This window comes from Streptomyces sp. NPDC024687 (assembly GCF_055559055.1).
On sequence record NZ_JBVHLJ010000001.1, the window covers coordinates 1,253,116 to 1,309,474 of the forward strand.

Sequence of the window (56,359 nt, forward strand, 5' to 3'; positions counted from 1 at the left end):
GACCCTGGCCGGGTACTTCGTCCCGAAGACGGTCGAGAAGACCGCGGAGACCGCCGTCTACCAGCGCACTTACCACCTGCTGAACCCGAAGACCGGCAAGTACGCCAGGGCCGCGGACTGGTCCTGGGTCGCGGTCGCCCCCGGGGCGAAGACCGCCGCCGTCCTCGAACAGGACCTGCCCGCCTCCCGGATCGGTCTGCTCGACCTGACCACCGGCACGGTCCAGCGGTGGATCCCGGTCGACCACGGCGTCGGCGGACTCGCCTTCTCCCGCGACGGCCGCCGACTGGTCGCGACGACGTACGGCAAGAACCCCGATCGGCTCATCAAGACGCAGGGCTCCGACGGCTGGGATCAGGAGGGGACGTCGAGCCGCACCGGCTTCTACGTCCTCGACGTGGCCTCCGGGAAGGGCGCCTGGAGCGAGGTGAAGCTCGCCTCCGACGACGGCGAGCTCGGGGGTGGCTTCCTCAACGCCCGCCAGGACTTCGCCCTCACCGACGACGGCCGGCACATCTGGGCCGGGAACCCGATGGGGGACATCGGCAAGGAGTTCTGGGACCTCAAGGGCGTCAAGGTCCCCACGCCCGCGCCGGACAGGTACCTGGAGTGGTTCGTCGACGCGGGCAAGTCGCCCAGCGGCATGCTCGTCGCCGGTGACTTCGCGGGCAGGAAGTGGAAGACCTCCTCCTGGGTCCTCGACGCCAAGACCGGCGCCAGGACCGAGGTGCGTGGGCAGCAGTTGCTGGCCTGGGTGGGCAACAAGCAGCTCATCGCCTGGGACATCGGCGAGAACGACAAGAGCGAGTTCCATCAGCGGCTCGTCCTGGTCACCGTCGGCAGCGACAAGGAGGTCCCGCTCAGTGGCTTCCGCGAGGGCAACGACGGGGCCGCCGGGCGCTGGGAGCCGCTGTTCGCCCAGCCCTGATCAGGCGGCCACGAGGCGTTCGTACTCCGCCAGCAGCCCGTCGGCCGTCTCCCGGTCGGCGGGCCGCAGCGGGGCGCGGACCGGGCCCGCCGGCAGACCGAGCGCGTTGAGGAGGGCCTTGGCAGTGACCGTGCCGGGCAGGCCCGCCGACATCATCGCCTCGATCAGCGGCGTGGCCCGTTGTTGGAGGCGGGCGGACACGGGGGTGTCGCCCGCCTCGAACGTGTCCAGGACCGCGCGGAGTTCGGCCGGGACCACGTTGGCCACCGTGCTGACGTACCCCGTCCCGCCCACCGCGTACAGGGCGAGGATGTGCTCGTCGCAGCCCGCGTAGTACGCCAACTCCGTGCGGTCCAGGACCTTCTGGGCGCCCAGGAAGTCGTAGGAACAGTCCTTGACCGCGACGATCCGGGGATGTTCGGCGAGCCGGATCATCGTCTCCGGTTCGATGCGGGTGCCGGTGCGGCCCGGGATGTCGTAGAGCATGACGGGCAGTGCGCAGGCGTCCGCGATTTCGCGGAAGTGGGCCTCCAGCGCGTCCTGCGGCGGCCTGCTGTAGTAGGGGCTGACCACCAGCACCCCGTCCGCGCCCGCCTTCTCGGCGTCGAGGGCCAGCTCCACGGTGTGCCGGGTGTCGAAGGTGCCCACCCCCGCCACCACCGGCGTCCCCGCGCCCACCGCCTCCCGCACCGCCGTCACCAGCGCCGCCTTCTCCGCGTCCGTCGTGGTCGGCGACTCACCCGTCGTGCCGGACAGCACGAGGCCGTCGCAGCCCTCGGCCACCAGCCGCGCGGCCAGCCGCTGAGCGCCGTCGAGATCGAGCGAGCCCTCCTCGGTGAAGGGGGTGATCATGGCGCAGAGGGCGCGGCCGAAAGGGGGCGAAGTCGTCATGGCAGCAGTCTCGGCCCCCCGACGGTGAAGCTCCACTTAATTCTTCTACGAGGCAATGCGAAGGGTTGCTACGGCGTCCGGGGTGGCCCTATGGGCATTGCGGCCCTCATGGGTCACCATGGCGAGAAGGACCCCTGTGTGTGGGAGGCGTCATGAAGCTCGGCAAGGCACTGGCCACCGGAGTCGCCGAGGAGCGGCCGCAGATCCAGGACGAGGAGCTCGAACTTCCGGAGGAGATCAAGGAACTGAAGGCCCCCGGAGAGGTTCCGGCGGCCCGATGAGACTGCGGCTTCCGGAGGAACGACCGACGGAGCCGCCGACCGGATACAAGATCGCCCACCCGGTGCTGTCCCAGGACGGCACCCGGGCCGGGTTCACCGGTGTGTCGCTCGGCGGCGCGCGGCCGTACGGAGTCCTGGCCGACGCGTCCTGCGTCTACGGCCTGCGGCACCGGGCGCCGAACCGCCGCTGCGACTGCGGCTTCCACTGTGTGCACGACCGCCCGGCGGCGGAGGCCCTGCTGTGCACGGCCGAGCACCGCACGGCCGTCCTCCTCGACGTCCTGGTCCTCGGCCGCTACCTCCGCTTCGAGCGCGGCTTCCGCTACGCCCGCCAGCGGGTGCGCACCGCCACCGTCGGACCCTGCGCCTGCGGCACGGTCGCGGCGGCCCTCGCCGACGCCGGCTGGGGCAGACCCGGCTGGCGGGCCCTGGTCCCCTCCTGCGCGGGCTGCCTGCGCGGACGTACGGCCGTCTCGCTCGCCGGGTTCGCCCGGCTGGCCGGAGAGGGGCTGCGGGTGGTGGCACGGCCGGCCGCCGTCGAGCCCGGTGATCCCGGTCTGTCCCAGGAGCTCGGAGTGCCCGAACTCGCCGCCGAGGCAGCCCTGTTGCAGGCCCGGCTCGACTGGTTCCAGAGCCAGCTGGCCCGGCTCGGACAGCGCGGCCCGGACGGCGGCCCGCAGGTGGGGTAGCGGGGGCCGGGCCGGGTACCCGGGTGGTCCGATCGAGAGGAGGCGGAACACGTGACCGGAACCACGGCCCCCAGGCCGGCGCAAGACGAACATCACTCGGTGGGCGAACTCGTCGGACAGGCCAGCGAACAGGTCTCCCGGCTGGTACGGCAGGAAGTCGCCCTCGCGAAGGAGGAGCTGGCCGAGAAGGGCCGGCGGGCCGGGAAGGGCGGCGGGCTGCTCGGTGCCGCCGGTGCCTTCGCCTACGCGGGGCTGCTCGCCCTGGCCGGAACGGCCACCGCCGCGCTCTCACTGGTGCTGTCGGTGTGGGCCTCGGCGCTGATCGTGACGGCTGTGCTGTTCGTGATCGCGGGGGTGCTCGCCGCCCTCGGTCGCGCCCAGCTGCGCCGTGCCACACCCCCGACGCCCGAGGAGGCCCTCGGCAGCGTCAAGGCGGACGTCGAGGAGATCAGGGAAAGGGCGCACCGATGACGGACAGGACGAGCGGCGAGCCCCCCGCGACGGGGGCCAAGGGACCCGATGAGCTGCGGCGCCAGATCGAGCGGACCCGCACTGAACTCGGCGATACGGTGGAGGAGCTGGCAGGAAAGATGGACGTGAAGGGGCGCGCGCGGGCCCGTGCGGCAGACCTCAGGGACAAGGCGGGCGCGATGACCGTGCAGCTGCGCAGCAGCGCGGCGCAGGCCGGTCACACCGTGCATGACAAGGCCACGCAGGCCGGCCACAAGGTCCAGGAACGGGCGGTCAGGACCGGTCACCAGGTCCAGGACCGGACACAGCGGGCGGGCCGGCTCACCCAGGGCAAGGCATCGGAGACGAGTGCCGCGCTGGAGCGCAGGGCGCAGCACGAGGTGCCCGGGCCGGCCCGGCCGCTGGTCATGGCGGTGGTACGGCATCCACGGCCGGCGCTGATCGTCGGCGCGGCCCTGGCCGCGATCGTCGTCGTGTCGTGGCGGTACCCGAAGAAGTAGGCCCTGAAGAAGTAGGCCCCGGAGAAGTAGGCCTCGGTACGCCGAAGGCCCGACGTGGGCGGCACCCGGAGCCAGGGTGCCGCCCACGTCGGCGCGTGCGCGTGCCGGATGATCGCGGCCGGCTCACCTGCTCCGGGCCGCCCGGGCCGCCCGGGCCGCCCGCAACCTCGGCGGCCACTTCCGTGTGTCCCGGGGCTCCACATACGGCTCCTGGGTCGGCCCGGCCGCGCCGGAGGCGATCGCCCGCTCCCGCGCCAGCTCCGCGTCGAACTCCAGGCCCAGCAGGATCGCCAGGTTCGTCAGCCAGAGCCACACCAGGAAGACGATGGCGCCGGCGAGGGTGCCGTACGTCTTGTTGTACGAACCGAAGTTGGCGGCGTAGAGGGCGAAACCCGCGGAGGCGGCGAGCCAGACCAGGGTGGCGATGACACTCCCCGGGGAGATCCAGCTGAAGCCGCGGCCGCGGACGTTGGGGGCGGCCCAGTACAGCAGCCCGATCATCATGACGACCAGGAGCAGCAGCACCGGCCACTTGGCCACGCCCCAGATCGCGATCGCCGCGTCCCCGAACCCCACCGCCCTGCCCGCCCGTTCGGCCAGCGGACCCGTGAACACCACGATCAGCGCGCTCGCCGCCAGCATCAGCATCAGCGTCACGGTCAGCGCCAGCCGCAGCGGTGTCAGCTTCCACACCGGGCGGCCCTCGGGGAGGTCGTACACCGCGTTGGACGTACGGATGAACGCGGCGACGTACCCGGAGGCGGACCACAGCGCGGCCAGCAGTCCGAGGATCGCAAGGACGCTGCCCGTGCCGCCGCTGTCGCCGAGCTGGACCACCGCGTCCCGCAGGATGTCCCGGGCCGGGCCCGGTGCGAGGTCCCCGATGTTGTCCAGGATCTTGTCCGTGGCGCGCTGTCCCACCACGCCCAGCAGGGAGACCATCACCAGCAGGGCGGGAAACAGCGACAGGACGCTGTAGTACGTCAACGCCGCCGCTCGGTCAGCGAGTTCGTCGTCCAGCAACTCCTTCCCCGTGCGCCGCAGCACCGCCCGCCAGGAGCTCGCGGGCAACTTGGAAGGGCTGCTGGGCTGGTCGTCGGCCTGCTCGTCCATGTCGTGGCGGGTCTCCCGAAACCCCCTTCCGAATCTCCGGCTTGACCTGAATCGTGGTTGAGGTCGGAGGGTGGTCGGCATGACACGTCGTACCGACACCCACCCCGACCTGACCGACCCTCGCGTCGGTGCTTCCTTCTTCAGCCACTGGCGTGCGGGCACCCCCCTGCGCCAGCGGCAGACCGTCGAGGCCGTCGCCGCCGTCTGGGAGCGGCGGCCCTGGCCCGCCGACGGCCTGCTCGGCTATCACCTCTACAGCGGGCACGACACCGCCACCCTGATGCACTACTCGCAGTGGACGAGCGAGCAGGCCTACGATGCCTTCGTCAAGACGCACCGGCAGGAGCGGGTGGACGAGATCGACACCGTCGTTCCGGGCATCGAGCGCCTCAGCCTCGGCCGCTACCGGCACTACCGCAGCGCCGCCCGGGACGGTGACCCGCGCGTCCCCGGCTGCATCGTGATCGTCGACATCGAGTTCGACGGACCCGACCCCGACCGGCAGCGCGCCTGGGTGGACGCCGTCCTCGACGGACTGGAGAGCGAGCCCAATCCGCACCCCGGCGGTATCAGCGGCCACTTCCACCTCAGCACCGACGGCACCCGCGTCCTCAACTACGCCGAGTGGGAGAGCGCCCAGGCCCACCTCGACGCGCTCGCCGCGCCGGGACCCGGGATCGGCTCGGCCTCGGACCGCTGGGAGCGCGTGCAGACCTGGCCGGGGCTGAAGAGCAGCGTGGTCAGTCGGTACGACCACGCCCTCGGGCTGATTCCCGGCTAGGGCGTCCCATGGCCCCACCGAAAACTCGAACCGTCTGGACAAAAAAAGTGTTCGGTGAGACGGTGGACCCATGCTGGACGTCACCGTGATCGAGGACCCCGAGGCCGCAGCCGTCTCCCTGGACCCCATAAGGGCGAGGCTGCTCGCCGAGCTGGCGGCCGGCCCCGCGTCGGCCGCCATGCTGGCCGGCAAGGTCGGACTGCCCCGGCAGAAGGTGAACTACCACCTGAAGGCGCTGGAGCGGCACGGCCTGGTCGAGCTCGCGGGGGAGCGCCGCAAGGGCAACGTCACCGAGCGGCTGATGCGGGCGACCGCGGCGTCGTACGTGATCTCACCGCTCGCCCTCGCCGCCGTGCAGCCCGACCCGGACCGCTTCCGCGACCAGCTCTCCGCGCGCTGGCTCCTCGCGCTCGGAGCCCGCCTGGTGCGGGACGTCGGCTCGCTGATCACCGGCGCGACGAAGGCCCGCAAGCGGCTGGCGACGTACGCGCTGGACGGCGAGGTGCGCTTCGCCTCGGCCGCCGAACGGGCCGCGTTCATCGAGGAGTTGACGGTCGGAGTCACGGGCCTGATCCGCAAGTACGACGCCCCGGACGCCGAGGGGGGCCGTGATCACCGGATCGTGGTGGCCGTCCATCCCACGCTGAAACAGAGCGAGTTGGAGTAGATCATGTCCAAAGAGTTCGAGATCGCCCGCGAGTTCGAGGTCGACGCCACGCCCGAGCAGGTGTGGGAGGCGATCACCACCGGCACCGGCGGCTATCTGTGGCCTATGGAGCCGCCCGAGCCCCGCGTCGGCGGCAAGGGCCCCTTCGGGTCCACGGTCACCGCCTGGGACCCGCCGCACCGCTACACCAACCGGATCGAGGACGTCGACGGCATCTCCGAGCAGAGCCTCAACCAGCTCGAGTACACCGTCGAACCCCGCGACGAGGGCCGGCGGGCCTGGGTGCGGTACGTGCACAGCGGGATCTTCGTCGACGACTGGGACAACCAGTACGACGGCGCCGCCAAGCACACCGACTTCTATCTGCACACCCTGCGCGAGTACCTGACCCACTTCGCGCCCCGCCCGGCCGCCTTCGCGACCTTCGACGGACCCGAGGCGTCCAAGGCCCCCGACGCCCTCACCGCCGTGGGACGAGCCCTCGGCGTCGGCGAGGACGTGGCCGCCGGCACGCGCGTGACGGTCCACGGCCCGGACACCTTCGACGCCGTGGTCGACTTCCGCAACCCCTACTTCATCGGGCTGCGCACCGACCGGTCACTCACCCGTGTCTTCGGGCGCAACCACTGGGGCCACCCGGTCGGGATCTCCCTGCACGACTTCTCGGCGGACGCCGACATCAAGGAGTGCGAGAACGAGTGGCAGGCCTGGCTGAACGGGGTGTTCAACCAGGCCTGACCATCGCGGAGTTACGGCCCTCGGGACGTTACGGCCCTCGGGGAGTTACGGCTTGAAGCGCAGCACCTGCGGGTCGTGGTCGCTGATCTGGTCGTGGAACTCCGAGTTGATGTGCACGCTGTCGTACTCGAAGTCGCAGCCGCGCCGGATCGACGGGCTGACCAGGATCTGGTCCAGGACCTGCTGGTTGCCCTGGTAGTCGTAGCTGTAACGCTCGCTCCTGGGCAGCGACTTGATCGCCGACCACAGCTCGCCGTCGCCCTCCAGGATCTTCGCCGTGTCGGAGAACTCGAAGTCGTTGATGTCGCCGAGGGCGATGACGTCCGCGTTCTTCTGGGTGTCGAGGATGTCCTTGACGAAAGCGTTGACCAGGGTCGCCTGCTGGTGGCGCTGGATCTCCGAACTGCGCGGCACCGGCTGGGTCGCCGAGGTCAGACCGAAGTCGCCGCCCTTGGAGTTGAGGTGGTTGGCGATCACGAAGACCGTGCGGCCACGGAAGACGAACTCACCGGCCAGCGGCTTGCGGCTGGACTTCCAGGCCGCGTTCGCGGGGTCGATCCGGCCCGGGGAGGCCGTCAGCTGCGCCTTGCCGTGGACCTTGGTGACGCCTACCGCCGTGGTGGCGTCGCCGCCCGCGCGGTCCGTGAAGGAGACACGCTCCGGGTTGAACAGGAACACCTGGCGGATGTTGCCGCCCGGCTCGCCGCCGTCGGTGTCGTTGGCCGGGTCGATCGAGCGCGACTCGTACCTCGGGCCGCCCGCCGCCACGATCGCGTCGATCAGCTTGTTCACCGTCACGTCGGCGGCGGTCGTGCCGTCGTCCTTCGCGCCGTTGTTGTCCTGGATCTCCTCCAGGGACACGATGTCGGGCGACTTCAGGTTGTTCACGATCGCGGAGGCGTGCTCCTCGAAGGTGGCGTCGGTCGGGTCGAGGTTCTCGACGTTGTACGTCGCGACCGCGAGCTCGCCGTTCTTCTGCTTCTGCGTGGTCTCCCGCGCGAGGCCGGCGCTCTTCAGCGTGCCGATCTCGTTCGCCACCAGGGTGTAGCCGCCGAACTGGTTGTAGTCCAGCGGGCCCGCAGTGGAGCCGGTGAGGACGTCACCGACGTTCGCGACGGGGAAGGCCGAGGTCGCGCCCAGCGACTGGATCTGCAGCCGGCCGGTGTTCTGCGAGCTGTAGGAGCCGTAGAGCGTGCCACCGCGCGCCGTGGCGTTCTCGCGCGGCTTCACCGTCACCCACAGCTCGGTGTACGGGTCGCTCGCGCCGACCACGCGGGTGTCGGCGACCTTGACGTTCATGCCCTCCAGGGACTCGTAGAAGTCCAGGGCGTACTTCTTCGGCTGCAGGGTCAGGCCGTTGATCGAGTTGCCCGCGGCGGCGTCGCCCTGCGGGGCGTACGCGGCCGGCACCGACCTCGCGTCGATCACCGTGGCCGCCGGGACCGCGTTGCCGCTGGAGACGACCGTGACGGTCGGCTTGGTTATCTCGGTCACCGACTGGTTCCCGGTGGAGGTGCCGCCCGGGACGTACTCCGAGACCGTGCCGGTGACCGTCACGGCGTCGCCCACGGCGACCTTCGGGGCGGAGCTGGTGAAGACGAAGACGCCCTCACTGGTGGCCGGGTCGGCGTCGGGGTTCGGATCCTGGATCCAGAAACCCTTGGAGGAGCCGTAGGTGCGTACACCGGTGACGATTCCGGCCACATCCGTGACCTTCTGACCGGCGTACGGGGACATCCGGGTCGCGCCCTGGATGTCATGGATGCTCACCGCGGCCGCGTGGGCGGGCGAGACGAGGACGACGGTGGAGGCCGCCGACAGGGCGGCGACGGTGAGCGCGGCGAGACGCGCGGACTTCTTGCTCGGCAACGGGATCCCTCCGGGGACGAACGTAGGCGCCTGGGACGAGGGTGAACGTGAAGCGGGGGAGCCGCGACCTGTGGGGCGGTGGCGACGCGCGTAGAAAAATACAGTGAACAGATGTCCGCCGGATTTCTACGCGCGTCAATCTCCTGCCTGCTCAGTCCAGTTGTCAAGGTTTCAGCCATGTACGGACCCCGTCGGGGAGATGAACCGGGCGGCATAGGTGGATATCCGTCTACGCTGAGCGGCTGAGTGGCACGACGCGTCCGAGGAGAACCAGCCGATGTCAGACAGCTCCCCCCTGCCGCCGGTGCGGCTGCACCCCGAAGCGGAGCTGGCGCGGGACGCCCTGTCCACGCCGTTGCTCGCCCGGGCCGCCCGGCTCGCCCGCTGGGCCGGCGAGGACACGCGGGTCGACGCCGGGGGCGGACTCGTCGAGGAGCAGCTGCCCGCGGCGGCCGCGCACCTCCAGCTGACCGGGGACGACGCGGCCGCCCACGCGAGCGAGGCCTGGCGGATCGCCGTGGACACCGGGCTCGTCGAGATCGTCGACGAGGAGGAGGGCACGGTCACCGCGGGCGCGGACCTGGCCCTGCTGTCCGGAGCCCCGCAGGACGTGCTCAGCGTGTGGCTGACGGCGCTGGAGACGGCGCTGGCCGACGCGAGTGTGCCGGATCTGGACGATCTGGTCGACGCCCTGGACGAGGACGGCGAGGTCGACTTCGCCTCCCTGGACTGGGACCCGCGGGCCGAGCAGGAGTTCCTCGACGGCGTGCTCGGCAACCTCTACCTGCTCACGGTCGGCGCCGACGGACCGGTACCCCTGCCCGCGCTCGCCGCGTCGATGATCGTGCCGAGCGACATGGGCGAGCCCACCAACGACGTCCTGGAGCAGGTGTCCGATGCGATGATGCGGCTGGACGACCAGTTCCGGGTCCTGGAGCCGGTCGGGATCGTCGAGTACCAGCCCGTCGACGAGGCGCTGATGGCCGACACCGACGAGGAGCCCGCCGCGGTCGTCGACGACACCGACGTCTCCCGGTACGGCATGGTCCGGCTGACCCCGCTCGGGCTGTACGGGCTGCGCTCGCGGCTGCTGGAGGCCGGAATCGCGGCCCCGGCCGTCGGCGACCTCGCCGACAAGGGGGCGGACGCACTGCTGGACGGGACCGCCGCGTTTCCTCCTTCGGCCGCCCAGGCCGAGACCGAGCAGTGGCTGGACCGGCGTGAACCCCTCGCCGCCGCACGGGAGTTGCTGGCAGCGGCCCGGGGCAGCGACGCCGGGGCGCCGCTGCGCAGGCTGCGGTGTCAGCAGGCGCTGTCGTTGGTCGGCGCGGTGGCCGAGCCCGCGTTGCGGGAGGTCCTCGACGACGCCGAGCTGGGCGGGCTGGCCCGGGTCTGGCTGACCGAGCGCGGGTTCGGGGACGTGCCCGCGCCGTCCCAGGACCTGGTGTTCTGGCTGACCGTCGACACGATCGCCGCGCAGCTCGCCGCGGAGGGGAACTCCGAGGAGCTGCAGGGGCTGGTGGAGGGGCTGGCCCAGCAGCACGGTGGGTTCTTCGCGGCGGCCTGGCGGGTGGATCACCCGGCCACGGCGGATGTGCTGGAGGCGATGGGGCGGTTGCATCCGGACAAGAAGGTGGCCAAGGAGGCCCGTAAGGCGGCGTTCAAGGCGCGGTCGCAGCAGGGAGGTTGAGGTTGTGTCGCGGGTGCGGTGAGAGAGGGCTGGTCGCGCCGTTCCCCGCGCCCCTAGAGGGGCGCTTTCCGTTCCCTTTGTTGATTCATGGAACCGGGTGCACTGAAGTCTCCTGGCGTTCAACCGGTGTTCAGATGTGGGCGGGAGCGTAGCGCCGACCCGAGGTCCCCCACCCTCCACGGCATACCCACCGTCTCAGGAGACACCATGTCGCTCACCCGCAGGGACTTTGCTGCGAAATCCGCGATCACCGGGGCCGGTGTCGCACTGGCGGGCACGGTCGGCGCGCTCGCCACCGCCCCCAACGCGCTCGCGGCCACCGACGTCGAGAGCGCGGACGCGCAGTCCGCGGGCGCCCACGGCGGCGTCGGCTACGGCCCGCTGATCGCCGACCCCGACGGCCTGCTCGCGCTGCCCGCCGGGTTCAAGTACCGCGTCATCACCTACAGCGGCAAAACCAGGCTGGAGTCCGGCGAGTTCACCCCGTCCAACCACGACGGCACGGCCACCTTCTGCGGCCCCCGCGGCGCGACCCTCCTGGTCAACAACCACGAGCTCAAGGGCCCGCGTGCCAACTGGCCCCACCCCGTGCCGCTCACCGAGGGCCTCGTCTACGACCCCGCCGCCTCCGGTGGCTGCACGGTCGTCGAGGTCCGCCACGGCCATGTCGCCGAGTGGGTCGGCATCGCCGGCACCTCCACCAACTGCGCGGGCGGCAGCACCCCTTGGGGCACCTGGCTCACCGGCGAGGAGACCGAGGACAAGGCCGGCCAGAACGGCATGACCAAGGACCACGGCTACATCTTCGAGGTCGACCCCGAGGACCGCCGCGCCAACCGCGACCCCAAGCCCGTCAAGGCGTTCGGCCGGTACGCCCACGAGGCGGTCGTCATCGACCCCAAGCGCGGCCACGCCTACCTGACCGAGGACGCTTCCGGCCCCAACGGCCTGCTCTTCCGCTGGACCCCGCCGGCTGGCTTCCACCACGGCCGCGGCAAGCTGCGCACCCTCGCCGACAACGCGGGGGTCCTGCAGGCCTTCAAGTGCTTCGACTCCGGCGGCAAGTTCGTCGACGACCTCTCCCGCGCCACGAAGATCGGCACGGTGTACGGCGTCGACTGGGTCGACGTCCCCGACCGCGACGCCAAGTCGGTCTCCGTCCGCAAGCAGTTCACCGACGGCCAGGTCACCCGCGCCCGCAAGCTCGAGGGCATGTGGTGGGGCGACGGCGGCGCGTACGTCGTCTCCTCGTACGCCCGTGAGGAGAGCCCCGTCCAGCACGACGGCCAGGTCTGGTTCTACGACCCCAAGCGCCGCACCCTCACCCTCAAGGTCCTCCTCGGCGTCAACCCCGACCCGTCCAAGGACGGCGCCTTCGACGGCCCCGACAACATCACCGTCTCCCCGTACGGCGGCCTGGTCATCGCCGAGGACGGCGAGGGCGTCCAGCACCTGTTCGGGGCCACGGACAGCGGCCGCACCTACCCCATCGCCCGCAACGAACTGAACATCGGCACCGAAGAGGAGCCCGAGTACAGCGAGTTCACCGGCGTCACCTTCTCTCCCGACGGCCGGACGCTGTACGCCAACATCCAGACCCCGGGGATCATGCTGGCGATCACGGGGCCGTGGAAGCGGCAGCGTCGCTGACGCTCCGTCCCTCGATCTAGTGACCTTCACCCGAAGGCACTGAACTCATCACCCCATCGAAATACCGTTCCCTCATCGAACTGCTTATTGGCCGAGGTGGGCGGGGGTTGTGAGAGTGCAAGCACAGGGAGGAATCGCTGTGGGGTCTCGGGTATGGCTTCCCGATGGCTCGGTGCGCGCGATCGAAGAGGTAGTGGCGCAACGCCTCCCTGTGCTTTCCTTCAGTAAGGAATGGGACTCCAGGCCAGTTCGGTATGGAGCGAATCAAGGACCACGCGACCATTCGGTTGGCGAGCTCGTCTCAAGTTCCCCCGATGCCTGGCAGGGGGGTGACCTGAGAGAGGTGCGCAGCGTCAGGTTCGTTTCCGGTCGCATTATTGAAGCTTCGCTGGACCAGCGTTGGATTACCCAGCGACGGACAGGGCGACAAGCTTGGGAGTGGAAACGAACCAGTGATCTGGTTCCAGGAGATCGAATCCCGTTTCCGCTGACGACTGGGCGCTTTGGATCAGAGGGGGAAGCTCGCGACGGATATTTTGTCGGTGCCATGCTCGGTGATGGCGGGATGACATCTTGCACACCCGAATTTCATGGTGACCCTCTGGATGGTGCCGTGCAGTTCATGCGCGTGTTTGCTGCAGAACATGGGTGCGGTGTGCGTGAGATCCCGCAGGGGAGCATCGTCCGTGTACGGTTCCCTTTCCGGGCGGGTCATCGCAATCCCATCACGGATTGTCTCAGGCGTTTCGGTGTGTGGGGTCAGCGGTGCGACGAGAAGCAGCTCCCCGACCTGCGGTTGAGTCGCGAATTCTGGATCGGGTGCCTTTCAGGGCTTATTGACACCGATGGCTGTGTTCGCGAGCGGGTCAACCCGCGCGGCACAGCGCATGGTTCTGTCGAATTCGCCACGGTGTCACCTGTGCTGGCGATGCAGGTGTCCGACACACTCCTTCGCCTCGGGGTCGCCAACAGGGTACGGGTAGTCGAGAGGAAGAGGAACGTTGGGCACTTGGTGAACGGTTATGTAATTACGAGTAGACGGCCGATTAATATCGTGGAGATTTCACGAGCAACAGCGTTGGTCCGCCTGGCTGGGATTCTCAACCTTCGTATTGGATATAAGGCGCTCAAATTAAAAGGGCTGGCGCGTACGGTCGGTCATGTGGCTCCCGCAAAGAGTGAGATGCATGGGTACGACGAATCTGTGGCATTGGATCGGGTGAAAGACGTTTCGGTGTCAGCGGTCCGACGGGTGTTCGGGGTGACGGTGAATCCCTCGGGTTTGTTCGTGGTCAATGGTCTTGTGGTAGGGGCGATGCTTGAGCCAGGTCCTGTGGCCCCGTGACGAACGGCACTGAGCGCCCTTTCCTTATGGTTAACGGAAAGGGCGCTCAGGATGGTCGGTTACTTCCGACCGCCGATCCGCTTTCGGATCGCCTTGATGAGTTTCTTGTGGCGGTAGAGGATGGCTGCGATCACCATCAGAGCGGGGTATGCCACATCTCCGGATGCCACGATATGAATTTCCAGCATGAGTGCCTATCCCGACATGTCGAAGGAAGGCCTCATGCCTGAGATCAAGGGGAGCTCGCGAAGCTCTGCGCACCAGGCACGGGGTTAAAGATTGAACTTTGACCCGAAGTAAGCGTTGGAGCCCACGGTAGCAGGTGTCGTCCCGCAGCTGTCGCCGCGTACTGACCGGTCATCAGACAGGAGGGCGCATTGTCCCTTGTGCGCGAGCGAAACTGACATCTAACATTTCAGTTCATGGAAGCCCTACGACCCCTCGCCCGCACCCTTCTCCGCGACCGTGCCTACGCGTCCATCCGGGACGCCATCGTGGCCGGCGAGATCGAGCCCGGGGAGGTCGTGCGGGACGCCGATCTCGCCGAGCGGCTCGGGCTGTCGCGGGCGCCGGTGCGGGAGGCCTTCGCGCGGCTGGTCGACGAGGGGCTGCTGGAGAGCAAGCCGCAGAGCTACACCCGCGTGACCCAGGTCGTCGCCGCCGACGTGCGGGACGCCGCCGCCGTGGTCGGGGCCATGCACGAACTGGTCACCCGGGTCGCCGTGCCACGCCTGTTCGCCGCCGACATCGAGACGATGCGCACGGCCAACGAACGCTTCGCGGCCGCCGTCACCGCCGGCGACGTGGACGAGGCCCTGCGCGCCGACGACGCCCTGCACGACGTCCTCGTCCGCGTCAGCGGCAACCGCGCGGCCGCCGCCACCACCGCCCGCTACACCCCGCTCATCCGCCGGCTGGAGCGCAGGCGCTTCGGCGAGGGCGGCAACTGCCGTTCGGCGGGCCTGCACGACCGGCTGATCGAGGCATGCGCGGCCGGTGACGTGGACGAGGCGGTCCGGGTCACCGCGGAGATCTGGCGGGGCCTGGCCGAGCTGGCCGACAGCGACTGAGCCCACAGCGACCGACCCGGGAGGTCCTCATGCCCCTTGCGTCCTACGACCGTTATCCCCTCCTGTTCGGGCCGTCCCCCGTGCACCGCCTGGAGCGCCTCACCGCGCAACTCGGCGGGGCCGCGCTGTGGGCCAAGCGCGAGGACTGCAACTCCGGGATCGCGTACGGCGGCAACAAGACCCGCAAGCTGGAGTACCTGGTGGCGGACGCCCTCGCCAAGGGCTGCGACACCCTCGTCTCGATCGGCGGCGTCCAGTCCAACCACACCCGTCAGGTGGCCGCCTGCGCCGCCCGGGCCGGGCTCAAGTGCGTGCTGGTGCAGGAGAGTTGGGTGGACTGGCCGGACGCCGTCTACGACAAGGTCGGCAACATCCTGATCAGCCGGCTCGCCGGGGCCGACGTGCGGCTGGTGAAGGCCGGGTTCGGGATCGGGTTCAAGGAGAGCTGGGAGCAGGCGCTCAGGGACGTCGAGGACGGGGGTGGCAAGCCGTACGCCATCCCAGCCGGCGCCTCCGACCACCCGCTCGGGGGCCTCGGATTCGCCGCGTGGGCGTACGAAGTGGCCGACCAGGAGCGCGAGTTGGGCGTCTTCTTCGACACGGTCGTGGTGTGCTCGGTGACCGGGTCCACCCAGGCCGGCATGGTCGCCGGGTTCCGGGCGCTGGAGGAGGCGGGCGGCCGGCCCCGACGCGTCCTCGGCATCGACGCCTCCGCCAAGCCCGTCACCACCCGGGAACAGATCGCGCGGATCGCCCACCGCACCGGGCAACTCATCGGCGTACACAAGGAGTTGACCGAAGAGGACGTAGAGCTGGACGAGCGGTACCACGCGGGCGTCTACGGCATCCCCGACGAGACCACGCTGGAGGCGATGCGCCTCGCCGCCCGCACCGAGGGGATGGTCACCGACCCCGTGTACGAGGGCAAGTCCATGGCCGGGATGATCGACCTCGTCGGGCGCGGGGAGATCGGCGCGGACTCCACGGTGCTCTACGCCCACCTGGGCGGGCAGCCGGCGCTCAACGGGTACAGCGCGTTGTTCTAGCTGTGGGTATGGTCCCGGCATGGGGAAGAGCGAGGGCGTTCCGGAGAAGGTGGCCTGGGTTCTGGTGCGTGACGGGCGGGTGCTGGTGACACGCTGCCGCGGTCTGGATGTCTTCTACTTCCCGGGCGGGAAGCGGGAGCCGGGTGAGTCCGATGCCGAGACCTTGGCGCGCGAGATCGCCGAGGAACTCCGGTCCCGGGTCGACACGGCCACGATGGTGCACGTCGGTACCTTCGAGACGCGGAGGGACGGCGACGGAAGCACCGAGTTCCGGATGATCTGCTACACCGCCGAGTACACCGGTCCGCTGGTCGCCTCGAGTGAGATCGAGGAGTCGGACTGGTTCGGCTACGGCGATCGTGCGCGCGTCTCGCCAGTGGATCAGATGGTGTTCGACGCGCTGCACGCCTCCGGCCAACTGTCCTGAGGGAAGGAGTATCCCGATGACGCAGGTCAGGCCCATGCGTGCGGACGCTCGGCGCAACTACGAGCGGCTGCTGAAGGTGGCCGCGGAGGCGTTCGCCGAGCACGGGGAGGGCGCATCCCTCGACGACATCGCCAAGCGGGCCGGTGTGGGGTCAGGGACGTTGTACCGGCACTTCCCGACCCGGCGGGCCCTGCTGGAGGCGGCGTACCTGGAACGCGTCGAGGGGTTGGCACGGCGTGCAGAGGAGCTCGCGGAGGAGTTGCCGCCGGGCCGGGCGCTGGCGGAGTGGCTGTACGAGCTGTGCGTCGGGACGATCCAGGTGCGGGGGCTGAGGACGCTGCTGGGGTCCGCGATGGCGGACGGGAGCGAAGCGGTGCTCACGGTGTGCGGGACGCATGTTCGCGGGGCGGCGACGCGGCTGGTGGCGGCGGCGCAGCAGGAAGGCTCACTGCGGGGGGATGTCGAGCCGATCGAGCTGCTCCGGCTGGCCCACGGGGTGGCGGGGGCGGCGGAACTGGCCGACGGGGGCGGGGAGTCGATCCGGCGCTATCTGACGCTGCTCACGGAGGGGCTGCGGGCGTAGGGGTGCGCGTACGGGTGTGCCTCGCGATGTCGTCTTGCGGCTGCGTGGTGGCTGGTCGCGCCCCGCGGCGGAGCCGCTGATGTCACAGCCCCGCGCCCCTGAGCAGGTGCAGTCGACGTTTGCCCGGCTGTACCCACCCAGGGGTGCGGGGTACCTGCTAGAGCGCCTGTGCCGCCGGCTTCACCATTCCCCGCACCGTGCGGGACTTCACGAAGTCGCCGATCGCCGTCATCTCCCACTCGCCGGAGAACTGCTTGATCAGCTTGGCCATCATCACGCCCGTCTGCGCCTCGGCGTTCGTGAGGTCGAAGCGGACCAGTTCCTCTCCGCTCGCGGCGTCGATGAGACGGCAGTACGCCTTGGCGACCTCCGTGAACTTCTGCCCCGAGAAGGAGTTGACCGTGAAGACGAGACCGGTGACCTCCTGGGGGAGCCGGCCGAGGTCCACGACGATCACCTCGTCGTCACCGCCGCCCTCACCCGTGAGGTTGTCGCCGGAGTGCTTGATCGCGCCGCCGACGATGGACAGCTTGCCGAAGTAGCAGCTGTCGATGTGGTTGCGCTGCGGCCCGTAGGCGATGACGGACGCGTCGAGGTCGATGTCCTTGCCGCGGTACGCAGGCTCCCAGCCGAGGCCCATCTTGACCTGGGAGAGAAGCGGCTGCCCGCCCTTGACCAGGGACACCGTCTGGTTCTTCTGGAGGCTGACCCGGCCCTTGTCGAGGTTGATCTTCCCGGCACCGGGAGCGGGCGGGGCGGGCGGAGCCGGGGGCGCGGCGGGGGCCGGCGGCGGGGCGATCCTGGGGTCCACGGCCGGGGTAGGCGGAGCCACCGGGGTCTGCACGGTGGGCGCGACCGGCGGAGCCACAGGCGTCGGCGCGGGTGTAGCGGCGGCCGTGGGTGCCGGCTCGTCCACCGTCACGCCGAAGTCCGTCGCGATGCCCGCCAGTCCGTTGGCGTACCCCTGCCCCACCGCCCGGGCCTTCCAGGCGCCGTTGCGCAGGTAGACCTCCACGATCACCAGCGCCGTCTCGGTGCCGAGCTGCGGCGGCGTGAACGTGGCCAGCACGCTGTTGTCGTCCGCGTTGCGGATCGTGGCCGTCGGTTCGATGCCCTGGAAGGTCTGGCCCGCGGCGTCCGGGCTCGCGGTGACGACGATCTTCTCGATGCCGGGCGGTACGGCCGACGTGTCGACGGTGATCGCGTCGGGTGACGTACCGCCGCCCGAGCGGTACGTCACCCCCGGGCCTGAGGGCTGGTTGTAGAAGATGAAGTCGTCGTCGGAGCGCACCTTGCCGTCGGCGGTGAGCAGCAGGCCCGATACGTCGAGCCGCACGGGCGCGGCGACGTCCACCGTCACGCGGGCGGCGGACAGGGGGATGTTCGAGCCGGGGGTCATAGCTGTCATGCCCCGTGAACGATCGGGCCCACTTTGCCGTTCCCTTACCCGACGGCCAAATGGCCGAGCGGGGCTACGGCACCACCACGATCTTCCTGCCCACTCCCGCCGCGAACTGCTCCAACGCCTGCGGATACCGGTCCAGGGGGACCCGGTCGCTGATGAAGATCTCCGGGTTCAGGACGCCGTTCGCGAACAGCTCCGCCGCCCGCTCGAAGCTGTGCAGCACCGCCATCGAGCCGGTGATGGTGATCTCCTGGTTGTAGATGCGGTACGGGTCGATCGTCACCCGCGTCGCGTAGTCGGCCACGCCGAACTGGAGGAAGGTGCCCGCCTTGGCCACCCGGTCCAGGCCGTCCTGGATCGCCGCCGCGTTGCCCGTCGCGTCGATGACCAGGTTCCAGCCCTGGGGGCGGTCCAGCTCGTCCGGGTTCGCGGCGGACGCCGAGACGCCGAGCCGGCGGGCCGTCTCCAGGCGGGTCGGGTTCACGTCCACCATGTCCACGCTCGCCGCGCCGGTCCGCTTGGCCAGCTCCAGCATCATCAGGCCCATCGTCCCCGAGCCGTAGATCAGGACATGGGCGCCCAGCCGGGACTGGAGCACGTCATAGCCCCGGACCGCGCAGGACAAGGGCTCGACGAGCGCCGCGTCCTGGGTGCGGACATGCTCCGGCAGCCGTACGCAGTTGGCCACCGGCGCGACCGCGTACTGCGCCGCGCCACCCGCCGTTGTGACACCGATCGCGGCCCAGCGCTCGCAGAGGTTGTTGTGGCCCGTACGGCAGTGTCGACACTCGTGGCAGTACAGGGACGGGTCCACTGCCACCCGGTCGCCGACCGCGAGCTCGGTGACCTGGGTGCCGACCCCGACCACCTCGCCCGCGAACTCGTGGCCCGGCACGATCGGCAGCTTGGGCGCGAACTCGCCCTGGAGGATGTGCAGGTCGGTGCCGCACAGGCCGCACGCGGCGACCTCGACGACGACCTCGCGCGGGCCCGGCGTCGGGTCCGGGACCTCGGCGACGACGGCACGGCCCACGGACTCGATGACGGCGGCCTTCATTTCACGGCTCCCAGCGACAGGCCCTGGACCAGTTTGTCCTGGGCGGCGAACCCCGCGGCGAGCACCGGCAGGGAGATGACGAGCGACGCGGCGCACACCTTCGCCAGGAACAGGCCCTGGCTGGTGATGAAGCCGGTCAGGAAGACGGGCGCGGTCTCGGCCACCACGCCGGTCAGCACCCTCGCGAACAGCAGTTCGTTCCAGCTGAAGATGAAGCAGATCAGGGCCGTCGCCGCGATGCCGGGCAGGGCGATCGGGGCGACCACGCGCGCGAGGATCGTGGGAAGGGGGGCGCCGTCCACGCGCGCGGCCTCGATCACGGCCACCGGGACCTCGGCGAGGAAGGACTGCATCATCCAGACGGCGATCGGCAGGTTCATCGACGTGTAGAGGATGACCAGCAGCCAGATGTTGTCGAGCATGTCCGTGTTCTTGGCGAACAGGTAGATGGGCAGCAGGCCCGCCACCACCGGGAGCATCTTCGTCGACAGGAAGAAGAACAGGACGTCCGTCCACTTCTTCACCGGGCGGATCGACAGCGCGTACGCCGCCGGGAGGGCCAGGAGCAGGACGAACAGCGTCGAGGCCAGCGAGGCGACCGTCGAGTTGATCAGGGCGGGCCAGGGGCTCGCGCCGCCGCCCGTGCCGAAGAACTCGCGGTAGCCGTCCAGGGTGAGGGCGGCGCCGAAGGAGGGCGGGTTGGTGGCCGCGTCCGTCTCGGAGTGGAAGGACGTCAGGGCCATCCACGCGATCGGCAGGAAGAACACGATCCCCAGCAGCCAGGCCACCAGACCCAGCCCAAGTCCCTTGCGTTTCACGGCGATTGTGCTGCTCATGCCCGGCCTACCTCCTCACGGAACAGGGACGACACCACGCGCAGGGCGAAGGTCGCGATGACGATCGAGCCGATGACCACCAGGACGCCGGCCGCCGAGGCGAGGCCGTTCTCGTGGGCCTGGTAGAAGCTCTGGTAGACGGTGTAGGGAAGGTTGGCGGTGCTCAGGCCGCCGGACGTGATCGTGAAGACCGCGTCGAAGTTCTGGACGATGTAGATCGAGCCCAGCAGCGCGCCCAGCTCCAGGTACCTGCGCAGGTGCGGGAGCGTCAGATAGCGGAAGATCTGCCAGTCGCTCGCGCCGTCCACCCGCGCGGCCTCCATCTGCTGCTGGTCGCGGCTCTGCAGGCCGGCCAGCAGGATGAGCATCATGAACGGGGTCCACTGCCAGACCAGGGAGGCCTCGACGGCGAGCAGCGGGGTGCTGGAGATCCAGTCCGGCTGTGGGCCGCCCACATAGTGCAACAACCCATTGAGCAGGCCGTATTCAGGGTTGTAGAGCACATGTTTCCAGAGCAGCGCTGCCGCCACCGGGACCACCAGGAAGGGGGCGATCAGCAAGGTGCGGACCACGCCCCGGCCCTTGAAGCGACGGTCCAGGAGCAGAGCCAGGAGCAGTCCGAGGATCAGGCTGACCAGGACCACGGTCACCGTCAGCAGGACCGTCGTCCACACCGAGTGCCGCAGGTCCGCGTCGGTGAGGACCTCCTGGTAGTTGGCGACGCCGGTGAAGTGACGGGCCTTGGGATAGAGGGAGTTCCAGTCGAAGAACGAGATCACCACCGTGGCCACGAACGGCAGCTGGGTGACCACGATCATGAAGATCAGGGCGGGGAGCAGCGGGCCGCGGGTGGCCCAGGCGCGGAGGCGGGCCTTGGACGGGTCCGCGGTGCGTACGGTCTCGGTGGCCGGCGGGGCCATGGTTGTCGCGGTCATCGTCCCTCGTACTCCTCGGAGATCTTCTCGGCGATCTGCTGGGACTTCTTCAGGGCCGACTCGACGGACTGGCGCCCGGCGATGGCCGCACTGATCTCCTGGGAGACCCTGGTGCCGAGATCGGTGAACTCGGGGATGCCGACGAACTGGATGCCGGGCGCGGGGCGCGGCTGCACCCCCGGGTCGTTCGGCCGGGCCTGCTCGATGGCCTCCTTGGTCATCTCCTGGAAGGCGGCGGTCTCTTTGACGTAGGCGGGGTTGGTGTACGTCGACGCGCGTTTGCCGGCCGGCACGTTGGACCAGCCGATCTCGTCGCCGACCAGCTGTTCGTACTGCTTGCCGGAGGCCCAGGAGACGAACTTCCAGGCCTTGTCGGGGTTGCGTGAGGCGTCCTGGATGCCCCAGGCCCAGGTGTAGAGCCAGCCGGAGGACTTCGTCTCCTCGACGGGGGCGGGGGCGTAGCCCATCCTGCCCTTGACCGGGGAGCCCTTGGCCTCCAGGGAACCGGCCGCGGAGGTGGCGTCGTACCACATGGCGACCTTGCCCTGGGTCATGTTGTTGAGGCACTCGGCGAAGCCGGACTGGGCGGCGCCGGACTCGCCGTGGTCGCGGACCAGGCCGACGTAGAACTTCACCGCCTTCTCGAACTCGGGGGAGTCCAGGCGGGCCTTCCAGCCCTTGTCGAACCAGGTGCCGCCGAAGGTGTTCACGACCGTGGTGAGCGGGGCCATGACCTCGCCCCAGCCGGGCAGGCCGCGCAGACAGATGCCCTTCATGCCGGACTCGGCGCCGTCCGCCTTCGCGGCCAGGTCGGCCACCTGGGTCCAGGTGGGGTGGGTCGGCATCGTCAGCCCCTCCTTCTCGAAGACGTCCTTGCGGTACATCAGGAAGGACGACTCGCCATAGAAGGGCTGGCCGTAGAGCTTGCCGTCGTCGCCGGTCAGCGACTGGCGCATCGGGGCCAGGACGTCCTTCTCGTCGTACGAGGGGTCCTTGGCCAGGTACGAGTTCATCTCGTGCAGCCAGCCGTTGCGGGCGTAGATCGGGATCTCGTAGTTCGACAGGGTCGCCACGTCGTACTGGCCTGCCTGGTTGGCGAAGTCCTGGCTGATCTTGTCGCGGACGTCGTTCTCGGGCAGGACGGTGAAGTTGACCTTGATCCCGGTCTCCTTGGTGAAGTGGGCCCGGGTCAGCTTCTGCAACTCGGTCATCTGGGGGTTGTTGACCATCAGGACGTTGATGGCGTCACCGCCCGACCCGGCCCCGCCCGCTCCGACCCAGCAGCCGGAGAGCAGCGGGGCGAGCAGCGTCCCTGCGGCGGCCATGGCGAGCGTGGCTCGCGGCGGCCGTCGTCGGCTCTGGGTTCGCATGGATCGCTCCTGGACATAGAGGGACATAAAGGGTGCCTTGCGGCACAAAAAGCCTGCTGACCAAGCCGTTTCGAGAGTCAGACCCGGATGACCTGTGGTCCCAGCAGTGAGTAGCGGTGGGCCTCGGAAGAGGGCAGCAGCGTGCTCGTCACGATCGTTTCCAGCGCGCCGATCTCCGCGAACCGGCAGAAGCTGACCGCGCCGAACTTGGTGTGCACGCCGGCGAACACCGTGCGGCGCGCGGCCCGGATCGCCTGCGCCTTCACCTCGCTGACCGCCGGGTCGGGGGTGGTGAGGCCGTGTTCACGGGAGATGCCGTTGGCGCCGATGAAGGCCAGGTCGAGGACGAAGCCGGCCAGCATCTTGGTCGTCCAGTGGTCGACGGTCGCCAGGGTGCCGGGGCGGACCCGGCCGCCGAGCAGCAGGACGGAGGTGTTCTCGGCCTCGGCGAGGGCGCCGGCGACCGGCAGGGACGCGGTGACCACGGTCAGCGGCCGGTCCCGGGGCAGAGCCTCGGCGATGAGCTGCGGGGTGAAGCCCTCGTCGACGAAGACCGTCTCGGCGTCCCCGAGCAGCTCGGCCGCGGCGGCCGCGACCCGGCGCTTCTCGGGCACATGGCTGGTGGCCCGGAAGGCGAGCGTGGTCTCGAACCCGGCGCTCTCCACGGGGTAGGCGCCGCCGTGCGTACGGCGGACCAGGCCGTGGTCCTCCAGGGCGCGAAGGTCTCGGCGCACGGTTTCCTTGGCCACGCCGAGTTGGGTGGCGAGGGTGTTGACGTCGACGGAGCCGGTGGTGCGGGCGGTCCGTACGATGTGCCGCTGGCGGTCTTCCGCGCTGTTGGTCATGGGCTCACCCGCCTTGCTGCTGTGCTGTCTGCCCGTTCGGGCTCTGGGGGAAGTTCTACAGCGGGTGGGGTGTGGTGACCAGGTCTGTTGCGGGGGTGATAGTGACCGCGTGTGCCCGTTCGGGCGGGGTGGGCCTACGGGCTCGGGTAGTGCGGTGGTGTGGCGGCTTGGGGTTCGTTGTGGCTGGTCGCGCAGTTCCCCGCGCCCCTCGGCGTGGCGCTGCCGCGCCTGCGCCCGGGGCTGTTGCCCGTGCCCGGATATGGCTGCGGGCGGGCCCGTTCGGTGCCCGCCCGTCCGTCTCGATGGCGTCAGTACGGCCAGATCGGCGGGTCCGTCACGAACTGGCCGCCCAGGTAGGCGTGGCCCTCGTTGCCGTCCTGGAGTTCGCCCTGCTCGGCGATCAGCTTCTCCGCGTAGGGCTCGGAGTCGTCCTGCGGGTCGTAGCCGAGGGACCGTGCGGTGGTCAGGTCCCACCACAGGCGGGTGTTGGCGGAGGAGCCGTAGACCACGGTGTGGCCGACGTCCTCGGCGGTCAGGGCCGCGTGGAGGAGGCGGGCGCCGTCGGCCGGGCTCATCCACACCGAGAGCATGCGCACGCTGGTGGGCTCGGCGAAGCAGGAGCCGATGCGCACGGAGACGGTCTCCACGCCGTGCTTGTCCCAGTAGAACTGCGCGAGGTCCTCGCCGAAGGACTTGGACAGACCGTAGAAGGTGTCCGGGCGGCGCGGGGTGTCGATCGGGATCAGCGGGTCGTCGCCCCGCGGGCGCGGGGTGTAGCCGACGGCGTGGTTGGAGGAGGCGAAGACGATCCGTCCGACGCCCTCCGCGTGCGCGGCCTCGTACAGGTTGTAGGTGCCCTCGATGTTGGCCTTGAGGATCTTCTCGAAGGGGGCTTCCAGGGAGATGCCCGCTAGGTGGATGATCGCGTCGACACCGCGTACGGCCTCGCGGACGGCGTCCTTGTCGGCGAGGTCGGCGACGATCGCGTCCGGCTCGCCCTCGACGGGTCGCAGATCGAGCAGGCGCAGGTCGTAGCCGTAGGCCGGGAGCAGATCCCGCATCAGGGTGCCGAGCCCGCCGGCGGCACCGGTGAGCAGAACGGTACGGGGAGCGGGCATTCTCGGGTCTCCTTGGGGCGACGGCCGTATGAGTGCACGGTATTCACATTCGTGGACAAGCTAAGGATCATTGCCCTACCTCGTCAAGGGTGGCGCGACCCATGTTCATAAATATAAACTCCGATCAGAATCCCGCACGCCCCTTCCGTTCTGTCCGCCCGTTCCACTTGTTCTAGGGAGAGCCTGTGACGTCTGCCGACCTCGTCCATCGACTCGGCATCCCCAGCGGGCCGCTGTTCTTCCCGGTCACGGCGTACGGCGCCGACGGCTCGGTCGACCTCGACACCTATCGCGCGCATGTACGCGAGGGCGTGACGGCGGGGGCCGCGGCCGTGTTCGCCTGCTGCGGCACCGGGGAGTTCCACGCGCTCACGCCCGAGGAGTTCGAGGCGTGTGTCCGGGCGGCCGTCGAGGAGACGGCGGGCCGGGTGCCGGTGGTCGCGGGCGCCGGATACGGCACCGCGCTCGCCGTACGGTACGCACGGCTCGCCGAGGCGGCCGGCGCCGACGGACTGCTCGCCCTGCCGCCCTACCTCGTCGTGGCCGGGCAGGAGGGGCTGCTGCGGCACTACCGCGAGGTGGCCGCCGCGACCGCGCTCCCGGTGATCGTCTACCAGCGCGACAACGCCGTCTTCACCCCGGAGACCGTGGTCGAGCTGGCCCGCAGCGAGGGGATCATCGGTCTCAAGGACGGCCTCGGCGACCTGGACCTCATGCAGCGGATCGTCAGCGCCGTACGCACCGAGGTCCCCGGCGACTTCCTCTACTTCAACGGACTGCCGACCGCCGAGCAGACCCAGCTCGCCTACCAGGCCATCGGCGTCCCCCTGTACTCGTCCGCCGTCTTCTGCTTCGCCCCCGAGATCGCCCTCGCCTTCCACCGCGCGCTCATCGACGGCGACCGGGCCACCGCCGACCGTCTGCTCGACGGCTTCTACCGTCCCTTCGTCGAACTGCGCGCGCGGGGCCGCGGGTACGCGGTCTCGCTGGTGAAGGCCGGGGTCCGGATGCGCGGGCTCGACGTGGGGGAGGTCCGCCCGCCGCTGCACGAGCCGGGCGAGGACCATGTGAAGCAGCTCGCGCAGATCACCGAGCGCGGGTACGCGCTGCTGGAGGAGGAGAAGGAGCAGTGAAGGCCGCTACGTTCGTCTACCCCTGGGACGTCAACGGGGATCCGCAGGCCGCGGAGCGCATCGCCGCGCTCGGTGTACAGCAGGCGACCCTCGCCTCCGCCTACCACTCCACGCGCGCGTTGACCCCCCGCCACCCCCGCCACCGCATCGTCACCGCCGAGCACGCGGCCGTGCTCTACCCCGTGGACGACCGCTGGGCGGGCCGCGAACTGCGCCCCTACGCGGCCGGCGACTGGGCCCCCGGCGACGCCTTCGGCGAGGCGGCGCGGGCCCTGACGGGCGCGGGGCTCGAGGTGCACACCTGGGTCGTCCTCGCGCACAACTCCCGCCTGGGCGCCGAACATCCGGACACCTCCGTCGTCAACGCCTACGGCGACCGCTACCCCTGGGCCCCGTGCATCGCGCAGCCCGCCACGCGCGCGTACCTCGTCGACCTCGCCGTCGAGGCGGCACTCCGCCCCGGCGCGGCCGGCACCGAACTGGAGTCCCTCGGCTGGTACGGACTCCAGCACCTGCACGCCCACGACAAGACCGGCGGGGTGCCCCTCGGCGACGCCGGCATGTACCTCATGGCGCTCTGCTTCTGCGGCACCTGCCGCGAAGGGTACGGCGAACAGGGCGTCGACGCCGACGAGTTGGCGGCCGCCGTACGCACCGCCCTGGAGCCGCTGTGGCAGGGCGCGCCGGACGACGAGGGCTGGGCCGGCGTCGAGAAGCTGCTCGGCTCCGGGACGGCGGCGGCCACCCGCGCGTGGCGCGACGAAACCGCCCGCACCCTCCAGGAGTCGGCGGTCCGGGCGGTCCGCGCGGCCGCACCCGAGGGCTTCCAGATCCTGCTGCACGCCGACCCCGTGACGTACCACGTCGGCGCCAACCCGGGCGTCGACCCCGGGCACATCCTGTCCGTCGCGGACGGCGTCGTCGTGCCCTGCGCGGGCGGACCGGACCTGCTCACGCCCTTCGCGCGGGCCCGCGCGGACGCGGTGATCGCCGCCAACTTCCCCGTCGTCTCCCAGATGGGCGGCAGCCCGGGCACGCTCGCCGCGGACGCGGCCCGGGCGCGGGAACTCGGGGCCACCGAAATCCGGCTCTATCACGCCGGGTTGGCGTCGGACGGCGACCTGGACGCGATCCGCGGGGCGCTGGCCGGCCTCTGAAACAGCGGTACGGCCGTGGCGAGCCACACCACGCCCAGGACGGCCGACAGGGGCCGCTGGTCGACCAGTTCGACCAGCGCGGCGCCCGTGGCGAGGCCGAGCACGTTCGGCGTGAACACCACGGTGTTGGCCGTCGCGACCGCCCGGCCCAGCAGTTCGTCCGGCGTCTGTCGCTGCACGGCGGTGAGCGCGGCGATCAGCACGCAGGGGAGGCCCACCCCGCTCGCCGCGCTGCACGCGAGGGCGAGCGGGTCGCTGGGGACCGCCCGCAACCCGGCGGCGACGGCCGTCAACGCGATGCCGTACGCGGCGAACCGGCGCTCGCCCAGGCGGCGCAGGGCGGGCCCGGACAGCAGCCCCACCGCCACGGATCCGGCGCCCTGGACGGCGTACAGCGCGCCGGCGTAGGCGGGGGAGTGGCCGAGGCCGTCGATCACGGCGTACATCAGCGCCCCGTTGAGCCCGGCGAAGAGCATGGTGGTGCCGCCGGACAGGATCAGGGGGCGCAGTGTGGGGTGGGCCCATATGTGGCGCACGCCCTCGGAGGCGGGGGTGAGTCGGGGTGACCTTCGTCGGCCGTCGACGGCCGACCGCGGCTCGCTCTCGCGGACGCGCAGCCCGGCGTACAGCACCGCGGCGAGCACGAAGGTGATCGCGTCGAGGAGGGCCACGCCGGGGCCGCCGTGGAGGGCGTAGAGGCCCGCGCCCGCGAGGGGGGCCACCAGCTTCATGCCCTCCGTGACCGCCGTGCGCACACCGTTGAAGTCGCCGAGCAGCGACGGGGCGACGGCGCCCGCGACCAGGGCCGACTCCGCCGCGTCCTGGACGACGCCCGCCGCGCCGTACAGGAAGAGGACCGCGAGGAGGAGCGGGACGCGGTCCGGGGAGTCGACGGTGAACAGCAGCGGCAGGAGGGCCGCCGGGAGCAGGTTCGCGCCGATCAGCAGGGGTTTGCGGGGGACACGGTCGGCGAGCGCGCCCAGCAGCGGGCCCGCCACGGTCGGCGCCCACATCGCGAGCATGCACAGCGCGGCCAGTCCGTCCGAGCCGGTGAGGTCCTTGACCCACACGCTTGACACCAGCCACAACGCCGAGGTGCCGAAGCCGGAGACCACGACCGCGGCGAGGAAGAACCCCGCGTCGCGGTCGCGGACGACGCGCAGTGCCGGCCATGTCTTAGGCGTCTTGGGTGTTCTGGGTGTCCTGCGTGCTCTCGTCATGCCTGGAAAGCGTGGATCTGAGGCCCTGGTGCGGGCATCGGGCAGATGCCCTGGATGTCCTCGCGGATCAGCCCCCGGGCACACGTCCCGGTAAGGGGCGTCCTGGATGTAGGTGTGCCACTGGGCCGGGGACAGTGTCGTGGCGGTGCCGGCGCAGATCGCGGCGGCCGCGCGGGAGGAGGTGGCGGCACCGATGAGTTTTCGGGGCGCGGGCGGTCCACCCTGCACGGCCCCGGGCACCGCGCCCGGGAATCGTGCCCGGGAACAGCGCCCCGGGCACCGTGAGGAGTGACGCATGACCGGCACGATCATCGACTTCGAGCCCCAGACCCGGATCATCGCCCGGCTGGCGGACGCCGTGACCGACGAGCGGCTCAAGGACCCGACCCCGTGTCCCGACCTCGTGGTGCGCCATCTGCTGGGCCACCTGCTCGGCCTCGCCGCGGCCTTCCGTGACGCCGCCCGCAAGGACCTCGGCGTCACGACCGACACCCCGCCGACCGACTCCGTCCCCGACATCGGCCCCGGCTGGCGCCAGGAGCTCCCCAAGGTCCTCGACGAACTCGCCGAGGCATGGCGCGACCCGGCCGCCTGGACCGGCATGACCCGCGCGGGCGGCGTGGACCTGCCCGCCGAGGTCGCCGCCGCCGTCGCGATCGACGAACTGGTCGTCCACGGCTGGGACCTGGCCCGCGCCACCGGCCAGGCCTACGAGCCGGACCCCGCAGCGCTCCGGGCCTGCTACGACTTCCTTCTCGCCTGCGCGGAGGATCCGAGCCGGGACGCCATCTTCGGCCCGATCGTCCCCGTGGCACAGGACGCGTCGCTGCTGGACCGGGCGATCGGGCTCAGCGGGCGGAACCCGGGCTGGACGCCGTAACGGGAACCGGGTCTCGTGGACGCCGTCGCGGGGGCGCGCCCGGCTGCCGTAGACACCGGTACGACCCTGCCGTAGAGGAACGGAAACGGGCGGCGGTCGGTCTGCCCGGACCGTACGCTCCCCACCATGCCGCCCCTCAGTCTCACCGTCCTCGGTACCGCCTCCCCGCACCCGGGGCCCGGCCGCCCCTGCTCCGGGTATCTGCTGCGCGGCGGGGGCGCCGAGGTGTGGGTGGACGCCGGGCCCGGTACCTTCGCGGAGTTGCAGCGGCACACGGACCCCTCCCGGCTGACGGCGATCTGGATCTCCCACCTCCACGCCGACCACAGCGCGGACCTGCTGTCCGCCGTCTACGCCTTCGCGTACGGCGGACTCACCCCGCCCGCCCCGATCCCGGTGTACGCGCCACCCGGCTGCGCCCACCGCCTCGCCGGGTTCTTCGGACGGTCCGACGTGCGCTTCCTCGACGGCATTCTCACCTTTCATCCCCTGTACGACGGCCACGAGGTCCGGCACTGGAACCTCCGGCTCGCCTCCCGGGCCGTCGTCCACGACACGGAGGCGTACGGTCTGCGCGCCGAGTGCGCGGGACGGGTCCTCGCGTACTCGGGGGACAGCGGGCCCTGCGCCGCCCTCGTCGAGCTCGCCGCGGAATCGGACCTGTTCCTGTGCGAGGCGGACATCGACCGTCATCGCGAAGGCGAACAGGTCCATCTGACCCCCGAGGACGCCGGTGACATCGCCCGCAAGGCCGGGGCGCGGGAGCTGATCATCACCCACGTCGGACCCACGCTCACCAGGGAAGAGGCGACCACGCGCGCCGCCGCCGCCTTCGCCGGGCGCACCAGCACGGCCTTCGAGGGCGCCACTCGGCTCGTCTGACCCTCCTCTTCATCGCAACTTCGGCTTCTTTTGCCAGAAGCATTGACGAAACATCGCGGTCCTCCCTACCTTCAACGCGTCGTACTTCGTACGTCATATATGAGACGCGATATGCGAGATCAGATACGCAAGATCCGATACGCGAGATCCGAGAGGCGCGCATGACCTCTGTGCCCACGCCGATCCCCTCCCGCACGCAGTACGTGCTGGAGGAGATCAAACGCCGCATCCTCACCGGGCGCCTGACGCCTGGTCAGGCCCTGGTCGAGACCGAACTCGCCGCACAGTTCGGGGTGTCCAAGACCCCGGTGCGCGAGGCGCTCAAGACCCTGGCCGGGACCGGGCTCGTCGTGATGAGCCAGTACAAGGGCGTCACGGTGCGCATGGTGGACGCGGACATGGCGCGCGAGGTCTACGACGTCCGGCTGCTCCTCGAACCCGAGGCACTCAAGCGGGCCGTACGGCGCGGGGCCTCCCTCGACGCCGCACGAGACGCGCTGACCCGGGCCGACGACGCCACCGACACCGCCGAACGCTCCCTCGCCAACCGGGAGTTCCACCGCGCCCTCTACCTGCCCTGCGGCAACCCGCTGCTCGGCCGGATGCTCGACGAGGTCCGCGACCAGGCCGCCCTGGTCTCCGCCGTCGCCTGGGCCGCCTCGCCGTCCTGGGACCGGGAGGCCGGCGAGCACCGGGAGATCCTGCGGCTCGCCCTGGACGGCGACGCGGACGGCGCGGCCCGCGCCCTGCACGCCCACATCGCGTCCTTCGTGGAACGAGCGTTCCCCGGAGTGCTGGACCAGGAAGGTCAGGAATGAGCAGCGAGACGTTCGAGACCCAGCGGGCGGCCCTGGCCGACGTGGTGGCGATCCCGGTGACCCCGTTCGCCGAGGACGGCACCGTCGACCAGGACACCCACCGGGCCCTGCTGCGTCGGCTGCTCGACGGAGGGATCACCACCCTCACCCCCAACGGCAACACCGGCGAGTTCTACGCCCTCAGCCCCGAAGAGCGCCGCCTGGTCACCGAGTGGACCGTCGACGAGGGCGGGGACCGGGCCGACATCCTCGTCGGCGTCGGACACGACGTCCCCACCGCCGTCGCCTCCGCACGCCATGCCCGCGAACTCGGTGCGAGCATGATCATGGTCCACCAGCCCGTCCACCCCTACGTCTCCCAGGGCGGCTGGATCGACTACCACCGCGCGATCGCCTCGGCCGTCCCGGAACTCGGGGTCGTCCCGTACATCCGCAACGCCCAGCTCGCCGGCGACCGTCTCGCCGAACTCGCCGACGCCTGCCCGAACGTGATCGGCGTGAAGTACGCCGTCCCGGACGCGGCCAGGTTCGCCGCCTTCGCACGGGACGCGGGACTCGAACGCTTCGTGTGGGTCGCCGGGCTCGCCGAGCCCTACGCGCCCTCCTACTTCTCGGCGGGCGCCACCGGCTTCACCTCCGGGCTCGTGAACGTCGCCCCCGCCGTCTCGCTGAACATGATCGAAGCGCTCCGCTCCGGTGACTTCCCGGCCGCCATGAAGGTCTGGGAGCAGATCCGCCGCTTCGAGGAACTCCGCGCGGCGAACGGCTCCGCCAACAACGTCACCGTCGTCAAGGAGGCCCTCGCCTCCCTCGGCCTGTGCCGCCGCGACGTGCGCCCGCCGAGCCGCGAGCTGCCCGAGGCCGAACGCTCCGAGGTCGCCGCGATAGCCGCCGGGTGGTCGATATGACGGACAGAGAGCGCCTGCGGCCGGAGGAACTGCGCAGCCACCAGTGGTACGGCGCCGAGGGCCAGTTGCGCACCTGGTCGCACAACGCCCGGATGCGCCAGCTCGGTTACGAGGCGGAGGAGTACCAGGGCCGCCCGGTGATCGCCGTCCTCAACACCTGGTCCGACATCAACCCCTGCCACGTGCACCTGCGCGAGCGCGCCGAGGCGGTCAAGCGGGGAGTGTGGCAGGCCGGCGGTTTCCCGCTCGAGTTCCCGGTCGCCACCCTCTCGGAGACGTACCAGAAGCCCACCCCGATGCTCTACCGCAACCTGCTCGCGATGGAGACCGAGGAGCTGCTGCGGTCGTACCCGATCGACGCGGCGGTGCTGCTCGGCGGCTGCGACAAGTCGACGCCCGCGCTGCTCATGGGCGCGGCCTCGGCCGATGTCGCCTCCCTCTTCGTGCCCGCCGGGCCGATGCTGCCGGGGCACTGGCGGGGCGAGACCCTCGGGTCCGGCACCGACATGTGGAAGTACTGGGACGAGCACCGCGCCGGTAACCTGACCGACTGCGAACTGCGGGAACTGCAGGGCGGGTTGGCACGCTCCCCGGGTCACTGCATGACCATGGGGACCGCGTCCACGATGACCGCGGCGGCGGAGACCCTGGGCATGACCCTGCCGGGTGCCTCCTCGATCCCGGCCGTCGACTCCGCGCACGAGCGGATGGCCGCCGCCTCCGGGCGCCGCGCGGTGGAGCTCGCCTGGACCGGCCTGAGGCCGTCCGAGATCCTCACCCGTGAGGCCTTCGAGGACGCCGTCACCACGGTGCTCGGACTCGGCGGCTCCACCAACGCGGTCATCCACCTGATCGCGATGGCCGGCCGGGCGGGCATCAAGCTCACCCTCGACGACTTCGACCGCATCGCGCGTACCGTGCCGGTGCTGGCGAACGTCCGGCCCGGCGGACAGACGTACCTGATGGAGGACTTCTACTTCGCCGGCGGTCTGCCCGCCTTCCTCTCCCGGATCACCGACCTGCTCCACCTGGACCGGCCGACCGTCAACGGCACCCTGGGCGAGCAGATCGCGGGGGCCGTCGTCCACAACGACGACGTCATCCGCACCCGCGAGAACCCGGTCGCGAACGAGGGCGGGGTCGCCGTCCTGCGCGGCAACCTCTGCCCCGACGGTGCCGTCATCAAGCACATCTCGGCCGAGCCGCACCTGCTCAAGCACACCGGGCCCGCGGTCGTCTTCGACGACTACAGGACCATGCAACGCACCATCAACGACCCGAAGTTGAACATCACCGCCGACAGCGTGGTGGTGCTGCGCAACGCCGGGCCCAAGGGTGGCCCGGGCATGCCCGAGTACGGGATGCTCCCCATCCCCGACCACCTGCTCAAGCAGGGCGTGCGGGACATGGTCCGGATCTCCGACGCCCGGATGAGCGGGACGAGTTACGGCGCCTGCGTGCTGCACGTGGCGCCCGAGTCGTACATCGGCGGACCGCTCGCCCTCGTGCGCACGGGGGACAGCATCACCCTCGACGTCGAGGCACGCTTGCTGCAACTCAACGTGGACGACGAGGAGTTGGAGCGCAGGAGGGCGGAGTGGACGCCGCCGCCCGTGCGTGACGAGCGCGGCTACCGCGCGCTCTACAACGAACAGATCACCCAGGCCGACACCGGCTGCGACTTCGAGTTCCTCGCCCGCCCGGGCAAGGTCGCCGACCCGTACGCGAGCTGAACCACGACCCGCTGGGGCGGGCGGCACCATCGCACAGCACGACCTGGCACATCCATGTGCAGAGAGAAAGCGCTTCCCGCACGACGAACGCACGTCGCACGTCCGACGTACTGAGAACGGAGAACAGTCATGGCCCAAGCCGCAGCCGTGGCGAAACCGCCCGCGCCACCCCGGCGACGCCGTGGCTCCGCCACACCGCGCAAGCTGCCCTACCTGCTGATCGCGCCGGCGGCCCTGCTGATGCTGGGCTTCATCGCCTACCCGGTCATCAGCGTCTTCTACTACAGCCTGCAGAACTACAACCCCACCAAGCCGTGGCGGAACGGGTACGCGGGCTTCGACAACTTCGTCCAGATCTTCACCAAGGACCCGCAGTTCTGGGACACGCTGACGTTCAGCGCCAAGTGGGTCTTCGTCGAGGTCGGACTCCAGCTGCTGTTCGGCCTGGCGCTCGCGCTGATCGTCAACCAGAGCTTCGTGGGCCGCGGGCTGGGGCGCGCGATGGTCTTCTCACCGTGGGCCGTCTCCGGTGTGCTGACCTCCGCGATCTGGGTGCTGCTCTACAACTCCCAGACGGGCATCACCCGTTACCTCGCCGACATGGGCATCGGCTCCTACGGCACCAGCTGGCTGTCGGACACCTCCACCGTCTTCTCGGCGGCTGTCGTCGCCGACCTGTGGCGCGGTGTCCCCTTCTTCGCGATCCTCATCCTCGCCGACCTCCAGTCCGTCTCGAAGGACCTGTACGAGGCCGCCGAGGTCGACGGGGCCAGCCGCTTCAAGCAGTTCTGGCACATCACGCTGCCCCATCTGAAGGACGCGATCATCCTGTCCACGCTGCTGCGCGCGGTGTGGGAGTTCAACAACGTCGACCTGCTCTACACGTTGACCGGCGGCGGCCCGGCGGGCGAGACCACCACCCTCCCGCTCTACATCGCCAACACCTCCGTCGACGCCCACAACTTCGGCTACGCGTCCGCCCTGACCACGGTCGCGTTCGTGATCCTGCTCTTCTGCTCGATGGTGTACCTGCGGCTGAGCAAGTTCGGAGGCGGTTCCAAGTGATCACCAAGGAGGCCACGGAGGTCGCACCCGCTCCCGTGCGCGAGGCACCCGAGCCGCCCCGCTCGGTGAAGCACCGCCGCACCTGGGACGAGGTCCCGCGCTGGCACGTCTACCTGCCGCTGTCGATCTACCTCGTCTTCACGATCATCCCCTTCTACTGGATCCTGCTGTTCGCGCTGCGTCCGGCCGGCTCGACCTCGCTCGTGCCCTGGCCGATCACCTTCGACCACTTCGAGAAGGTGTGGACGGAGCGGGCGTTCGGCACGTACTTCGAGAACAGCGTGTACGTCGGCCTCGCCACGCTGGTGATGACGACCCTCGTCGCCCTGGCCGGCGGCTACGCGCTCGCCCGGTTCGACTTCAAGGTCAAGAACGCGTTCATGCTGGCGCTGCTGTGCTCGCAGTTCGTGCCGGGCGCGCTGCTCCTGGTGCCGCTGTTCGAGATCTTCGCCGAACTGAAGATGATCAACTCGCTGACCAGTGTCATCATCGCCGAGACGGTCTTCCAGCTGCCGCTGTCGATGATCCTGATCAGCAACTTCATCAAGAACGTGCCGTACTCCCTGGAGGAGGCGGCCTGGGTGGACGGCTGCAACCGGTTCACCGCGTTCCGGATCGTCGTCCTGCCGCTGCTGCGACCCGGTCTGATCGCCGTCGGTTCCTTCGCCTTCGTGCACTCCTGGAACCACTTCCTGTTCGCCCTGATGTTCCTCAACAACCAGAACAAGCAGACGATCCCGGTCGGCCTCAACACCCTGATGAGCGCGGACAGCGTCGACCTGGGCGCGCTGGCCGCCGGCGGCATCATCGCCGCCGTCCCCGTGGTGATCGTGTTCGCCTTCATCCAGAAGTGGCTGATCACGGGCTTCAGCGCGGGGGCGGTGAAGGGATGAGCCTCCGACGGATCGCGCTGGGTGGCGTGGTGCTGGGCCTGGTCGGCGTAGCCGTCCGCTCCGAGGGCCGCGCCGTCGGCCGAAGGCTCCTCGGAGTGGGTGCCGCCGGGCTGCCCGAGACGGCAGGTACGGCGGTCGGTCGCAGTGGCGCCGGGCCGGCCGCGGGTGTGCGGCAACCGTCTGTCTGTGGCTCTGGCAAGGAGGTGAGGACATGAGGTTCCGTCACATCGTTTTCGCCGCAGGCATGGTGGGGCTGTTCTGTCTCCCTGCCCACGCCGAGGCCCGGGACATCAGCCGGGACACCCTGCCCGCGAACGACGGCTGGGCCTCCGAGGGAGAAGGCACCACCGGAGGCTCCGCCGCCGACGCGGACCACGTCTACACCGTCACCGACCGGGCCGGGCTGGTCCGCGCCCTCGACGGCGGCAGCGACACACCGAAGATCATCAGGATCGCCGGGAGCGTCGACGCCAACACCGACGACGACGGCGACCACCTGGACTGCGCCGACTACGCCACCGACGGCTACTCCCCGAAGAAGTACCTCGCCGCCTACGACCCCCGCACCTGGGGCTCCGCCAAGCCCGGCGGCTCGCAGGAGGAGGCCCGTCAGGCGTCCGCGAAGAAGCAGGCCGAGCGGGTCGAGCTGCTCGTCGGGTCCAACACCACGATCGTCGGGCTCAAGGGAGCGGTCCTGAAGGGCGGCAGTCTCCAGGTCAGGAACGCCACCAACGTCATCATCCGCAACCTCGACCTCCGCGACGCCTACGACTGCTTCCCCGTCTGGCAGCCCAACACCGGCGGCCTCGGCGACTGGAAGACGGCGTACGACACCATCTGGCTGGCCGGCGCCACCCACGTGTGGGTCGACCACGTGACCCTGAGCGACAAGGGCCACCCCGACTCCGCCGAGCCGACCTACTTCGCCCGCAACTACCTGCGCCACGACGGCCTGCTGGACATCACGAACGGATCCGACCTGGTCACCGTCTCCTGGAGCCGGTTCGCCGACCACGACAAGGCGATGCTCATCGGCAACAGCGACTCGGCCACCGGCGACCGCGGCAAGCTCCGGGTCACCCTGCACCACAACGAGTTCGACTCCGTCGTACAGCGCGCGCCCCGCGTCCGCTTCGGACAGGTGCACGTCTACAACAACCGGTACCTCGCGGACGGCGACGACTACCGGTACTCCCTCGGCGTCTCCACCGAGTCCGCGATCTACGCCGAGAACAACGCCTTCCACACCCCCGGCCACATCGAGGCCGCCGACCTGGTCAAGAGCTGGAACGGCAGCGCCCTGCACCAGAGCGGCACCCTCTTCAACGGCTATCCGGTGGACCTGCTCGCGATCCACAACGCCTACAACTCCGGCAGCGAGCGTGATCTCACGGCGGACGTCGGCTGGACGCCTACCCTGCACACAAAGATCGACAGCGCCGAGGCGGCCGACCGACAGGTGGCGCGCGGCGCGGGCGCGGGGAGGATCCCATGAGCACCGTAGACATCGTCCTGGCGGGCGCGCGCGGCCACGGCCGCTGGCACCTGGAGAACATCCGCCGGCTGCAGGACAAGGGGATCGTACGACTGGCGGGGATCTGCGAGCTGGCCCCGCTGACCGGCGACGAGATCCCCGACGGGCTCGGCACGCCCGAACAGTCCGGCGACTTCGGCGCGCTCCTCGACTCGACCGGCGCCCGGATCGCGGTGATCTGCACCCCGATCCCGACCCACACGGACCTGGCGCTCGTGGCGGCCCGGCGGGGCGTGCACATCCTGCTGGAGAAGCCTCCGGCGCCGTCGTACGCCGAGTTCCGCCGCATGGCCGACGGGGTCGCCGCGGCCGGGGTCGCCTGCCAGATCGGCTTCCAGTCGCTGGGCTCGCACGCCGTGCCCGCGATCCGCGAGCTGGTCGGAGAGGGCGCGATCGGCGAGGTGACCGGGATCGGCGGAGCCGGTGCCTGGGCACGCGCCGAGGCGTACTACCGGCGTGCGCCCTGGGCGGGCAAGCGGCGGATGAACGGCGTCGACGTGATCGACGGCGTGCTGACCAACCCCCTCGCGCACGCCGTCGCCACCGCGCTCGCCCTGAACGGCACCACCCGCGCCGAGGACGTCACCCGTATCGAGACCGAGCTGCTGCGCGCCAACGACATCGAGTCCGACGACACCTCCTGCGTCCGCGTCACCACCGCGAACGGCCTCAAGGTCACCGTCGCCGCCACCCTGTGCGCCGAGGACCCCGACGAGCCGTACGTCGTCGTGCACGGCGACCGCGGCCGGATCACCTACTGGTACAAGCAGGACCGCGTGCTGCTCCAGCGGGCCGGCCACGGCCCCGAGGAGTACGAGTACGGCCGCACCGACCTGCTGGAGAACCTGGTCGACCACGTCACCGACGGCGACGACCTGCTGGTCGTCCCGGAGGTGACGGGCGCCTTCATGAAGGTCGTCGAGGCCATCCGGACGGCCCCGGACCCGACCCCGCTCCCGGCCACGGCCTGGCACCTGCTGGCCGACGAGGACCGCCGGGTCGTCCCCGGCATCGACGGACTCGTCGCGGCCGCCGCCGACAACCTCGCCCTCTACTCGGAGCTGGGCGCCGACTGGGCCCGGCCACATGTCGCGAACGAGGTGAGCACATGACGACCCCCGATTCCCCGGTCCTGCGTGTCGCGGGCCGCCCGGTCGGCCGCTACGTCACCCGGCCCGAGCTGCCCGCCCGGCTCTCCCCGCGCCCCTATCTGCACCCCGTCACCACCCTGGCCGGCACGGCGGTCACCGAACTCAGCCCGACCGACCACATCCACCACCTCGGCGTCGGTGTCGCCGTTCCCGACGTCGAGGGGCACAACTTCTGGGGCGGACGCACCTACGTCCGCGACCAGGGCCCGACCGAGCTCGACAACCACGGTGCCCAGCGCCACACGTCCTTCCAGCTCCGGGACCCCGACGGCCTCGTGGAGGAACTGCGCTGGATCGCCTCGGGCGCCGAGCTGCTGCGCGAGCGCCGTACGGTCGCGGCCACCGAACTGACTGGCTCCGCCTGGGCGTTGGACTTCACCTTCTCCCTCACCAACGTCACCCGGGACCCGCTGTCGATCGGCAGCCCGGCCACCAACGGCCGCCCGGGCGCGGCCTACGGCGGCTTCTTCTGGCGGGCCCGCAAGGAAGAGGCGGCGCCGGACGTCTTCACCGTCGACCGTGAGGGCGAGGACGCGATCCACGGCACCCGCGCCGACTGGGTGGCCCTCACCGGCGCCACCTGGACGCTCGTCTTCGCCGGGGCCACCGAACAGACCCGCCGCGACCCCTGGTTCGTGCGCGTCGGCGAATACCCGGGCGTGGGCTCCTCGTTGGCCTCCGACGCGAGGCTGCCGATCCCGCCCGGCGAGACCGTCGTACGGCGGATCGTCACGGTCGTGGCCGACGGACGCCTGCCCCGGCTCGAAGCGGCGGCCCTGGTACGGAAGGCGGTCAGCCAGTGACCCACCCGAACCCGGCCCTTCCGTCGACGTACACCAACCCGGTCCTGAACGCCGACTGGTCCGACCCCGACGTCATCCGCGTCGGCGACGACTTCTACCTCACCGCCTCCAGCTTCGGACGCGTCCCCGGCCTCCCGCTGCTGCACTCCCGCGACCTCGTCAACTGGACCCTGATCGGCCACGCCCTCGAACGCCTGGAACCCGCCGGGGAGTTCACCAAGCCCCGGCACGACTGCGGGGTCTGGGCGCCTTCCCTCCGCTACCACGACGAACGGTTCTGGATCTTCTGGGGCGACCCCGACCAGGGCATCTTCCAGGTCAACGCGCCCGGGATCAGGGGTCCTTGGACCCGTCCGCACCTCGTCAAGTCGGGCAAGGGCCTGATCGACCCGTGCCCCCTGTGGGACGAGGAGACCGGCGAGGCCTACCTCGTGCACGCCTGGGCCAAGTCCCGCTCCGGCGTCAAGAACCGCCTCACCGGCCACCGGATGGACCTCGACGGCCGTGAACTCCTCGACGAGGGCAAGGTGATCGTCGACGGCGACCGCATCCCCGGCTGGTTCACCCTCGAAGGCCCCAAGCTCTACCGGCACGACGGCTGGTTCTGGATCCTCGCCCCCGCCGGGGGAGTGGAGACCGGCTGGCAGGGCGCCTTCCGCTCGCGCGGCTTCTTCGGGCCGTACGAGGAGAAGATCGTCCTGGAACAGCAGGACACCGACGTCAACGGGCCGCACCAGGGCGGCTGGGTGCGCACCCCGTCCGGCCAGGACTGGTTCCTGCACTTCCAGCACCGGGGCGCCTACGGCAGGGTCGTCCACCTCCAGCCGATGCGCTGGGGTGACGACGGCTGGCCGGTGCTCGGTGACGAGGGCGCCCCCGTGGCCTTACACGAACGGCCCGATCTGCCGCCGCAGCCGGACGCGGCGCCCGCCACCGACGACGACTTCCCCGGCGGACGCTTCGGCCGCCAGTGGCAGTGGACCGCCAACCCACAGCCCGGCTGGGCCACCCACCACTCCGGTGACGGACTGCGGCTCACCTGCGTCCGCTCGGCCGACGCGCACGACCTGCGCAAACTGCCGAACATCCTCACCCAGCGGCTGCCCGGCACCCCGTCGGCGGTCGAGGTGGAACTGCGACTGCACAGCGAGGAACCCGGCGCACGGGCCGGTCTCGCCGTCCTCGGGGACGCCTTCAGCTGGATCGGACTCCAGCGGGGGGCCGACGGGAGCGTCCATCTCGTGCACCGGTTCGCCGAGGGAGTCGCCGAGCAGGAGCGGGACGCCGACCATCCGCGCCTCGCCCCCGCCGACAAGGTGCGACTGCGGATCGAGATCGGCGCCGGGGCCCGCTGCCGGTTCTTCTACGACCTCGGCGACGGCCCGCGTCCCTGCGGACCCGTCTTCGCGGCCACCCCCTGGCGCTGGGTCGGAGCCCTGCTCGGACTGTTCGCCCTCGCGCCCGTGGGAGGAGGACACGCCGGCGCGGCAACCTTCTCGCACTTCAGGATCGACCACCTGTAACGCACCGAACCCGTAAGCCTGTTGGGAGCCGCAATGACGCAGCACCTTGATAGCAAGCGCTTGCAGAGACCGGGATACGGCACGGTCCTGGCCGCTGTGCTCGGCCTGGTGGCCGCGCTCTGCCTCGGGGTGATCGGACAGGCCAAGGCCGTCACCGCCGAGAAGGCCCCGGCCGACCGCTGGAGCGACCGGGCGCACGGCTTCGCATCCCTCGCCGGCGGCACCACCGGAGGGGCCGGCGGCAAGGTCGTCACCGTCACCGACCAGGCCTCGCTGGCCGCCTACGCGGCGGCCGAGGAGCCGTACGTCATACGGGTCTCGGGCGCGATAGCCGTCGAACCCTTCGGCTCGGACATCGTCGTGGCCTCGAACAAGACGATCATCGGCGTCGGCGACACCGGCGAGATCGTCCACGGTGAGCTGCACCTGAACCCCGGCACGCACAACGTGATCATCCGCAATCTGACGATCCGTGACTCGTACGTCGAGGGCGACTGGGACGGCAAGACGACCGACTTCGACGCGATCCAGATGGACACGGTCGACCACGTCTGGATCGACCACAACCGCTTCACGCACATGGGCGACGGGCTGCTTGACATCCGCAAGGACAGCCGATACATCACCGTCTCCTACAACCAGTTCACGAACCACAACAAGGCGTTCGGGATCGGCTGGACCACCAATGTCCTCACCGAGATGACGATCGACCACAACTGGTTCCGCGGCACCAAGCAGCGCAACCCCTCGGCGGACAACCTCGCCTACGCCCACCTGTACAACAACTACCTGTCCTCGCAGGTCGCCGACGGTGACCCGGTGTGGACGTACGGGAACTGGGCGCGCGGCCGGACGAAGATGGTCATCGAGAACAGCTACTACGACGGTGTCCAGCACCCCTACCAGGCGGATGCCACCGCCGAGTTGGTGCAGCACGGATCGATCCTGAAGCACACGAGCGGGCGAACGGACGCGTGGGGTACGGCATTCGACCCGCGGTCCTTCTACGCCTACCGGCTGGACCCGGCCGCCGCAGTGCCCTCGCTGGTGTCCCGGTTCTCCGGGCCGCAGCAGCGGATCGGTGTGACCCTGCACGTCCCCGCTGACTATCCGACCGTGCAGGCCGCCGTGGACGCCGTGCCCGACGGCAACGCCGTGCCGGTGACGATCGCCGTCGCGCCGGGCACCTACCGTGCCAAGGTGTACATCCCGGCGACCAAGCCGAGGATCGTGCTCCAGGGGACTGGACAGGACCGGTCCGACACCGTCATCGTCTACGACACCCCCGCCGAGTACGGCGGTTCGACGGGCAGCGCGACGGTCCGTATCGCCGCGAACGACGTCACCGCCCGCCACCTCACCTTCAGCAACGACTTCGACGAGGCCGCGGTCGAGCTGAAGGGCGAGCAGGCCCTCGCGATGAAGACGACCGGCGACCGGATCGTCTTCGAGGACACCGCCTTCCTGGGCAACCAGGACACCCTGATGACCGACAGCCCCAAGCTGGACGTGATCAGCCGGGTCTACCTCCGCGACTCGTACATCGAGGGCGATGTCGACTTCATCTACGGCCGGGCGACGACGGTGATCGAGCGGTCAGTGATCCGGGCGCTGAGCCGGGGCTCGGCCTCCAACAACGGCTACATCACGGCGGCTTCGACCTGGACGGGCAACCCGTACGGGTTCCTGATCACCCGGTCGAAGGTGGTGAGCGACGCCCCGGACCAGTCCTTCCACCTGGGGCGGCCGTGGCACCCGGGCGGTGAACCCGCCGCTGTGGCACAGGTGTTGATCCGCGACACCGAACTGCCGGCCGCCGTGAAGTCTTCGCCGTGGACCGACATGAGCGGCTTCTCGTGGAAGGACGCGCGGTTCGCCGAGTACCGCAACACCGGGCCCGGCGCGGCCCCGAGCGCCGACCGGCCGCAGCTCGGTGCCGCCGACGCGAGGACGTACACCGTCGCGAACTACCTCAAGGGCACGGACGGCTGGGCTCCCCAGGCCCGCCACTGACGTCTGCCCGCCACCGACTTCCCCCCACAACGTCACATCTCCGCTGGAATCAGAAGAAGAAGAGAGCCGATCAATGAAGATCAGTATCCGCAGAAGCAGGCGCGCTGCCATAGCCGTCGCCCTCGGGTCCGTCCTGGCGCTGACCGCCACCGCCTGCGGTGACGACGGCAGCGGGGCAGGCGGTGACAAGGGCGACGAGGGCAGCGGCAAGGGCAAGATCGTCTTCTGGGACAACAACGGCGGCGTGCGCACCGACATCTGGAAGGAGATCATCGCCGACTTCCAGAAGGCCAACCCCGACATCAAGGTCGAGTACGTCGGCATCGCGTCCACCGAGTACCAGTCCAAGGTCGACACCGCCATCCAGGGCGGCGGCCTGCCGGACGTCGGCGGTGTCGGCGCGGCCATGCTCGCCGGGTTCTCCGCGCAGAACGCGCTGGAGCCGCTGGACGACCGGCTCTCCAAGTCCTCCCTGGACGGCAAGCTCAACGAGGACATGGTCGGCGTGCTGAAGGCGGCGGGAGGCGGGGACGGGACCCTGTACTCGATCCCGACCTCCGCCAACAACGGCGTGCTGTACTACCGGACCGACCTGTTCAAGAAGGCGGGCCTCGACGAGCCGACCACCTGGGACAAGTTCTACGCGGCCGCGGACAAGCTCACCGACGCCAAGAAGAACGAGTTCGGCTACACCATCCGCGGCGGTGCCGGGTCCATCGCCCAGGCTCTGGACGCGATGTACGGGCAGAGCGGGATCACCTCCTTCTGGAACGGTGACAAGACCACCGTCAACGACCCGAAGAACGTGGCGGGGCTGGAGAAGTACGCGGCGCTGTACAAGAAGGTCACTCCGGCGGCCGACCTCAACAACGACTTCACCAAGATGGTCGCCCAGTGGGACTCCGGCACCATCGGGATGCTGAACCACAACCTGGGGTCGTACCAGGACCATGTGAAGGCGCTCGGGGTCGGTAAGTTCCGGGGCATCCCGCAGCCGATCGGCGCCTCCGGCAAGCGGGTGCAGGTGTCCAACCCGGTCGACGGGCTCGGGGTGTTCAAGAGCTCGAAGAACAAGGACGCGGCCTGGAAGTTCATCGAGTTCGCGACCTCGGCCGCGGAGAACTCCAAGTTCAACCAGAACGCCGGGCAGGTGCCGTCGAACAACGACGCCGCCAAGGACGCCTGGATCTCGAAGGCCGAGCCCACGAAGCTGGCCGCCGCCGCGCTGACCGACGGTTCCACGACCATCGTCCAGCTGCCGTACTACCTGCCCGACTGGAACACCATCTCCAAGGCCGACAACGAGCCGAATTTCCAGAAGGTGCTGCTGGGTGACATGAGCGCCAAGGACTTCCTGGACACCATGGCCGACCAGCTGAACAAGGCTCAGGCGGAGTGGAAGGAACAGAACGGCTGAGAGATCGGGGGGTTCGCTGTGCGGCCGGCCGCGGGTTCGTCGTGGCTGGTCGCGCCCCGCGGCGGAGCCGCATATCGATAGAGCCCCGCGCCCCTGAGGGAAGAGAGGCTGCCCAAGATGTCACTCACACGCAGACAGGTCACCGTGGCGGCTATGGCCGCCGTGCCCGTCGCTTTCAGCGCAACCGGTACTGCTCACGCCAGAGAACAGCGCACCCTCTACATCGCCGGTGACTCCACCGCCGCCCAGAAATACGCCGACGCCGCGCCCGAGACCGGGTGGGGCATGGCGCTCCCCTTCTTTCTGCACCAGGACCGGAGGGTCGCCAACCACGCTGTGAACGGGCGGAGTTCGAAGTCCTTCGTGGACGAGGGTCGGCTCGATGTCATTCTCGGTGCCATTCGGCCGGGCGACTTCCTGCTGATCCAGTTCGGGCACAACGACGAGAAGACCGCGGACCCCACTCGGTACACCGAGCCCTGGACGACGTACCAGGACTGTCTGCGCCTGTACATCGACGGTGCCCGCGCCCGTGGCGCCCGGCCCGTGCTGGCCACCTCGGTCGAGCGGCGGAAGTTCGACGCCTCCGGCAACGCCGTGCCGACCCACGGCGACTATCCGGCGGCGATGCGGGCGCTCGCCACCGAGGAGGGTGTCGCGCTGCTCGACATCCAGGCCCTGTCGCTCGCCCTGTGGCAGCGGCTCGGGGTCGAGGAGACCAAGAAGTACTTCAACTGGACCGCGACCGAGCAGGACAACACGCACTTCAATCCGCCCGGTGCCATCGCCGTGGCGCGTCTGGTCGCGCGTGAACTGCTGCGGCACCGAGTGCTGGCGCCCCGGGACGTGCGCCGGCTCGATGCCGAGATCCCCGAGTCGTGGATCACCTGGCCGGCTCCTGCCGCCGCCTGACCATTCCTTCTTCGCAGTCGAAAGAGAGCCGCACAATGAACGCACAGACATGGCATGAGCATGTCATGACAAAGGCGATGGCCGTGGCAGGCTGCGCCGCCCTGGTCCTCGCGGTCACCGGCACCACCGCCCAGGCCAAGGGGCACGACACCGCCCGCGAGACCCTCGCCACCGGTGACGGCTGGGCCTCCGACGGCACCGGCACCACCGGCGGCGCGGCCGCCGACGCCGCCCACGTGTACACCGTCACCGACTGGGCCGGCTTCAAGGCCGCCCTCTCCGCGGGCGGCACCGCGCCGAAGATCATCAAGGTGAAGGGGACCATCGACGCGGTCTCCGAGGGCTGCGACTCCCTCGCCGCGCCCGGGTACGACTTCGACGCCTACCTGGCGAAGTACTCGCCCGAGGCCTGGGGCCTGGACACCGACCTGAGCGCCGAGCCCGACGACAGCCCCGAGGGCCTGCGCCGCGTCTCCGCCGCCAACCAGGACCAGACCATCAAGGCGAACGTGCCCGCCAACACCACGATCATCGGGGTCGGCAAGAACGCCGGGTTCAAGGGTGCGAGCCTGCAGATCAGGGCCGTCGACAACGTCATCGTGCGCAACCTCACCTTCGAGAGCCCCATCGACTGCTTCCCGCAGTGGGACCCCACCGACGGTGCCAAGGGCAACTGGAACTCCGAGTACGACACCGCCGTCGTTTACGGCTCCACCCATGTGTGGATGGACCACAACACCTTCACCGACGGCAGCCACCCCGACAGTGCCGCGCCGACCTACTTCGGGATGCTCTACCAGCAGCACGACGGCGAGCTGGACATCGTCCGCGGCGCGAACTACGTCACCGCCTCCTGGAACGTCTTCACCGAGCACGACAAGACGATCCTGATCGGCAACAGCGACAGCGAGTCCACGGCGGCCGGAGACCGGGGCAAGCTCAAGGTCACCTTCCACCACAACCTGTTCTCGAACCTCGTCGAGCGCGCCCCCCGTGTGCGCTTCGGACAGGTCGACTCCTACAACAACCACTTCGTGGCCAACACCGACTACGCCTACAGCTTCGGCATCGGCAAGGAGTCCCACCTCGTCGCCGAGCACAACGCGTTCACCCTGCCGCAGGGGGTCAGCGCGGCCAAGGTGCTCAAGCGGTGGAACGTCTCCCCGCTCACCGCCGCCGACAACTACGTCAACGGCAAGCCCACCGACCTGATCGCCGTCCACAACGCCGAGATCCCCGCCGAGACCCTGGAGTCCGGCGCGGGCTGGACGCCGACCCTGCGCACGAAGATCGACCCGGCCAAGAAGGTGCCGGGGATCGTCGACCGCGGTGCGGGCGCCGGGCACGTCTGCTGACACCGCCCCCCTGACCGGCCGGGGCGGAATCCAGCGGCCGCCCCGGCCACCCACCTCACCCCCCCACGCGAGGCACCCCACACCCCTGAGCCGCATGTCCAAGGAGCACCCGCATGCCCTCGCACGACACCCGACTCCCCCTGTCCAGAAGAGGGTTCCTGCTCGCGAGCACCGGAGCGGCGGCCGCGCTCGCCCTCGCGCCGGCCCCCGCGCACGCCGGCGCCCGGCGCCCCTTCGGCCGCTTCGGATCACCCACCGCCCGGCTCACCCCGCAGACCCTCTACGTCGATCCGCAGGGCCGCGGCGACCACACCACCGTCAAGGACGCCGTCACCGCGGCCACCGGCAGCGGCTGGACCCTCGTCCTCGCGCCCGGCACCTACCGGGAGACCGTCGCCGTCGACGTCACCCGCACCGAGACGACCTGGATCGGTGCCTCCGAGGACCCCCGGGACGTCGTGATCGTGTACGACAACGCGGCCGGCACCCCCAAGCCCGGCGGCGGCACCTACGGCACCACCGGGTCGGCCACCACCACCGTCCAGGCCGACGGCTTCACCGCCCGCTGGATCACCTTCGCCAACGACTGGCTGCGCGCCGACCACCCCGGCATCACCGGCACCCAGGCCGTCGCGATCAAGGTCCAGGGCGACCGCTCCGCCTTCCACCACTGCCGTTTCCTCGGCCACCAGGACACCCTCTACGCCGACTCGATCGCCCTCACCTCCTTCGCCCGGCAGTACTTCTCGCACTGCTACGCCGAGGGCGACGTGGACTTCGTCTTCGGGCGGGCCACGGCCGTCTACGAGCACTGCCACTTCCGGACCCTGAACCGGACCGACCTGGCCGCGGCGCCGTACGGCTTCGTCTTCGCGCCCTCCACGGCGGGCGCCAACCCGCGCGGCTACCTCGTCACCAGGAGCCGCGTCAGCAGCGAGGCCCCCGACGGCTTCTACAAGCTGGCCCGCCCGTGGGTGCCCAGCTCCGACACCACCGCGCGGCCCTCGCTCGTGGTCCGGGACACCTGGCTGGGCCCCGGCATCGACGCCGCCGCTCCCTACACCAACATGTCGGACGCCTTCCCCTGGCAGAGCCAGCGCTTCGCCGAGTACCGGAACACCGGCCCCGGCGCCCGGATCACCGTCCCGGAGAACCGGCCCCAACTCACCCGCGAGCAAGCGGAGTCGGCGACCCGGGAGGTCCACCTCGGCGACTGGAAGCCGTGGAAGGAGGCGTGCTGAGATGCGCAGACGGACCTTCATGGCCGCCGGTGCCGGACTCGCCCTTGCGTCGGCCACCCCGGCCCACGCAGGCGGCCGCCGAATACTGCACGTCCGCCCCGGCGACTCCGTCCAGGCCGCCGTCGACGCGGTCACCGGCCCCGGCTGGACGATCGTCGTGCACCCGGGCACCTACCGCGAGGTCGTCAACGTGCCGGCCGACAAGGCGGAGTTGACCGTACGCGGCGCCGTCCCCGACCCCCGTGCCGCGGTCATCGTCCACGACAACGCCAACGGCACCCAGAGGCCCGACGGTTCAGGCACCTACGGCACCGCCGGCTCCGCCACCTTCACCTCGGCGGCCCCCGGCCTCACCGTCCGCGATCTCACCCTCGCCAACGACTGGCTGCGCGCCGACCATCCCGACATCACCGGCACCCAGGCGGTCGCCGCCTACACCTACGGCGACCGCACCCACTTCGACAACGTCCGGCTCCTGGCCCACCAGGACACCCTCTTCGTCGAGACGACCGCGCTCACCGCCTTCGACCGGCAGTACTTCCGCCGCTGCTACATCGAGGGGGACGTGGACTTCGTCTTCGGTCGGGCCACCGCCGTCTTCGAGGAGTGCCACTTCCACACCCTCCAGCGGGACGTCGGCTTCACCCCCAAGGGCATGGTCTTCGCCCCCTCCACGGCCCGCGCCAACCCGTACGGCATCCTCGCCGTCCGCTCCCGCATCACCTCCGGCGCCGAGGACGCGGCGTACAAACTGGCACGGCCCTGGGTGCCGTCGTACGAGACGACTGCCTGGCCGTCCCTCGTCGTGCGGAACTCCCGGATCGGACCCGGGATCGACCCGGTCGCGCCCTACACCAACATGCGCGAGGCCTACCCCTGGCAGACCATGCGCTTCCGGGAGTACGCCAACTCCGGTCTCGGAGCAGTGATTTCGGTCCCCGACAACCGGCCCCAGCTGACCGCCGAGGAAGCCGCCGTACACACCCGGCGCACCTATCTCGGGGACTGGAGGCCCTATGAGCGCCGGTGACCCGCTGGGGCGGCGGGCGTTCGTGGTGGGCGCCGGAGCGGCCGTGCTGGCCGGGGGAGCGGTGAGCCCCGCGGAAGCCGGGGTCGTGGACGGCCCGCTGCCCGACTTCCATCCGGCGCTGAAGAACGCGCTGAACTTCCCCCTCGCCTGGGGGACTTCGCCGATCCGGGACTTCCGGGCCTGGCGGCGGACAGCCCGTGCCACGGTCGAGGAGCACCTCCTCGTCGACCGGGAGGACAAGACACCGTACGCGCCCGAGTTCACCGACCGGACCCAAGGTGACGGGTACACAAGAGAGTTGGTCACCCTCTCCCTCACCCGTCACGAACGGGTCCGGGCCGCCCTGCTCACCCCGCACGGCCCCGGCCCGTTCCCCGCCGTGCTGCTGCTCCACGACCACGGGGCGAAGTTCGACATCGGCAAGGAGAAACTGGTCCGGCCCTGGTACGACGACACCCGGCTCGCCTCCGCGCAGTCCTGGGCCGACAAGTACTTCAGCGGCCGGTTCGTCGGCGACGAGCTGGCCCGGCGCGGCTATGTCGTCCTGTGCGCGGACGCGCTCGGCTGGGGCGACCGTGGACCCGTCACCTACGACCAACAGCAGGCGCTGGCCAGCAACTTCTACAACCTCGGCTCCTCGCTCGCCGGGCTCATGGCCCGGGAGGACGCCCGCGCCGCCGGGTTCCTGGGCGGGCTGAAGAAGGTCGACGCCAGAAGGGTCGCGGCGGTCGGCTTCTCCATGGGGGCCTACCGCGCCTGGCAGACCGCCGCGCTGACCGACGCCGTCACGGCCACGGCAGCCGTCTGCTGGATGACCGGCCTCAAGGAAATGATGGTGCCCGGCAACAACACCCTGCGCGGGCAGTCCAGTTACTACATGCTCCACCCGGGGCTGCCCCGGTTCCTCGACTTCCCCGACGTGGCGAGCATCGCCGCCCCCAGGCCGATGCTGTTCTTCAACGGCGGGCTCGACCCGCTGTTCCCCGCCGACGGCGTACAGGTCGCCCACGACAAGCTGCGCGCCGTCTGGCACTCCCGCCACGCCGAGGAGCGGTTGCACCTGAAGACCTGGCCCGACCTCGGCCATGTCTTCGTCGACCGCATGCAGGACGAGGTCTTCCGCTGGCTCGACGCCGTCCTGTGAACCATCCCCCCACCCGCACGAGAAGGGACCCGCGCTCCATGTCTCGTCGTACCGCTCTCACCGTCCTGTCCGCCCTCTCCCTGGGCGTCGGCCTCGCCGTCCTCCCCACCCAGGCGCAGGCCGCGACCGTGGTCGTCAGCAACTCGACCGACCTGTCCAACGCCATCAAGAACGCCACCGCCGGCACCGTCATCCAGGTCCGCGGCGGCACCTACTACCCGACGGCCACCCTCCAGTCCACGGCCAACGGCAGCTCCTCCGCGCCGGTCACGCTCACCGCGTACGGCTCGGAGACCGTGAAGATCGACGGCTCGTCGCTGCCCGATGGCGACTGGATCTTCAAGCTGACCGCCGACTACTGGAACGTCTCCAACATCACCTTCCAGAACTCCCCGGACAGCGCGGTCGTCTGCCAGTCCTGCACCGGGACGGTCTGGAACAACATCAAGACCATCAACGGCGGCGACTCGGGCTTCACGCTCACCGGCGACGGGACCGTGAACAACACCGTCAAGAACATCGACTCCTACGGCAACTACGACGCCGCCAACCACGGCGAGAACGCCGACGGCATCGCCGTGAAGTTCGGCTCCGGCACCGGCAACCTCATCACCGGGGCCCGCCTCTACAACAACTCGGACGACGGGATCGACTTCTGGTCCTTCTCCTCGCCCGTCACCGTCGAGCACACCTGGTCCATGGGCAACGGCGCCAACCGCTGGTCCGACTCCGCCTTCGCGGGCGACGGCAACGGCTACAAGCTGGGCGGGGACGGCGAGGTCGTCGCGCACGTCATCAACAACTCCGCCGCCTGGGGCAACGCAGGCAACGGCTTCACCGAGAACTCCAACACCGGCGCCATCGTCATCAACCGCACCACCGCCTACGCCAACAGCAAGTGGGGCTACTACTTCGCCACCAGCTCCGCGAAGCTGGGCAAGAACCTCGCGGTGAGCAACGGCGGCGGCTCGGTGAGCAAGGGCTCCAAGGTCTCCTCGTCCGGCAACAACTGGGACAGCGGGATCAGCACCCCCGCCTTCAGGTCGACGGACGCCTCGACGACGTACAACGCCCGCAGCTCCAGCGGCACCCTGCCCGCCACCACGTTCCTGACGACGGGCAGCACCACCATCGGCGCCACCATGAACTGACACCGCCCCGGAAACCTCCGGCTCAGGGCGCTTGACCCGTTTTTTACCGGGCGGGTCTCGCGCCCGACATGGTGACGCGCGTAGAACCTCTGTCATGCATAAGTCACTGCGTATCGCAGCCGCCACCGCCGCGTGTGCCGTCGCGGCGGGCGCCCTCTACGGCGCCGGCGCGGCCACCGCCGGTCAGTCCACGGCGAACTCCACGCACGAGCCCTACAACATCGGCGTCCTGGTCAAGGACATCGACACCTACTACGGCACCACGGCCGACGCCAACGGTGTCTACCAGGCGTCCCCCACCAGCCCGTACGCCAAGGACCTCGCGGCCATCGACAAGGCCGCGAAGAAGCAGATCGACCAGGCCGCCCGCAAGGCGCACCACAGGGGCGAGAAGCCCGCCGTCGTCTTCGACATCGACGACACGCTGCTGCTCAGCCTCGACTACGAGAAGCGCTACAACTACACGTACAACGCGACCACGTGGGCCGACTACGTGAACCGGGCCGACCGCCCGGCCGTCTTCGGTAGCCCCGAGCTCGTTCAGTACGCCGACAAGAAGGGCGTCGAGGTCTTCTACAACTCGGGCCTCAGCGAGGCCCAGCGCTCGGCCGCGGTCGAGAACCTGAAGAAGATCGGCGCCGATGTGAACCTCGACGCCGACCACGTGTTCCTCAAGGACAAGGCGAACCCGCCGTCCTACCTGAGCGCCTGCGCCACGCCGGGCACCTGGACCTGCACCACCGTGCAGTACAAGTCCGGCACCCGCGCGCACATCGAGAACGACCTCGGGTACGAGATCATCGCCAACTTCGGCGACCAGTACTCCGACCTGGAGGGCGGCTACGCCGACAAGACGTACAAGCTCCCGAACCCGACGTACTTCGTGAGCTAGTTCCGTACCGGCCGGATCCCCTCGAGGGTCGGCACCACGGGCTTGATCGTGCCGTCCGCCGCGAACTCCAGTCGGTCGACGGTGGTTTCGCGGTGCATGCCGTCGCCGCCGGGCTTTCCCGGCCCGTTCAGGGCGAACCGGTGATAGACGATGTACCAGTCGTCGGTGCCGGGGACGTTCACCACGGAGTGGTGGCCGGTGGCGAGGATGCCGTACTCGGGACGCTTGGACAGGATCGTCCCCTTCTTGGTCCACGGGCCGAGGGGGGACGGTCCCGTCGCATAGGCGACGTGGTAGTTCTCGCTGCGGGTGTCGTCCTCGGACCACATGAAGTAGTACGTGCCGTTCCGCTTGATCACGAAGGAACCCTCGCGGAAGTTGTCCGGGGTGATGTCCTTCACGGCGGCGGCGTCGTAGGACGTCATGTCGTCGTTCAGCGGCACCACGTACCCGTGCCCATTGCCCCAGTACAGGTACGACGTCCCGTCGTCGTCCGTGAAGACGGCCGGGTCGATCATCTGGCCCTTCAGCGCACCGCCCTTGGCCACGAGCGGCTTGCCCAGCGCGTCCTTGAAGGGACCGGCGGGGGAGTCCGCCACCGCCACACCGATCTGCTGCTCGGCGCAGAAGTAGAAGTAGTACCTGCCGTTCTTCTCCGCGATGGCCGGCGCCCAGGCGTACTTGTCGGCCCACGACACGTCCGCGCCGAGGTCGAGGATGACCCCGTGGTCCTTCCAGTGGACCAGGTCCTTGGAGGAGTAGGCCTTGAACCGGGTCCCGCTCCAGCCGTTGAAGCCGTCGGTGGTCGGGTAGATCCAGTACTCGCCGTTCAGATAGTGCACGTCCGGGTCGGCGTTGAGGCCGGGCAGGACGGGGCTGCCGGTCCGCACCGCCTCGACCGTCCAGCTGCGGCTGGTGCCGTCGGCGGCTGTCACGGTGTACGACTGCGGCCTGCGGAAGTCGCGCCGGGTACCGGACCTGGGGGCGATGCTCGCGCCCTCACCCACGGCGATCTTCGGAGCGAGGTGCGTGAGGTCGGTGTCGGTCTGCACCGGCAGCACGACCTTCGACGCGGCCTCCGTGACGATCGCGTACCCCTTCTGACCCTTGGCCGTCACGTCCACCACCGAGGCGGGCGTCGACGGATACGCGGCCAGCAGCCGGTCGTACTCCTGCTGCGTCACCGGAAGTACCGTGCCGTGCCGGGGACTCGCGGGCAACTGGTAGTTCGTGGACGGGGTCCACGTTCCCGAGTCGAGGTCGGTGGTCTCGAAGGGGACGTACCCGCGACCGCCGTACTCGTCGATGAACAGGTACCACTTCTTCTCGGTGTTCGACTTGAACACCGTCGGCCCCTCACCGCGGTCCATCGCCCCGCTGCCGATACAGTCCGCGACCAGGTCGTACTTCGTCGAGGTCAGGCTCGTCGACTTCTCGCCGGTGATGAACTTGGCGCAGGGCGAGCTGGAGGTGGGGTCCCGCTCGTCCTTGGTGTAGCGGTAGTAGGTGTCCTTGTACTTCACGACCGTCGAGTCGATCACCGAGTAGCCGGGGTCGTCCCAGACCTTCGGGGCGCTGAAGGTGCGGAAGTCCTTGGTGGTCGCGTACAGCATCTTGTTGTACGTCGATCCCGTGTGCCCGGGGTCGTCGTCGGCGTACAGCTTCGACGCCCAGAAGACGACGTACTCGCCGAGGCCGGCGTCCCAGTAGGCCTCCGGCGCCCAGGTGTTGCCCGCGTTGTCCGGGGCGACCTTCACCAGGCGCTGGTCGGTCCAGTGGACCAGGTCGGTGGACTCCCAGATCATGACCGACTTGCTGCCGTGCCGCTGGACGTCGTCCCAACTGCCGCTGCTGTTCTTGTACATGCGCAGGTCGGTGGCGATCAGATAGAACGTGTCGCCCTTGGGGGAGCGGATCACGAAGGGGTCGCGCAGGCCCTTCTCGCCGGTCGTCGATGTCAGGACCGGCTTGCCCTGGTTGAGCTCGCGCCAGTGCAGGGGGTCGTTGCCGCGGCTGAGGGCGTAGCGGATCTGCTCGCCGTCGGCGGTGCCCTCGCCGGTGAAGTAGGCGAAGAGATATCCGGCGTACTTGGGGTGGTTCACGGGTGGTGCTCCTGAGTGGGCGGAACCGGGCGGTGCGGTGAGCAGGGCCAGCAATAGCGAGAGACAGGCGACGAGGAGGATACGAGGGCGCATGTCGCTCCTGCGAGTGTGGGGGTGTGGGGGTTTCTGTTGGGGGCTGTGCGCGCCTTCGGAGTGTTACGAGTGGCAAACAGCACGTCAATCGGTGAGTGCGCGAGCGGCAGCAGCGAAAGTTTCGGTTGTTTTCGTCGAGGCGCGGCAACCTCACCGGTCATGGCGGCGACTTCAGGGCGTCTTGACTGCCGAGGAAAGGAACGCCCCCGTGCGTCACAGCACCGGACGCCACCGCCGGACCCGCACGCTCTCCCTCGCCGCGGCGGTCGCCGTCACCGCGGGCGCGGGCGGTGTGTATCTCGGCCTGTCGGGCGGCGGGGCCGAGGCCGCGTCGACGACGGTCACCGTCTCCGGTACGGCCCAGCTGGAGGCGGCGGTGCGGAACGCGAGCGCGGGCACGGTCATCCAGGTCCGCGCCGGCACCTACACCCCGAAGGCCACCCTCAAGTCCACGGCGAACGGCACGAGTTCGGCGCGGATCACCTTGCGGGCACACGGCAGCGAGAAGGTGAGGATCGACGGGTCCAGGCTGCCGGCCGGGTCCTGGCTGGCAGCGATCCACGGCGACTACTGGACCGTCCAGAACCTCACCTTCCGGAACTCGCCGGCCCAGGGCCTGGTCGTCACCTCCTCCGTCGGCGGGGTCTTCAAGAATCTCGTCACCGCGAACAACGGGGACTCCGGATTCACCCTGCGCGGCGACGGGACCAGCGACAACCTCGTGCAGAACCTGGACAGTCACGGCAACTACGACCCGGCCGGGCACGGTCAGAACGCCGACGGGATCGCCGTGAAGTTCGGGTCCGGGACCGGCAACAGGATCACCGGGGCACGCCTGTACGGCAATTCGGACGACGGGCTCGACCTGTGGCAGTTCTCCTCACCGGTCACCGTCGAGCACAGCTGGGCCTTCGGGAACGGCAGGAACCGGTGGGGGGACAGTGCCTTCGAGGGCAACGGCAACGGGTTCAAGCTGGGCGGCGGAGGCGTCACGGTGGCCCACCTCGTCAACAACAACGCGGCCTGGGGCAACACGCTGAACGGGTTCACCGAGAACTCCAACACCGGGGCGATCGTGCTGAACCGCAACACCGCGTACTCCAACGGCGCGGCCGGGTTCTTCTTCGCCACCGGCAAGGCCCGGTTGGCGCGCAATCTCGCGGTGGGCAACAGGGGCGGCCTGCCGAAGCCGGGCCCGGCCACGGTGTCCGCGGCGAACAACTGGGACGCCGGGGTGCCGACTCCGGTCTTCCGGTCGACGGATGCCGCCACGGCGTACGGTACCCGCGGCCGTGACGGTTCGCTGCCCCGGACGGACTTCCTGACCACCGGATCCACCACCATCGGCACCACGATGGACTGACCCGCACAACGCCGGAACGCCCCGCCTGTCGTCACAGGCGGGGCGTTCCTCGTGCCGGCCCGAGGGGGGCTCCAGCCGGCAGCTGCCGGCCGAGGGGGGCTCAGGCCGGCAGGTCTTGGGTACTGCGAGGCGCCGGTCTACCCGGCACTACTAGTGACGTTGAAGATGACCGAATGGTTGTTCCATGCCGTACACCTGTTGAGTGGCCGCTGGGGCGGAAAGGGTTGCCGCTCCAGCGGAGATTTCTCGGTGAGAATCCGGCAAGAGGCCTACGAGTCCCCGTCGTCCGCGGACCCGTCGTCCTGCGCCGCGAAGCCGCCCTTCACGGCGAGGTCCCCGGACCTGGCGGTCGCCGTCGCCGTGTAGCCGTCGTCCTTCGCGTCCCGGCCGCCGCGCTGGTGGTTGTACTGCCCGGCGAACACCCACTCGCCCTTCGGGATCGTGCGGCCGTCCTTGAGCACCCAGGTGTAGACGAGGAAACCGTCCTTCTGGGTGACCGTCAGCGTGAAGTCGTCCTCGGGCAGCGAGCGCCAGGCGCCGGTGTCGGTGACACCGCCGGTCTGCGCGATCCTCAACTCCACCGTGAGCGCGGTCAGTTGCTCGGAAGTCTTGAAGGTCACATCGCTCTGCGCCCAGAACTCGTTGCTGTGCGGGTCCACCGAGCCGTCCGACCACAGCGGGCCGTCCTCGACGCCGGACGCCCGTACCCCGCCGGAGGCGTTCGGCGTGCCCGAGGGCGTACCGCTCGGCCTCTCGGCCCGGTGCGTGGGGGTGCTGCTCGGCCTCGGATCCGCCGATTGGGCGGGCGGCCGGCTCGTCGCGTCGGGCGAAGAGTCCGGGGTGCCCGTGGCGGCGACCGACTTCTGCGCGGGCGGCTCGTCCTTCACCGCGGACGCCACCGCGTAACCGCCGAGGCCCAGCACACAGGCGACCGCGGCCGTGGCGCTCACCACCCGCACCCAGCCGTAGACCGGCGGGCGGGTCGCCCGGTGGTCGGGGCGGGTCTGTTCCGACATGCCACGCTCGATCCGGGCGAGGATCCGCTCGCGGTTCGGCTCGTGTGCCCCGGCGGCGTCCTGCAGCCGGGCGCGCAGTTCGCCGTGCACGTCCCGCCGCATGGTCATCGGTCCCTTCCTCCGGCGTCACCGGTGCGCGCCATCGCGGCGTGCACCCTCAGCGGAGCGTTCTGGGGGCCCAGCAGCCGCTGCAACTCGGCCATTCCCTTGGAGGTCTGGCTCTTAACCGTACCGACCGACACTCCGAGGGCCAGCGCGGTGTCCTTCTCGGAGAGATCGAACGCGTGCCGCAGCACGACACACGCCCGCTTGCGGAAGGGCAGCCTGCGCAGCGCCTCCTGGACATCGACCGTGCCCGCCACGTCGGGATTGTCGACCTGCTCCTCGCGCTGGGACCAGAACAGGGCGATGCGCCGGCGCTCACGGACCGCGCTGCGGATTCGGGTGCGGGCCAGGTTGGCGACCACTCCGCGCGCGTACGCCGCCGGGTGGTCGGCCGCGCGCACCCGGTCCCAGCGGTGCCACAGGGCCAGCAACGCGTCCGCCGCCAGGTCGTCGGCGGCGTCCGGCTCGCCGGTCAACAGCAGGGCGAGGCGCGACAGTTCGGCGTAATGGCGTTCGAAGA

The 56,359-nt window shown here is 70.0% G+C and carries 52 protein-coding genes (2 of these 52 running past the window's edge); 38 read left to right on the forward strand and 14 right to left on the reverse strand.

Going from position 1 to position 56,359, the window contains the following annotated elements; genetic code table 11:
• A protein-coding gene (locus tag ACZ39I_RS05605; RefSeq protein WP_467242995.1) for a WD40 repeat domain-containing protein crosses the window boundary here: on the forward strand, window positions 1-928 show its 3' portion. 299 nt of this gene lie to the left of the window's left edge; only the last 928 of its 1,227 coding nucleotides appear in the window; its start codon lies beyond the left edge, outside the window; it ends in the stop codon at window positions 926-928.
• Here the strand turns inward: ACZ39I_RS05605 and dapA are convergent, their stop codons facing one another.
• Window positions 929-1,819, reverse strand: coding sequence for a 4-hydroxy-tetrahydrodipicolinate synthase (gene dapA, locus ACZ39I_RS05610; protein WP_467242998.1), 891 nt, complete (start codon window positions 1,817-1,819; stop codon window positions 929-931).
• Window positions 1,820-1,971: 152 nt separating this feature from the next.
• Here dapA and ACZ39I_RS05615 point away from each other — a divergent pair, with 152 nt between their 5' ends.
• From ACZ39I_RS05615 to ACZ39I_RS05630, 4 genes are read left to right on the forward strand one after another with little or no spacing between them, the layout of a single operon-like run.
• Entirely contained in the window at window positions 1,972-2,100 is a 129-nt protein-coding gene (locus ACZ39I_RS05615) for a hypothetical protein (RefSeq protein ID WP_467243001.1), read from the forward strand.
• Window positions 2,097-2,789: a hypothetical protein gene (locus tag ACZ39I_RS05620; protein ID WP_467243003.1), complete on the forward strand. Its 693-nt coding sequence runs from the start codon at window positions 2,097-2,099 to the stop codon at window positions 2,787-2,789. Before ACZ39I_RS05615 ends, ACZ39I_RS05620 begins: the two co-directional genes overlap by 4 nt.
• Before the next feature lie 51 nt (window positions 2,790-2,840).
• Window positions 2,841-3,260 (forward strand): phage holin family protein, encoded by a 420-nt coding sequence (locus tag ACZ39I_RS05625; protein WP_403657994.1) that lies wholly within the window; start codon window positions 2,841-2,843, stop codon window positions 3,258-3,260.
• Complete coding sequence (locus ACZ39I_RS05630) at window positions 3,257-3,760, forward strand: DUF3618 domain-containing protein (RefSeq protein ID WP_467243007.1); 504 nt, start codon at window positions 3,257-3,259, stop codon at window positions 3,758-3,760. The genes ACZ39I_RS05625 and ACZ39I_RS05630 overlap by 4 nt, the downstream gene beginning before the upstream one ends.
• A gap of 123 nt (window positions 3,761-3,883) precedes the next feature.
• On the opposite strand, the gene ACZ39I_RS05635 is transcribed toward ACZ39I_RS05630, so the two are convergent.
• The gene (locus ACZ39I_RS05635) at window positions 3,884-4,873 is read right to left on the reverse strand and encodes a YihY/virulence factor BrkB family protein (RefSeq protein ID WP_467243008.1); all 990 of its coding nucleotides are present in this window, start codon (window positions 4,871-4,873) and stop codon (window positions 3,884-3,886) included.
• Window positions 4,874-4,952: 79 nt separating this feature from the next.
• On the opposite strand from ACZ39I_RS05635, the gene ACZ39I_RS05640 reads away from it, so the two are divergent.
• The 3 genes from ACZ39I_RS05640 to ACZ39I_RS05650 all read left to right on the forward strand — a co-directional run bounded on the left by ACZ39I_RS05640 (window position 4,953) and on the right by ACZ39I_RS05650 (window position 7,059).
• On the forward strand, window positions 4,953-5,654 hold the full coding sequence (locus tag ACZ39I_RS05640; protein ID WP_467243009.1) for an antibiotic biosynthesis monooxygenase: 702 nt from the start codon (window positions 4,953-4,955) through the stop codon (window positions 5,652-5,654).
• A 70-nt stretch (window positions 5,655-5,724) separates the two neighbouring features.
• Complete coding sequence (locus tag ACZ39I_RS05645) at window positions 5,725-6,321, forward strand: ArsR/SmtB family transcription factor (protein ID WP_352390531.1); 597 nt, start codon at window positions 5,725-5,727, stop codon at window positions 6,319-6,321.
• Between the two features lie 3 nt (window positions 6,322-6,324).
• Window positions 6,325-7,059, forward strand: coding sequence for an SRPBCC family protein (locus ACZ39I_RS05650; protein WP_467243011.1), 735 nt, complete (start codon window positions 6,325-6,327; stop codon window positions 7,057-7,059).
• Window positions 7,060-7,104: 45 nt separating this feature from the next.
• Here ACZ39I_RS05650 and ACZ39I_RS05655 read toward each other — a convergent pair whose 3' ends face one another.
• Window positions 7,105-8,928, reverse strand: coding sequence for an endonuclease/exonuclease/phosphatase family protein (locus tag ACZ39I_RS05655; RefSeq protein ID WP_467243012.1), 1,824 nt, complete (start codon window positions 8,926-8,928; stop codon window positions 7,105-7,107).
• A 277-nt stretch (window positions 8,929-9,205) separates the two neighbouring features.
• On the opposite strand from ACZ39I_RS05655, the gene ACZ39I_RS05660 reads away from it, so the two are divergent.
• From ACZ39I_RS05660 to ACZ39I_RS05690, 7 genes are all read left to right on the forward strand, one after another.
• Window positions 9,206-10,618: a hypothetical protein gene (locus tag ACZ39I_RS05660; RefSeq protein ID WP_467243013.1), complete on the forward strand. Its 1,413-nt coding sequence runs from the start codon at window positions 9,206-9,208 to the stop codon at window positions 10,616-10,618.
• 207 nt (window positions 10,619-10,825) lie between these two features.
• The gene (locus ACZ39I_RS05665; RefSeq protein WP_467243014.1) at window positions 10,826-12,268 is read left to right on the forward strand and encodes an alkaline phosphatase PhoX; all 1,443 of its coding nucleotides are present in this window, start codon (window positions 10,826-10,828) and stop codon (window positions 12,266-12,268) included.
• A 343-nt stretch (window positions 12,269-12,611) separates the two neighbouring features.
• Window positions 12,612-13,613, forward strand: a complete 1,002-nt coding sequence (locus ACZ39I_RS05670; protein ID WP_467243015.1) for an LAGLIDADG family homing endonuclease — start codon at window positions 12,612-12,614, stop codon at window positions 13,611-13,613.
• A gap of 422 nt (window positions 13,614-14,035) precedes the next feature.
• Complete coding sequence (locus ACZ39I_RS05675; RefSeq protein ID WP_467243018.1) at window positions 14,036-14,683, forward strand: GntR family transcriptional regulator; 648 nt, start codon at window positions 14,036-14,038, stop codon at window positions 14,681-14,683.
• 29 nt (window positions 14,684-14,712) lie between these two features.
• Window positions 14,713-15,729 carry a 1-aminocyclopropane-1-carboxylate deaminase gene (locus ACZ39I_RS05680; RefSeq protein WP_467243022.1) on the forward strand — a complete coding sequence of 339 codons (1,017 nt, stop codon included), beginning with the start codon at window positions 14,713-14,715 and terminating at the stop codon, window positions 15,727-15,729.
• A gap of 19 nt (window positions 15,730-15,748) precedes the next feature.
• Window positions 15,749-16,156 carry an NUDIX hydrolase gene (locus tag ACZ39I_RS05685; protein WP_467243025.1) on the forward strand — a complete coding sequence of 136 codons (408 nt, stop codon included), beginning with the start codon at window positions 15,749-15,751 and terminating at the stop codon, window positions 16,154-16,156.
• A gap of 16 nt (window positions 16,157-16,172) precedes the next feature.
• Window positions 16,173-16,739 carry a TetR/AcrR family transcriptional regulator gene (locus ACZ39I_RS05690; protein ID WP_467243027.1) on the forward strand — a complete coding sequence of 189 codons (567 nt, stop codon included), beginning with the start codon at window positions 16,173-16,175 and terminating at the stop codon, window positions 16,737-16,739.
• A 157-nt stretch (window positions 16,740-16,896) separates the two neighbouring features.
• Here ACZ39I_RS05690 and ACZ39I_RS05695 read toward each other — a convergent pair whose 3' ends face one another.
• The 7 genes from ACZ39I_RS05695 to ACZ39I_RS05725 all read right to left on the reverse strand — a co-directional run bounded on the left by ACZ39I_RS05695 (window position 16,897) and on the right by ACZ39I_RS05725 (window position 24,305).
• A complete protein-coding gene (locus tag ACZ39I_RS05695) occupies window positions 16,897-18,138 on the reverse strand; it encodes a TerD family protein (protein WP_467243326.1) in 1,242 nt (413 codons plus the stop codon).
• Between the two features lie 73 nt (window positions 18,139-18,211).
• A complete protein-coding gene (locus tag ACZ39I_RS05700) occupies window positions 18,212-19,201 on the reverse strand; it encodes a zinc-dependent alcohol dehydrogenase family protein (protein ID WP_467243029.1) in 990 nt (329 codons plus the stop codon).
• A complete protein-coding gene (locus tag ACZ39I_RS05705) occupies window positions 19,198-20,037 on the reverse strand; it encodes a carbohydrate ABC transporter permease (protein WP_467243032.1) in 840 nt (279 codons plus the stop codon). The genes ACZ39I_RS05700 and ACZ39I_RS05705 overlap by 4 nt, the downstream gene beginning before the upstream one ends.
• A complete protein-coding gene (locus ACZ39I_RS05710; protein WP_467243035.1) occupies window positions 20,034-20,972 on the reverse strand; it encodes a carbohydrate ABC transporter permease in 939 nt (312 codons plus the stop codon). The genes ACZ39I_RS05705 and ACZ39I_RS05710 overlap by 4 nt, the downstream gene beginning before the upstream one ends.
• On the reverse strand, window positions 20,969-22,342 hold the full coding sequence (locus ACZ39I_RS05715; protein ID WP_467243037.1) for an ABC transporter substrate-binding protein: 1,374 nt from the start codon (window positions 22,340-22,342) through the stop codon (window positions 20,969-20,971). The genes ACZ39I_RS05710 and ACZ39I_RS05715 overlap by 4 nt, the downstream gene beginning before the upstream one ends.
• 77 nt (window positions 22,343-22,419) lie before the next feature.
• On the reverse strand, window positions 22,420-23,187 hold the full coding sequence (locus ACZ39I_RS05720; protein WP_403658041.1) for a DeoR/GlpR family DNA-binding transcription regulator: 768 nt from the start codon (window positions 23,185-23,187) through the stop codon (window positions 22,420-22,422).
• Window positions 23,188-23,495: 308 nt separating this feature from the next.
• Window positions 23,496-24,305, reverse strand: coding sequence for an NAD-dependent epimerase/dehydratase family protein (locus ACZ39I_RS05725; protein ID WP_352390516.1), 810 nt, complete (start codon window positions 24,303-24,305; stop codon window positions 23,496-23,498).
• A gap of 185 nt (window positions 24,306-24,490) precedes the next feature.
• Between ACZ39I_RS05725 and ACZ39I_RS05730 the strand changes: the two genes are divergently transcribed.
• Both ACZ39I_RS05730 and ACZ39I_RS05735 read left to right on the forward strand, forming a co-directional pair.
• Entirely contained in the window at window positions 24,491-25,438 is a 948-nt protein-coding gene (locus ACZ39I_RS05730; RefSeq protein ID WP_467243041.1) for a 5-dehydro-4-deoxyglucarate dehydratase, read from the forward strand.
• A complete protein-coding gene (locus tag ACZ39I_RS05735) occupies window positions 25,435-26,595 on the forward strand; it encodes a hypothetical protein (protein WP_467243045.1) in 1,161 nt (386 codons plus the stop codon). The genes ACZ39I_RS05730 and ACZ39I_RS05735 overlap by 4 nt, the downstream gene beginning before the upstream one ends.
• Here ACZ39I_RS05735 and ACZ39I_RS05740 read toward each other — a convergent pair.
• Window positions 26,532-27,815 (reverse strand): MFS transporter, encoded by a 1,284-nt coding sequence (locus ACZ39I_RS05740; RefSeq protein WP_467243049.1) that lies wholly within the window; start codon window positions 27,813-27,815, stop codon window positions 26,532-26,534. The two genes, ACZ39I_RS05735 and ACZ39I_RS05740, sit on opposite strands and share 64 nt — an antisense overlap.
• A gap of 295 nt (window positions 27,816-28,110) precedes the next feature.
• Between ACZ39I_RS05740 and ACZ39I_RS05745 the strand changes: the two genes are divergently transcribed.
• The 20 genes from ACZ39I_RS05745 to ACZ39I_RS05840 all read left to right on the forward strand — a co-directional run bounded on the left by ACZ39I_RS05745 (window position 28,111) and on the right by ACZ39I_RS05840 (window position 51,160).
• Window positions 28,111-28,695, forward strand: coding sequence for a TIGR03086 family metal-binding protein (locus tag ACZ39I_RS05745; RefSeq protein WP_467243051.1), 585 nt, complete (start codon window positions 28,111-28,113; stop codon window positions 28,693-28,695).
• Window positions 28,696-28,821: 126 nt separating this feature from the next.
• A complete protein-coding gene (locus ACZ39I_RS05750; protein ID WP_467243052.1) occupies window positions 28,822-29,577 on the forward strand; it encodes an MBL fold metallo-hydrolase in 756 nt (251 codons plus the stop codon).
• Between the two features lie 161 nt (window positions 29,578-29,738).
• The gene (locus ACZ39I_RS05755; protein ID WP_451474090.1) at window positions 29,739-30,395 is read left to right on the forward strand and encodes a GntR family transcriptional regulator; all 657 of its coding nucleotides are present in this window, start codon (window positions 29,739-29,741) and stop codon (window positions 30,393-30,395) included.
• Complete coding sequence (locus ACZ39I_RS05760) at window positions 30,392-31,303, forward strand: dihydrodipicolinate synthase family protein (RefSeq protein WP_467243058.1); 912 nt, start codon at window positions 30,392-30,394, stop codon at window positions 31,301-31,303. Before ACZ39I_RS05755 ends, ACZ39I_RS05760 begins: the two co-directional genes overlap by 4 nt.
• Window positions 31,300-33,036: an L-arabinonate dehydratase gene (araD, locus tag ACZ39I_RS05765; protein WP_467243061.1), complete on the forward strand. Its 1,737-nt coding sequence runs from the start codon at window positions 31,300-31,302 to the stop codon at window positions 33,034-33,036. The genes ACZ39I_RS05760 and araD overlap by 4 nt, the downstream gene beginning before the upstream one ends.
• Window positions 33,037-33,165: 129 nt before the next feature.
• The gene (locus tag ACZ39I_RS05770; protein WP_352390506.1) at window positions 33,166-34,101 is read left to right on the forward strand and encodes a carbohydrate ABC transporter permease; all 936 of its coding nucleotides are present in this window, start codon (window positions 33,166-33,168) and stop codon (window positions 34,099-34,101) included.
• Entirely contained in the window at window positions 34,098-34,994 is an 897-nt protein-coding gene (locus ACZ39I_RS05775; RefSeq protein WP_352390505.1) for a carbohydrate ABC transporter permease, read from the forward strand. Before ACZ39I_RS05770 ends, ACZ39I_RS05775 begins: the two co-directional genes overlap by 4 nt.
• 211 nt (window positions 34,995-35,205) lie before the next feature.
• Window positions 35,206-36,489: a pectate lyase family protein gene (locus tag ACZ39I_RS05780; RefSeq protein WP_467243065.1), complete on the forward strand. Its 1,284-nt coding sequence runs from the start codon at window positions 35,206-35,208 to the stop codon at window positions 36,487-36,489.
• The gene (locus ACZ39I_RS05785; protein WP_467243067.1) at window positions 36,486-37,640 is read left to right on the forward strand and encodes a Gfo/Idh/MocA family protein; all 1,155 of its coding nucleotides are present in this window, start codon (window positions 36,486-36,488) and stop codon (window positions 37,638-37,640) included. Before ACZ39I_RS05780 ends, ACZ39I_RS05785 begins: the two co-directional genes overlap by 4 nt.
• Window positions 37,637-38,482, forward strand: a complete 846-nt coding sequence (locus ACZ39I_RS05790; RefSeq protein WP_467243069.1) for a DUF6807 domain-containing protein — start codon at window positions 37,637-37,639, stop codon at window positions 38,480-38,482. Before ACZ39I_RS05785 ends, ACZ39I_RS05790 begins: the two co-directional genes overlap by 4 nt.
• Window positions 38,479-40,005 (forward strand): glycoside hydrolase family 43 protein, encoded by a 1,527-nt coding sequence (locus ACZ39I_RS05795; protein WP_467243073.1) that lies wholly within the window; start codon window positions 38,479-38,481, stop codon window positions 40,003-40,005. Before ACZ39I_RS05790 ends, ACZ39I_RS05795 begins: the two co-directional genes overlap by 4 nt.
• A gap of 33 nt (window positions 40,006-40,038) precedes the next feature.
• Window positions 40,039-42,018: a pectinesterase family protein gene (locus tag ACZ39I_RS05800; protein ID WP_467243075.1), complete on the forward strand. Its 1,980-nt coding sequence runs from the start codon at window positions 40,039-40,041 to the stop codon at window positions 42,016-42,018.
• A 73-nt stretch (window positions 42,019-42,091) separates the two neighbouring features.
• A complete protein-coding gene (locus tag ACZ39I_RS05805) occupies window positions 42,092-43,435 on the forward strand; it encodes an ABC transporter substrate-binding protein (protein ID WP_467243078.1) in 1,344 nt (447 codons plus the stop codon).
• Between the two features lie 117 nt (window positions 43,436-43,552).
• Entirely contained in the window at window positions 43,553-44,347 is a 795-nt protein-coding gene (locus ACZ39I_RS05810) for a rhamnogalacturonan acetylesterase (protein WP_467243080.1), read from the forward strand.
• A 35-nt stretch (window positions 44,348-44,382) separates the two neighbouring features.
• Complete coding sequence (locus ACZ39I_RS05815) at window positions 44,383-45,702, forward strand: pectate lyase family protein (protein ID WP_467243082.1); 1,320 nt, start codon at window positions 44,383-44,385, stop codon at window positions 45,700-45,702.
• 113 nt (window positions 45,703-45,815) lie between these two features.
• A complete protein-coding gene (locus ACZ39I_RS05820; RefSeq protein WP_467243084.1) occupies window positions 45,816-46,943 on the forward strand; it encodes a pectinesterase family protein in 1,128 nt (375 codons plus the stop codon).
• A gap of 1 nt (window position 46,944) precedes the next feature.
• Window positions 46,945-47,973: a pectinesterase family protein gene (locus ACZ39I_RS05825; protein ID WP_467243086.1), complete on the forward strand. Its 1,029-nt coding sequence runs from the start codon at window positions 46,945-46,947 to the stop codon at window positions 47,971-47,973.
• Window positions 47,960-49,117, forward strand: a complete 1,158-nt coding sequence (locus ACZ39I_RS05830) for a dienelactone hydrolase family protein (protein ID WP_467243087.1) — start codon at window positions 47,960-47,962, stop codon at window positions 49,115-49,117. Before ACZ39I_RS05825 ends, ACZ39I_RS05830 begins: the two co-directional genes overlap by 14 nt.
• Before the next feature lie 38 nt (window positions 49,118-49,155).
• The gene (locus tag ACZ39I_RS05835; protein ID WP_467243088.1) at window positions 49,156-50,268 is read left to right on the forward strand and encodes a right-handed parallel beta-helix repeat-containing protein; all 1,113 of its coding nucleotides are present in this window, start codon (window positions 49,156-49,158) and stop codon (window positions 50,266-50,268) included.
• 94 nt (window positions 50,269-50,362) lie between these two features.
• Complete coding sequence (locus ACZ39I_RS05840) at window positions 50,363-51,160, forward strand: HAD family acid phosphatase (protein ID WP_467243092.1); 798 nt, start codon at window positions 50,363-50,365, stop codon at window positions 51,158-51,160.
• On the opposite strand, the gene ACZ39I_RS05845 is transcribed toward ACZ39I_RS05840, so the two are convergent.
• On the reverse strand, window positions 51,157-53,355 hold the full coding sequence (locus tag ACZ39I_RS05845; RefSeq protein WP_467243095.1) for a glycoside hydrolase family 43 protein: 2,199 nt from the start codon (window positions 53,353-53,355) through the stop codon (window positions 51,157-51,159). The genes ACZ39I_RS05840 and ACZ39I_RS05845 overlap by 4 nt on opposite strands.
• Window positions 53,356-53,563: 208 nt before the next feature.
• Here ACZ39I_RS05845 and ACZ39I_RS05850 point away from each other — a divergent pair, with 208 nt between their 5' ends.
• A complete protein-coding gene (locus ACZ39I_RS05850) occupies window positions 53,564-54,718 on the forward strand; it encodes a right-handed parallel beta-helix repeat-containing protein (protein ID WP_467243099.1) in 1,155 nt (384 codons plus the stop codon).
• A gap of 269 nt (window positions 54,719-54,987) precedes the next feature.
• Here the strand turns inward: ACZ39I_RS05850 and ACZ39I_RS05855 are convergent, their stop codons facing one another.
• Both ACZ39I_RS05855 and ACZ39I_RS05860 read right to left on the reverse strand, forming a co-directional pair.
• Window positions 54,988-55,842: a hypothetical protein gene (locus ACZ39I_RS05855; protein WP_467243100.1), complete on the reverse strand. Its 855-nt coding sequence runs from the start codon at window positions 55,840-55,842 to the stop codon at window positions 54,988-54,990.
• A protein-coding gene (locus ACZ39I_RS05860; protein WP_467243101.1) for a SigE family RNA polymerase sigma factor crosses the window boundary here: on the reverse strand, window positions 55,839-56,359 show its 3' portion. It continues 46 nt past the right edge of the window; the window shows 521 of its 567 coding nt (coding positions 47-567); the start codon falls outside the window, past its right edge; it ends in the stop codon at window positions 55,839-55,841. The genes ACZ39I_RS05855 and ACZ39I_RS05860 overlap by 4 nt, the downstream gene beginning before the upstream one ends.

What these genes read in the sequence shown, in the direction of transcription:
- ACZ39I_RS05830 (WP_467243087.1), top strand. Translation starts at nt 47,960, where the DNA reads ATGAGCGCCGGTGACCCGCTGGGGCGGCGGGCGTTCGTGGTGGGCGCC.
- ACZ39I_RS05645 (WP_352390531.1), top strand. Translation starts at nt 5,725, where the DNA reads ATGCTGGACGTCACCGTGATCGAGGACCCCGAGGCCGCAGCCGTCTCC.
- ACZ39I_RS05705 (WP_467243032.1), bottom strand. Translation starts at nt 20,037, where the DNA reads ATGAGCAGCACAATCGCCGTGAAACGCAAGGGACTTGGGCTGGGTCTG.
- ACZ39I_RS05820 (WP_467243084.1), top strand. Translation starts at nt 45,816, where the DNA reads ATGCCCTCGCACGACACCCGACTCCCCCTGTCCAGAAGAGGGTTCCTG.
- ACZ39I_RS05615 (WP_467243001.1), top strand. Translation starts at nt 1,972, where the DNA reads ATGAAGCTCGGCAAGGCACTGGCCACCGGAGTCGCCGAGGAGCGGCCG.
- ACZ39I_RS05725 (WP_352390516.1), bottom strand. Translation starts at nt 24,305, where the DNA reads ATGCCCGCTCCCCGTACCGTTCTGCTCACCGGTGCCGCCGGCGGGCTC.
- ACZ39I_RS05640 (WP_467243009.1), top strand. Translation starts at nt 4,953, where the DNA reads ATGACACGTCGTACCGACACCCACCCCGACCTGACCGACCCTCGCGTC.
- ACZ39I_RS05695 (WP_467243326.1), bottom strand. Translation starts at nt 18,138, where the DNA reads ATGACCCCCGGCTCGAACATCCCCCTGTCCGCCGCCCGCGTGACGGTG.
- ACZ39I_RS05665 (WP_467243014.1), top strand. Translation starts at nt 10,826, where the DNA reads ATGTCGCTCACCCGCAGGGACTTTGCTGCGAAATCCGCGATCACCGGG.
- ACZ39I_RS05715 (WP_467243037.1), bottom strand. Translation starts at nt 22,342, where the DNA reads ATGCGAACCCAGAGCCGACGACGGCCGCCGCGAGCCACGCTCGCCATG.
- dapA (WP_467242998.1), bottom strand. Translation starts at nt 1,819, where the DNA reads ATGACGACTTCGCCCCCTTTCGGCCGCGCCCTCTGCGCCATGATCACC.
- ACZ39I_RS05760 (WP_467243058.1), top strand. Translation starts at nt 30,392, where the DNA reads ATGAGCAGCGAGACGTTCGAGACCCAGCGGGCGGCCCTGGCCGACGTG.
- ACZ39I_RS05810 (WP_467243080.1), top strand. Translation starts at nt 43,553, where the DNA reads ATGTCACTCACACGCAGACAGGTCACCGTGGCGGCTATGGCCGCCGTG.
- ACZ39I_RS05825 (WP_467243086.1), top strand. Translation starts at nt 46,945, where the DNA reads ATGCGCAGACGGACCTTCATGGCCGCCGGTGCCGGACTCGCCCTTGCG.
- ACZ39I_RS05660 (WP_467243013.1), top strand. Translation starts at nt 9,206, where the DNA reads ATGTCAGACAGCTCCCCCCTGCCGCCGGTGCGGCTGCACCCCGAAGCG.
- ACZ39I_RS05785 (WP_467243067.1), top strand. Translation starts at nt 36,486, where the DNA reads ATGAGCACCGTAGACATCGTCCTGGCGGGCGCGCGCGGCCACGGCCGC.
- ACZ39I_RS05620 (WP_467243003.1), top strand. Translation starts at nt 2,097, where the DNA reads ATGAGACTGCGGCTTCCGGAGGAACGACCGACGGAGCCGCCGACCGGA.
- ACZ39I_RS05700 (WP_467243029.1), bottom strand. Translation starts at nt 19,201, where the DNA reads ATGAAGGCCGCCGTCATCGAGTCCGTGGGCCGTGCCGTCGTCGCCGAG.
- ACZ39I_RS05685 (WP_467243025.1), top strand. Translation starts at nt 15,749, where the DNA reads ATGGGGAAGAGCGAGGGCGTTCCGGAGAAGGTGGCCTGGGTTCTGGTG.
- ACZ39I_RS05755 (WP_451474090.1), top strand. Translation starts at nt 29,739, where the DNA reads ATGACCTCTGTGCCCACGCCGATCCCCTCCCGCACGCAGTACGTGCTG.
- ACZ39I_RS05750 (WP_467243052.1), top strand. Translation starts at nt 28,822, where the DNA reads ATGCCGCCCCTCAGTCTCACCGTCCTCGGTACCGCCTCCCCGCACCCG.
- ACZ39I_RS05770 (WP_352390506.1), top strand. Translation starts at nt 33,166, where the DNA reads ATGGCCCAAGCCGCAGCCGTGGCGAAACCGCCCGCGCCACCCCGGCGA.
- ACZ39I_RS05740 (WP_467243049.1), bottom strand. Translation starts at nt 27,815, where the DNA reads ATGACGAGAGCACGCAGGACACCCAGAACACCCAAGACGCCTAAGACA.
- ACZ39I_RS05690 (WP_467243027.1), top strand. Translation starts at nt 16,173, where the DNA reads ATGACGCAGGTCAGGCCCATGCGTGCGGACGCTCGGCGCAACTACGAG.
- ACZ39I_RS05675 (WP_467243018.1), top strand. Translation starts at nt 14,036, where the DNA reads ATGGAAGCCCTACGACCCCTCGCCCGCACCCTTCTCCGCGACCGTGCC.
- ACZ39I_RS05805 (WP_467243078.1), top strand. Translation starts at nt 42,092, where the DNA reads ATGAAGATCAGTATCCGCAGAAGCAGGCGCGCTGCCATAGCCGTCGCC.
- araD (WP_467243061.1), top strand. Translation starts at nt 31,300, where the DNA reads ATGACGGACAGAGAGCGCCTGCGGCCGGAGGAACTGCGCAGCCACCAG.
- ACZ39I_RS05635 (WP_467243008.1), bottom strand. Translation starts at nt 4,873, where the DNA reads ATGGACGAGCAGGCCGACGACCAGCCCAGCAGCCCTTCCAAGTTGCCC.
- ACZ39I_RS05745 (WP_467243051.1), top strand. Translation starts at nt 28,111, where the DNA reads ATGACCGGCACGATCATCGACTTCGAGCCCCAGACCCGGATCATCGCC.
- ACZ39I_RS05680 (WP_467243022.1), top strand. Translation starts at nt 14,713, where the DNA reads ATGCCCCTTGCGTCCTACGACCGTTATCCCCTCCTGTTCGGGCCGTCC.
- ACZ39I_RS05630 (WP_467243007.1), top strand. Translation starts at nt 3,257, where the DNA reads ATGACGGACAGGACGAGCGGCGAGCCCCCCGCGACGGGGGCCAAGGGA.
- ACZ39I_RS05815 (WP_467243082.1), top strand. Translation starts at nt 44,383, where the DNA reads ATGAACGCACAGACATGGCATGAGCATGTCATGACAAAGGCGATGGCC.
- ACZ39I_RS05710 (WP_467243035.1), bottom strand. Translation starts at nt 20,972, where the DNA reads ATGACCGCGACAACCATGGCCCCGCCGGCCACCGAGACCGTACGCACC.
- ACZ39I_RS05855 (WP_467243100.1), bottom strand. Translation starts at nt 55,842, where the DNA reads ATGACCATGCGGCGGGACGTGCACGGCGAACTGCGCGCCCGGCTGCAG.
- ACZ39I_RS05720 (WP_403658041.1), bottom strand. Translation starts at nt 23,187, where the DNA reads ATGACCAACAGCGCGGAAGACCGCCAGCGGCACATCGTACGGACCGCC.
- ACZ39I_RS05835 (WP_467243088.1), top strand. Translation starts at nt 49,156, where the DNA reads ATGTCTCGTCGTACCGCTCTCACCGTCCTGTCCGCCCTCTCCCTGGGC.
- ACZ39I_RS05845 (WP_467243095.1), bottom strand. Translation starts at nt 53,355, where the DNA reads ATGCGCCCTCGTATCCTCCTCGTCGCCTGTCTCTCGCTATTGCTGGCC.
- ACZ39I_RS05800 (WP_467243075.1), top strand. Translation starts at nt 40,039, where the DNA reads ATGACGCAGCACCTTGATAGCAAGCGCTTGCAGAGACCGGGATACGGC.
- ACZ39I_RS05780 (WP_467243065.1), top strand. Translation starts at nt 35,206, where the DNA reads ATGAGGTTCCGTCACATCGTTTTCGCCGCAGGCATGGTGGGGCTGTTC.
- ACZ39I_RS05840 (WP_467243092.1), top strand. Translation starts at nt 50,363, where the DNA reads ATGCATAAGTCACTGCGTATCGCAGCCGCCACCGCCGCGTGTGCCGTC.
- ACZ39I_RS05790 (WP_467243069.1), top strand. Translation starts at nt 37,637, where the DNA reads ATGACGACCCCCGATTCCCCGGTCCTGCGTGTCGCGGGCCGCCCGGTC.
- ACZ39I_RS05650 (WP_467243011.1), top strand. Translation starts at nt 6,325, where the DNA reads ATGTCCAAAGAGTTCGAGATCGCCCGCGAGTTCGAGGTCGACGCCACG.